The organism is Streptomyces sp. NPDC057010 (assembly GCF_042673805.1).
Classification (GTDB): Bacteria; Actinomycetota; Actinomycetes; order Streptomycetales; family Streptomycetaceae; genus Streptomyces.
This window is the reverse complement of sequence record NZ_JBHUSC010000003.1, coordinates 164,381-217,128: the sequence shown is the minus strand read 5'-3', so window position 1 is coordinate 217,128 and position 52,748 is coordinate 164,381. Positions and strand designations below refer to the sequence as shown.

Below are 52,748 nucleotides of genomic sequence, written 5' to 3'. Positions count from 1 at the left end.
GCCGCGGCGCCCGCCCCGGCGGCGCTGTGTCTTTTTTGGTTTTTTTTGGTGGGCGCCGGGGGGGGGGGGGGGGGCCCCCCCCCCCCCCCCCGCCCCCCCCCCCCCGCTTTTGCCCGCTCCGAATATGTCAAGTCCCCGGCTAGGGGAACTTTAGGGGCTCTCAAGAGGGGCGTTGATCGTTAGGGTCAAGCCTGAGAGCAAGCAATGTGCGCGATCTCGAAAATGCCGTCGATTTGGTTATGGTGAGGTTGAGAGATGATGGACGCTGCATCCGTCGTAAATGGCGACTCAGTCGATCAGAATGACGAGATCGCAGTGGTCGGAATTGCCTGCCGATTTCCGCAGGCGCCGACTCCGGGGTCTTTCTGGGAACTGCTGAACTCGGGCCGGCACGCCGTCACCGGAATCCCGGCGGACCGCTGGGCCGGCGAAGGCCACGGCGCCTTCCTGGACCGGATCGACGAGTTCGACCCCGCGTTCTTCGGCATCTCGCCCCGCGAGGCCGTCTACATGGACCCCCAGCAGCGCCTGATGCTGGAGCTGGCCTGGGAGGTCCTCGAGGACGCGGGCGTCATCCCCGCGGACGTCAAGGGCAGCCGGCTCGGTGTCTTCGTCGGCACCATCTGGGACGACTACGCCAAGCTCATCTACCGCGACGGCGTCGACAGCGCCACCCAGCACACCACCACGGGCATCCACCGCAGCATCATCGCCAACCGGATCTCGTACTTCCTCGGCACCAACGGCCCCAGCCTGATCGTCGACTCGGGCCAGTCCTCCTCGCTGGTCGCCGTCCACCTCGCGTGCGAGAGCCTGCGGGGCGGCGAGGCCGACACCGCCATCGTCGGCGGCGTCAACCTCAGCATCCTGGCCGAGACCACCGAACTCTCCGCGCGCTGGGGCGGCCTGTCCCCGGACGGGCGCTGCTACACCTTCGACAGCCGGGCCAACGGGTACGTGCGCGGCGAGGGCGGCGGAGCCGTCCTCCTGAAGCCCCTCTCCCGCGCGCTGGCCGACGGCGACGACATCTACTGCGTCATCAAGGGCAGCGCCGTCAACAACGGCAGCGACGACTCCCTCACCACGCCGAGCCGCGAGGCCCAGGAGGACGTGCTGCGCCGCGCCTACGAGCGCGCCGGCATCGAACCCGGCGAGGTCCAGTACGTCGAACTGCACGGCACCGGCACCCCGGTCGGCGACCCGATCGAGGCCGCGGCCCTCGGCGCCGTCCTGGGCGGCGCCCGCGACGCGGACCAGCCCCTGCACGTCGGCTCCGTCAAGACCAACCTGGGCCACCTGGAAGGCGCCGCCGGCATCGCGGGCCTGATCAAGACCGCCCTCGCCGTGAAGCACCGCGCCCTCCCGGCCACCCTCAACCACGAGACCCCCAACCCGGCGATCCCGCTCACCGAGCTGAACCTGCACGTCCAGACCGAGGCCGGCACCTGGCCGCAGGCCGACCGGCCGCTCGTGGCGGGCGTCAGTTCCTTCGGCATGGGCGGCACGAACGCGCACGTGGTGCTGGAGCAGGCGCCGGTCACCGTGCCGGCGGCCGAGGGCGTGGCTCCGGCCGTGACGCCGTTCGTGGTGAGCGGCCGTACGGCCGGCGCGCTGGGTGCGCAGGTGGAGCGGCTGCGGGAGTTCGTCGCGGCTTCGGATGCGCGTCCGGTGGACGTGGGTGCCTCGCTGGTGGCGTCCCGCTCGCTGTTCGAGCACCGGGCGGTCATCGTCGGCGACGAGGTCGTCGAGGGTGTGGCCGGGTCCGGCCGCGTGGGCGTGCTGTTCACGGGTCAGGGTGCTCAGCGGGCCGGTATGGGCCGTGAGCTGTACGAAGCCTTCCCGGCGTTCGCCGCCGCCTTCGACGAGGTGCTGTCCCACCTCGACGGCTCGCTGCGCGAGGTCATCCTCTCGGGCGAGGGCCTGGACGAGACGGGGAACACGCAGCCGGCTCTGTTCGCCCTTGAGGTTGCGCTGTTCCGGCTGGTCGAGTCGTGGGGTGTGAAGCCGGAGGTTCTGGCCGGCCACTCCATCGGTGAGATCGCCGCCGCGCACATCTCCGGCGTGCTCTCGCTGGAGGACGCTGCCGCTCTCGTCTCGGCTCGTGGCCGGCTGATGCAGGCGCTGCCTGCCGGCGGCGCGATGGTTGCCGTCCAGGCGTCCGAGGAGCAGGTCCTTCCGCTCCTCGCCGGCCGTGAGGCCTCTGTCGGCATCGCCGCCGTCAACGGTCCGACGTCCGTGGTCCTGGCCGGTGTTGAGGCCGAGGTCCTGGAGATCGCCGGTTCGCTGGGTGTGAAGTTCAAGCAGCTCACCGTCAGCCACGCCTTCCACTCGCCGCTGATGGAGCCGATGCTCGACGACTTCCGCCAGGTCGTCGCCGGGCTGACCTTCAACGCCCCGCGCATTCCGATCGTCTCCACCGTGACCGGCGAGCCGGCCACCGCCGAGGAGCTGACCTCGGTCGACTACTGGGTCAACCACGTCCGCCGCCCGGTCCGGTTCGCCGATGCGGTCGCCACCATCGAGGCGCAGGGCGTCGAGTCCCTCCTCGAACTCGGCCCCGACGCGGTCCTGTCCGCGATGGCGCCCGCGGTCCCCGCACTGCGCAAGGGCCGTCCCGAGCCGGAGCAGCTCGTCACCGCCCTCGGCCGGCTGTTCACCACCGGTGTCCCGGTCGACTGGTCCGCGTACTACGAGGGCTCCGGCGCCCGTCGCGTCGAGCTGCCGACCTACGCCTTCCAGCGCGAGCGCTACTGGCCCGACACCGTGCTGTCCGACGCGCCCGCCCCCGCCGTGATCGCCAGCCTGCTCGCGCAGAAGCTCCAGGGGCTCGACTCCGACGGGCGTACGAAGGCCGTCACCGAGCTCGTGGTCGCCCACGTCGGCGCCGTCCTCGGTGACGTGACCGCCGTGGAGATGGGCCGCAAGTTCAAGGAACTGGGCTTCGACTCCTACATGACGGTCGAGCTCCGCAACAGCCTCGCCGTGGCGACCGGCATGCGGCTGCCCTCCAGCCTGCTGTTCGACCACCCGACCCCGCGGGCCCTCGTCGAGCACATCCTCGCGGAGACGGCGGACATCGACGCCGACACCACGGGAACCGAGGCGCTCCCCGCCGCCTACGCCGCCGATGAGCCGATCGCGATCGTCGGCATCGGCGTCCGCCTCCCGGGCGGCGTCGGCTCGCCCGAGGACCTGTGGCGGCTCGTCTCCGACGGCGCCGACGTCATCTCCGGCTTCCCGACCGACCGCGGCTGGGACCTCGACGGCCTCTACGACGCCGACCCCGAGCGCTCCCGTACGACGTACTCCGTCGAGGGCGGCTTCCTCCACGACGCCGGGCAGTTCGACGCGGGCTTCTTCGGGATCTCCCCGCGCGAGGCCCTGGCCATGGACCCGCAGCAGCGGCTGCTGCTGGAGACCGCGTGGGAGACCTTCGAGCGGGCGGGCATCGACCCCGAGTCGGTGCGCGGCACGCAGACCGGTGTCTTCGTCGGCGCCACGGTCCAGGACTACGGCCCGCGGATGTCCGAGGCCCCCGAGAGCGTCGAGGGCCACCTGCTGACCGGCAGCACGCCGAGCATCATGTCCGGCCGCCTGGCCTACTCCTTCGGCTTCCTCGGCCCGGCGATGACCATCGACACGGCCTGCTCGTCCTCGCTGGTCGCCCTGCACCTCGCCGCCCAGGCCCTGCGCTCCGGCGAGTGCTCCATGGCCCTCGCCGGCGGTGCGGCCGTCATGTCCACGCCCGGCATGTTCATGGAGTTCAGCCGTCAGCGCGGTCTCGCCGCCGACGGCCGCTGCAAGTCCTTCTCGGCCGACGCCGACGGCACCGGCTGGGCCGAGGGCGTCGGGCTCCTGCTCGTCGAGCGCCTCTCCGACGCACAGCGCAAGGGCCACAAGGTGCTGGCCGTGCTCCGGGGCTCCGCCGTCAACCAGGACGGCGCGTCCAACGGCCTCACCGCCCCCAACGGGCTCTCCCAGCAGCGGGTCATCCGGCAGGCGTTGTTCAACGGCCGCCTGACGGCGGCGGACGTCGACGTCGTGGAGGCGCACGGTACGGGTACCCGGCTGGGCGACCCGATCGAGGCCGAGGCGCTGCTCGCGACCTACGGCCAGGAGCACACGGCCGAACAGCCGCTGTGGCTGGGCTCGCTGAAGTCCAACATCGGCCACGCCCAGGCCGCCGCAGGTGTGGCCGGCGTAATCAAGATGATCATGGCGATGCGCGAGGGCGTCGTACCGAAGACGCTGCACCTGGGCGAGCCGACGCCGATGGTCGACTGGTCGGCCGGCGCGGTCGAGCTCGCGGGTGAGCAGCGGGAGTGGCCGCAGACCGGCCGCCCGCGCCGCTCGGCGGTCTCGTCGTTCGGTGTCAGCGGTACGAACGCGCACGTGGTGCTGGAGCAGGCTCCGGCGGTCGAGGAGACCGTGGCCGAGGGCGTCGCCCCGGCTGTTGCTCCGCTCGTCGTCAGCGGCCGGTCCGCCGACGCGCTGAAGGGGCAGGTCGAGCGGCTGCGGGAGTTCGTGGCCGGTTCGGACGCCCGTCCGGTGGACATCGGTGCCTCGCTGGTGGCGTCCCGGTCGCTCTTCGACCACCGGGCTGTGATCGTCGGCGACGAGGTCGTCGAGGGTGTGGCCGGGTCGGGTCGCGTGGGTGTTCTCTTCACGGGTCAGGGTGCTCAGCGGGCCGGTATGGGCCGTGAGCTTTACGAGGCCTTCCCGGCGTTCGCGTCGGCTCTCGACGAGGTGCTGTCGCACCTGGACGGCTCTCTCCGCGAGGTGATCTTCTCTGGTGAGGGTCTGGACGAGACGGGGAACACGCAGCCTGCTCTGTTCGCTCTTGAGGTTGCGCTGTTCCGTCTGGTCGAGTCGTGGGGGGTGAAGCCGGAGGTTCTGGCCGGTCACTCCATCGGTGAGATCGCTGCCGCGCACGTGGCGGGTGTGCTGTCCCTTGAGGACGCTGCCGCGCTCGTTTCGGCGCGTGGTCGTCTGATGCAGGCGCTGCCCGCGGGTGGCGCGATGGTTGCCGTCCAGGCTTCGGAGGAGCAGGTTCTTCCGCTGCTCGCCGGCCGTGAGGATTCCGTCGGCATCGCCGCGGTCAACGGCCCGACCTCTGTCGTCCTGGCGGGTGTTGAGGCCGAGGTCCTGGAGATCGCCGGTTCGCTGGGTGTGAAGTTCAAGCAGCTCACCGTCAGCCACGCCTTCCACTCGCCGCTGATGGAGCCGATGCTGGAGGACTTCCGCGAGGTCGTCGCCGGGCTGACGTTCAACGCCCCGCAGATCCCGATCGTCTCCACGGTCACCGGCCAGGAGGCCACGACCGAAGAGCTCACCTCCGTCGACTACTGGGTCAACCACGTCCGCCGCCCCGTCCGCTTCGCCGACGCGGTCGCCACCCTTGAGGTCCGCGGCATCGAGTCCCTCCTCGAACTCGGCCCCGACGGCGTCCTGACCGCCATGGCGGCCGAGGTCACCGAGATCCCGGCCGTCCCGGCACTGCGCAAGGGACGTCCCGAGGCCGAGCAGCTCGTCGCCGCCCTGGGCCGGCTGTTCACCACCGGTGTCCCGGTCGACTGGTCCTCGTACTACGAGGGCTCCGGCGCCCGCCGCGTCGAACTGCCCACCTACGCCTTCCAGCGCGAGCACTTCTGGCTGCCGGCCGACTCCGCCGCCGGCGACGTGTCCTCGGCCGGTCTGTCCTCCACCGGGCACCCGCTGCTCGGTGCGGCCGTCGAGCTTGCCGACGGGGAGGGCCTGATCCTCACCGGGCGCCTGTCCCTCCAGACGCACGGCTGGCTGAGGGACCACACCGTCTTCGACACGGTCCTCCTGCCCGGCACCGCGTTCGTCGAGCTCGCCACCCAGGCCGGCGACCGCGTCGGCTGCGACACCGTCGAGGAACTCACCCTCGCCGCCCCGCTGGTCCTGCCCGAGCGCGGCGCTGTCCAGGTGCAGCTCGCCGTCGGCGAACCCGACGCCTCCGGCCGCCGCGAGCTGGGCATCTTCTCCCGCCCCGACGGCGAGGGAGACGGCCGACCGTGGACCCGTCACGCCGGTGCCGTCCTCGCCGCCGCCGACGCAGGCGCCCCGCAGTCCGAGCTGCTCGTGTGGCCGCCGGCCGACGCGACCGAGATCCCCGTCGACGGCGCCTACGAGGGCCTGGAGGCCGAGGGCTACGCCTACGGTCCCGCCTTCCAGGGCCTGCGCCGCGCCTGGCGGACGCCCGACGGCACCCTCTACGCCGAGATCGCGCTCCCCGAGGAGCAGCGCACCGAGGCGGGTAAGTTCGCCCTCCACCCCGCGCTCCTCGACGCCACCCTCCACCCGCTCCTGCGCGGGGTCGTCGACGCGGACCGGCCGAGCGCCCTCCCGTTCGCCTGGTCCGGTGTCACCGTGCACACCGCCGGGGCCTCCTCCCTGCGGGTCCGCCTGACCTGGACCGGCCCGGAGACCGTGGCCATCACCGCCGCCGACGGCACGGGCACCCCCGTCGCCACCGTGCGCGAGCTGCTGTGGCGCCAGGCGTCGGCCGCATCCCTGCAGGGCGCCCGCGCCGATCAGGAAGCCGCGCTGTACCGCCTGGCCTGGACCCCGGTCGGCGCCCCCGAGGCCGCCGGACAGGCCGCCGGACAGGCCGCCGACTGGGCCCTCATCGGGACCGCCACGGTCCCGGGCCTGCCCGAGGGCATCGCCGCCCACGCCGACCTGGCCGCCCTCACCGCGGCCGGCACCGTGCCGTCGGCCGTCCTCCTGCCGGTGGACTCCCTCACCTCCGGCGCGGCCGGCCTGCCCGCCGCCGCCGGGGCCCTGACCCTGGACGTACTGGAACTCGTACAGCAGTGGCTGGCGGACGAGCGGTTCGCGGAGACGACCCTCGCCGTCCTCACCCGGGACGCGATCGCCGCCGGCGAAGACACCGAGGCCCGGAACCTGACGCAGGCCGCCGTATGGGGTCTGCTGCGCTCGGCGCAGACCGAGGCACCCGGACGTTTCGTCCTCGTCGACCTCGACGGCACCGAGGAGTCCGCCCGGGCGCTGCCTGCCCTGCTCGCGAGCGGAGAGCCGCAGCTCGCCGTACGGGCCGGTGCCGCCTTCGCGCCGCGCCTGGCGCGCACCGACGCCGACGAGCCCGCCCGGGCGGCCGAGCCCGCGTTCACCGCCGACGGCACCGTGCTCATCACCGGCGGCACGGGCGGCCTGGGTGCCCTCCTCGCCCGCCACCTGGTCACCGAGCACGGCGTACGCGACCTGCTGCTCGTCAGCCGGCGCGGCACCGCCGCCCCGGGCGCCGAGGACGTCGCCGCCGAGCTGACCGGGCTCGGCGCCCGGGTCACCGTGGCCGCCGCCGACGTCGCCGACCGCGAGGCGCTGGCCGGCGTGCTGGCCGCGATACCCGCCGAGCACCCGCTGACCGCCGTCGTGCACACCGCCGGTGTCCTGGACGACGGCGTCGTCCAGGGGCTGACGGCCGACCAGCTGGAGCGGGTCCTGCGGCCCAAGGTCGACGCGGCCTGGCACCTGCACGAGCTGACCGCCGGCCTGGAGCTGGACGCCTTCGTCCTCTTCTCCTCGATCTCCGGTCTGATCGGCGCCGCCGGCCAGGGCAACTACGCCGCCGCCAACACCTTCCAGGACGCCCTCGCCCACCACCGCCGGGCCGCCGGACTGCCCGCGACCGCCCTCGCCTGGGGCCTGTGGGAGCAGGGCGGAGGCATGGCCGACAGCCTCGACGGCACCGGCATCGCCCGCATGGCGCGGGCCGGCGTCGCCCCGCTCGCGCAGGCCGACGGACTGGCCCTGTTCGACGCCGCCGTCCGCCCCGGCCGCGAGCAGGCCCTGCTCGTCCCGATGCACCTGGACACCGCCCAGCTGCGCGCCCAGGCCGAACGCGGCGACGTCCACGCCCTGCTGAAGGACCTCGCGCCGCGCCCGGCCCGCCGGGCCCGCGCCGCCGCCCGCGACACGGCCGCCGCGCCGCTGCGGCAGCGGCTCGCCCCGCTGACCCCCGCCGAACGGCTGCGGGTGCTCACCGACCTGGTCGGCGCCCAAGTGGCCGCCGTACTCGGCCACGGTGACGCGGCCGCCGTCGGCCAGGAGCGCGCCTTCAAGGAGCTGGGCTTCGACTCCCTCACCTCCGTCGAGCTCCGCAACCGCCTCAACTCGGCGACCGGCCTGCGCCTTTCGAGCGCGCTCGTCTTCGACTACCCGACGCCCAAGGCGCTCGTCGAGCACCTGGTGGCCGAACTGTCCGACGACGCGGGCGCCGCCGCCGGCACGGTCCGCGCCGTCACGGCCGCGACCGCCGACGAGCCCATCGCCATCGTCGCCATGGCCTGCCGCTACCCCGGCGGCGTCGCCTCGCCCGAGGACCTGTGGCGGCTCGTCGCCTCCGGTACGGACGCCATCACCGGCCTGCCCGAGAACCGCGGCTGGGACGAGGACCTGTACGACCCGGACCCGGAGCGGGCCGGCAAGACGTACGTCCGCCACGGCGGCTTCCTGCACGACGCCGACGAGTTCGACCCCGGCTTCTTCGGGATCTCGCCGCGCGAGGCCCTCAGCATGGACCCGCAGCAGCGCCTGCTGCTGGAGACGGCCTGGGAGACCTTCGAACGCTCCGGGATCGACCCGGCCGACCTGAAGGGCAGCCAGACCGGCGTCTTCACCGGCGTCATGTACCACGACTACGCGCCCAAGGTCGGGCAGATGCCGGAGGAGCTGGAGGGCATCCTGCTCACCGGCAACACCGGAAGCGTCATCTCCGGCCGCCTCTCCTACACCTTCGGGCTGACCGGCCCGTCCATCACCGTGGACACCGCCTGCTCCTCCTCGCTGGTGGCCCTGCACCTCGCCGCGCAGGCCCTGCGGGCGGGCGAGTGCGACATGGCGCTCGCCGGCGGTGTGACCGTCATGTCCACGCCGGGCACGTTCGTCGAGTTCAGCCGCCAGCGGGGCCTGGCCCCCGACGGCCGCTCGAAGTCCTTCTCCGCGGGCGCCGACGGCACCGGCTGGGCCGAGGGCGTCGGTCTGCTTCTGGTGGAGCGGCTCTCCGACGCGCAGCGCAACGGGCACAACATCCTCGCCGTCGTCCGCGGCACCGCCGTCAACCAGGACGGCGCGTCCAACGGCCTGACCGCCCCCAACGGCCCGTCCCAGCAGCGCGTCATCCGCCAGGCCCTGGCCAACGCCCGCCTGACCCCCGCCGACGTCGACGCGGTCGAGGCCCACGGCACCGGCACCCCCCTCGGCGACCCCATCGAGGCCGAGGCGCTGCTCGCCACCTACGGGCAGGAGCGCACCGGGGACGAGCCGCTGTGGCTGGGCTCCCTCAAGTCCAACATCGGCCACAGCCAGGCGGCCGCCGGTGTCGGCGGTGTCATCAAGATGGTGATGGCGATGCGCGAGGGCGTCCTGCCCAAGACGCTGCACGTCAGCGAGCCCTCCCCGGTGATCGACTGGGAGTCGGGCGCGGTCGCGCTGCTCACCGAGGAGCGCGCCTGGCCGGACACGGAGCGGGCCCGCCGGGCCGCCGTCTCCTCCTTCGGCATCAGCGGCACCAACGCCCACGTCATCCTGGAGCACGCCCCGCAGGCCGCGGCGCAGACCACGGGCACGGCGCCCGCCGTCACCCCGTGGATCCTGTCCGCCCGCGGATCGGGCGCCCTGCGCGGCCAGGCCGAGGCCCTGCGCGGCTTCGCCGCCGCCGAGGACGCCCCCCGCACCCAGGACATCGGCCTCTCGCTGGCCGGCACCCGCGCCCTGCACGAGAACCGTGCCGTGGTCCTGGGCGCCGACCGCGACGGCCTGCTGGCGGCCCTCGACACCCTCGCGTCGGGCGGCGGCGACAGCACGGTCGTCACCGGCACCGCGACCGCCACCCGCGACAAGACCGTGTTCGTCTTCCCGGGCCAGGGCTCCCAGTGGATCGGCATGGCCACCGAACTCCTCGACACCTCCCCGGTGTTCGCCGAGTCCATCCACGCCTCCGCCGCCGCCCTCGCCCCCTACACCGACTGGAACCTCCTCGACGTCCTGCGCGAGGACCCGGCCGACCCGGCCTCGTCCTCCTTCCAGCACGTCGACGTCGTCCAGCCCACGCTGTTCGCCGTCATGGTGGCCCTGGCCGCCGTCTGGCGCTCGTACGGGGTCGAACCGGCGGCCGTCCTCGGTCACTCGCAGGGCGAGATCGCCGCGGCCTGCGTCGCCGGCGCACTCTCCCTCGACGACGCGGCCCGGATCGTGGCCCTGCGCAGCCAGGCCCTGAAGGCCCTCGCGGGCCTCGGCGGGATGATGTCGGTGCCGCTGCCCCGGGAGCGGACCGTCGCCGAGCTGGCCCCGTGGGGCGAGCGGATCTCCGTGGCGGCCGTCAACGGACCGTCCTCGACCGTCGTCTCCGGCGACTCGGCCGCCCTCGACGAGCTGTACGAGGCCCTCGTGGCCGCCCAGGTCGACGCCCGCCGGATCCCCGTCGACTACGCCTCCCACTCGGCGCACGTCGAGCGGATCGAGGAGGAGCTCGCCGAGCTCCTCGCCCCGGTCAGCCCCCGCCGCGCAGAGGTGCCCTTCTTCTCCACCGTCACCGCCGACTGGGCCGACGGCACGGAGATGGACGGCGGCTACTGGTACCGCAACCTGCGCCAGACCGTGCTGTTCGAGGACGCCACACGGGCCCTGCTCGCCCAGCGGCACGACGTGTTCCTCGAGATGAGCCCGCACCCGGTGCTCGCCGTCGGCCTCGCCGAGACCATCGAGGCGGCCGGCGCGGACGGCCTCGTCGTCGGATCGCTGCGGCGCCACCGCGGCGGCCTCGACCAGCTCCTCACCTCGGTCGCCACCGCCTTCGTCGGCGGCGTCCCCGTCGACTGGTCCGCGTACTACGAGGGCTCCGGCGCCCACCGCGTCGACCTGCCCACCTACGCCTTCCAGCACGAGCGGTTCTGGCTGGCGGCGGAGGCCGCCACCGGCGACGTCACCTCGGCCGGCCTCGACGCGGCGGGCCACCCGCTGCTCGGCGCCGCCCTCGGCCTCGCCGACGGCGAGGGCCTGATCCTCACCGGCCGCCTGTCCCTCCAGACGCACGGCTGGCTGAAGGACCACACCGTCTTCGACACGGTCCTCCTGCCCGGCACCGCGTTCGTCGAGCTCGCCACCCAGGCCGGCGACCGCGTCGGCTGCGACACCATCGAGGAACTCACCCTCTCCGCGCCGCTGATCCTGCCCGAGCGCGGCGGCGTCCAGCTCCAGCTGACCGTCGGCGAACCCGACGCCTCCGGCCGCCGCGAGCTGGGCATCTTCTCCCGCCCCGACGGCGAGGAGCAGCCCTGGACCCGCAACGCCACCGCCACCCTCGGCGCGGCCGACCGGACCACCGCGGCCGGACTCACCGCCTGGCCGCCGGCCGGTGCCACCGAGGTCGACCTCGACGGCGTCTACGACCGCCTCGCCGACCAGGGCTTCGGCTACGGGCCGCTCTTCCAGGGCCTGCGCCGCCTGTGGCAGCAGGGCGACGACGTCTTCGCCGAGGTCGCCCTCGCCGAGGAACTCGCCGCCGACGCCGGACAGTTCGCACTGCACCCGGCCCTCCTCGACACCGCGCTGCACCTGCTGCTCCCCGGAGTCGCCGGCAGCGACCGCCAGGCCGGACTGCCGTTCGCCTGGTCCGGAGTGACCGTCCACGCCACCGGAGCCTCCGTGCTCCGCGTGAAGGCCACCTTCTCCGGCACCGACGCGGCGTCCTTCCTCATCGCCGACGGCGCGGGCGCCCCCGTGGCCACCGTCGAGGAGCTCACCCTGCGGCCCATCTCCCGCGAAGCCCTCCAGGGCGCGGGCTCCGCACACAACGACGCGCTGTTCCGCCTCGACTGGGCGGCCCTGCCCACCCAGGAGCCCGGAGCGGCCCACGACGCCACCGGCTGGGCCCTCATCGGCTCGGCCGGCCACCAGCTCACCGGAGCGGCCGGTGCCACCGTCCACCAGGACCTGGCGGCACTGACCGGCTCGGTGACCGAGGGCGCCCCGGCTCCCGCGGTCGTCCTGCTGCCCATCCCCCGGGGCGGCAGCGTCGATGCCCACACCGCGGGAGCCGCGGCGCACCGGACCCTGGAGACCGTGCGCACCTGGCTCGCCGACGACCGGTTCGCCGAGACCCGGCTCGTCCTCCTCGTCCACGACGCCCAGTCCGTCCTGTCCGGCGAACCCGTCAACGACCTCGCCGCGGCCACCGTGTGGGGCCTGCTGCGCTCCGCGCAGACCGAGAACCCGGACCGCTTCGTCCTCCTCGACACGGACGGCCCCGGCATCCCGGCCGCCGCGCTCGCCGCGGCCATCGAGGCGGGCGAGGTCCAGCTGGCGCTGCGCTCCGGCGAACTCCTCGCCGCCCGCATCGCCCGCCCCTCCGGCAGCCTCAGCACGCCGGACGTCCCCGAATGGCGTGTGGTCGCCCCCGTCAAGGGCACCCTGGCCAACCTGTCGATCGCCCCGTGCCCCGAGGTCGCCGCGCCGCTGCGCGACGGCGAGGTCAGGGTCGCGCTGCGCGCGGCCGGCCTGAACTTCCGCGACGTCCTCGTCGCGCTCGGCCTCGTCCCCGAGAACGGCGCCCAGATGGGCCGTGAAGGCGCCGGCGTGATCACCGAGGTCGGGCCGGGCGTCACCGACCTGCGCGTCGGTGACCGGGTGATGGGCCTGTTCGACGGCGCGTTCGCCTCCGTCGCCATCGGCGACCGCCGCCTGATCGCGCGGATGCCCGACGGCTGGAGCTTCGCCCAGGCCGCGTCCGTCCCCGTGGTCTTCCTGACCGCCTACTACGGCCTCGTCGACCTCGGCCAGGTCCGCGAAGGCGAATCGGTACTGGTCCACGCGGCCGCCGGCGGCGTCGGCATCGCCGCCGTCCAGCTCGCCCAGTACCTCGGCGCCGAGGTCTACGGCACCGCCAGCCCCGGCAAGTGGGACACCCTGCGCGCCCTCGGCCTGGACGACGACCACATCGCCAACTCCCGCACCCTCGACTTCGAGGAGCAGTTCGCGAAGATGAGCGACGGCCGGGGCGTGGACGTGGTCCTCAACTCCCTCGCCGCCGAGTTCATCGACGCGTCGCTGCGCCTCATGCCGGCCGGCGGCCGGTTCCTGGAGATGGGCAAGACCGACATCCGCGACGCGGACCGGCTCGCCGCCGACCACCCGGGCGTCGACTACCAGGTCTACGACCTCACCGTCCTCGCCCGCACCGAGCCCGACGCCGTCGGCGGCGTCCCGGACCGGGTGCAGGAGATGCTCGTCGAGATCCTCGCGCTGTTCGAGAAGGGCGTCTTCAAGCCCCTTCCCGTCACCGCCTGGGACGTGCGCCGCGCACCGGAGGCCTTCCGGTTCCTCCAGCAGGGCCGCAACGTCGGCAAGGTCGTCCTGACCGTCCCCGCCAAGCCCGACCCGGAGGGCACCGTCCTCATCACGGGCGCCACCGGCGGCCTCGGCACCCTCGCCGCCCGCCACCTCGTCACCGAGTACGGCGTACGCAACCTGCTGCTCACCAGCCGGCGCGGACTGGCGGCACCGGGAGCGGAGGACCTCAAGGCCGAACTCACCGCGCTCGGCGCCCGGGTCACCTACGCGGCCTGCGACGTCGCCGACCGCGAGGCACTGGCCGCGCTGCTGGCCGACGTGCCGGTCGAGCACCCGCTCACCGGCGTCGTCCACACCGCCGGCGTCCTGGACGACGGCGTCATCGCGGACATGACCCGCGAGCAGTTCGACCGGGTCATGCTGCCCAAGGCCGACGCGGCCTGGCACCTGCACGAGCTCACCGAGGACCTGGACCTGTCCTTCTTCCTCCTGTACTCGTCCGTCGGCGGGCTCATGGGCGCCGGCGGCCAGGGCAACTACGCCGCCGCCAACGCCTACCTCGACGCCCTCGCCCAGCACCGCAGCCACCGCGGCCTGCCCGCCGTCTCCATGGCGTGGGGCCTGTGGACTGAAGCCAGCGGCATGACCGGCCACCTCGACGAGACCGACCTGAAGCGCATGGCCCGCGGCGGCCTGATCGCCCTGTCCTCCACCGTGGGCATGGAGCTCTTCGACGCGGCCCAGCTCCTCGGCGACCCCGTCGTCGCGGCCACCAAGCTCGACACGGCCGCCCTGGCCCGCCAGGGCGCCGGACTCCTGCCGCTCTTCCGCGGCCTGGTCCGCAGCACCCCGCGCCGGGCCGTCGCGGGAGGCGCCGTCGAGAGCAGCGTCTCCCTCGAACAGCGCCTGGCGGCACTGCCCGAGGCCGAGCGCGGCACCCTGCTCATCGACCTGGTGCGCACGCAGGTCGCGACCGTACTGGGCCACGCCAACCCCGACAGCGTCGACGAGGACCGGGCGTTCAAGGCCCTCGGCTTCGACTCGCTCACCTCGGTGGAGCTCCGCAACCGGCTCAACGTCGCGACCGGACTGCGCCTGCCCACCGCGCTCGTCTTCGACTACCCGACGCCCGTCGAGGTCGCCGGCTTCCTCCGGGAGCAGTTCGACCTCGGGGACGCGGCACCCGCCGACGGGGCGGCCGCCACGGCAGCGCCCGTACTCGCCGAACTCGACCGGATCAAGGCCGGACTCGTCCAGCTCCTCGCCGATGAGGCCGCCCGCGACGAGATCGGCGACCGCCTCGCCGAACTGCTCGCCCTGTGCGGGCGCGAGGCCGGCGCCAAGTCCGACGGCAACGACGCCACGGACGGCCTCGACGACGCGACGGACGACGAGCTCTTCGCCCTCATCGACGGAGGCCTGGAGTGACGGCGACCCCGCACCCGACCTCGAACCACCGACCCCACCGCACGACCCTGCGACTTTCCGAGAGGCTGAACCCGCGTGGCTGAGGAACAGAAACTCCGCGATTACCTCAAGCGAGCCATCAACGACGCCCAGACCGCGCACCGCAAGCTCCGCGAGGCGGAGGACAAGGAGCACGAGCCGATCGCGATCGTCGGCATGGGCTGCCGCTTCCCCGGCGGCGTCGGCTCCTCCGAGGACCTGTGGCGGCTCGTGGCGGCGGAAACCGACGCGGTCGGCCCGTTCCCCGAGGGCCGCGGCTGGCCCGAGGACCTGTACGACGCCGACCCGGAGGCCTCCGGTCACAGCTACACCCGGGAAGGCGGCTTCCTGCACGACGCCGGACTGTTCGACGCCGGCTTCTTCGAGATCTCCCCGCGCGAGGCCCTCGCCATGGACCCCCAGCAGCGCCTGCTGCTGGAGGTCGCCTGGGAGACCGTCGAGCAGGCCGGCATCGCACCCGCCTCCCTGCGCGGCAGCAGCACCGGCGTCTACGTCGGCGCCACCGGCCAGGACTACGGCCCCCGCATGCAGGACGCCCCGCAGAGCGTGGAGGGGCTGGTCCTCACCGGCAGCACCTCCAGCATCATGTCCGGCCGCGTCGCCTACCACCTGGGCCTGACCGGCCCGGCGGTCACCCTCGACACGGCCTGCTCCTCCTCGCTCGTCGCCCTGCACCTCGCGGCGCGGGCGCTGCGGTCGGGGGAGTGCGACATGGCCCTCGCCGGCGGCATCATGATCATGGCGACGCCGGGCACCTTCATCGAGTTCAGCCGCCAGCGCGGCCTCTCGGCCGACGGCCGCTGCAAGTCCTTCTCGGCCGATGCGGACGGCACCGGCTGGGGCGAGGGCGTCGGCATGCTCCTCGTCGAGCGGCTCTCCGACGCACAGCGCAACGGCCACAAGGTCCTCGCCGTCATCCGCGGCACGGCCGTCAACCAGGACGGCGCCTCCAACGGCCTGACCGCCCCCAACGGCCGCGCCCAGCAGCGCGTCATCCGCGACGCCCTCGCCAACGCCCGCCTGACGGCGGCCGACGTCGACGTCGTCGAGGCGCACGGCACGGGCACCCGCCTGGGCGACCCGATCGAGGCGGAGGCCCTGCTCTCCGCATACGGCAAGACCCGCGCGGAAGGGCAGCCGCTGCTGCTGGGCTCCGTGAAGTCCAACATCGGGCACACCCAGCACGCGGCCGGCGCGGCCGGCATCATCAAGATGGTCCTGGCCATGCAGCACGGCGTCGTGCCGAAGACCCTGCACGCGGACCAGCCGACGCCCATGGTCGACTGGACGGCCGGCGCCGTCGAGCTGGCCGGCGAGACACGGCAGTGGCCCGAGACGGGCCGCCCGCGCCGCGCGGCGGTCTCGTCGTTCGGCGTCAGCGGGACCAACGCGCACGTGGTGCTGGAGCAGGCCCCCGAGGCCGAGCAGCCGGCCGCCGCCGAGGGCGTCGCCCCGGCCGTCGCCCCGTTCGTCGTCAGCGGCCGCACGGCTGCCGCGCTGGGCGCGCAGGTCGAGCGGCTGCGGGCCTTCACGGCGGGCACGGACGCCCGCCCGGTGGACATCGGCGCCTCGCTGGTGGCCTCCCGTTCTCTGTTCGATCACCGGGCGGTCGTCGTCGGTGACGAGGTCGTCGAGGGTGTCGCTGGTTCCGGCCGGGTGGGCGTCGTGTTCACCGGTCAGGGTGCTCAGCGGGCCGGTATGGGTCGTGAGTTGTATGAGGCTTTTCCGACGTTCGCGACTGCGCTTGACGAGGTTCTGTCTCATCTGGACGGTTCGCTGCGCGAAGTGATCTTCTCGGGCGAAGGCCTGGACGAGACGGGCAACACGCAGCCCGCCCTGTTCGCCCTGGAGGTCGCCCTCCACCGCCTGGTCGCGTCGTGGGGCGTGAAGCCGGACCTGGTTGCCGGGCACTCGATCGGCGAGATCGCCGCCGCGCATGTCTCCGGTGTGCTCTCGCTGGAGGACGCTGCCGCTCTGGTCTCGGCGCGTGGCCGGCTGATGCAGGCGCTGCCCGCCGGTGGTGCGATGGTCGCCGTCCAGGCTTCGGAGGAGCAGGTTCTTCCGCTGCTCGCCGGCCGGGAGAAGACCGTCGGTATCGCCGCGGTCAACGGTCCGGCGTCCGTGGTTCTGGCGGGTGTCGAGGCCGAGGTTCTGGAGATCGCCGGTTCGCTGGGTGTGAAGTTCAAGCAGCTCACGGTCAGCCACGCGTTCCACTCGCCGCTCATGGAGCCGATGCTGGAGGACTTCCGCGAGGTCGTCGCCGGGCTGACGTTCAACGCCCCGAGTATTCCGTTCGTCTCCACGGTCACCGGCCGGCTGGCCACGGCGGAGGAGCTGACCTCGGTCGACTACTGGGTCGACCACGTCCGCCGCCCCGTCCGCTTCGCCGACGCGATCGGCACCATCGAGGGCCAGGGCATCGAGACCCTGCTGGAACTCGGCCCGGACGCCGTCCTCTCCGCGATGGCGGCGAACGTCACCGAGTCGGTCACCACGGTTCCGGCTCTCCGCAAGGGCCGGCCGGAGCCGGAGCAGCTCATCGCCGCCCTCGGCGGGCTGTTCACCAGGGGCGTCCCGGTCGACTGGTCCTCGTACTACGAAAACTCCGGCGCCCAGCGCGTCGACCTGCCGACCTACGCCTTCCAGCACGAGAACTACTGGCTCGTGCCCGCCGCCGGCGACGCGACCGACTACGCGGCCCCCGTCGTGGTCGAGCACAAGCCCTCCCGCCTCGGCGGCGGAGCGGCCGAGCTGATCGACGAGCTCACCGCGCTCGGCGAAGGCGAGCAGAACGAACTCCTGCTGCGACTCGTGCGCGAGCAGCTCGCCGTCGTCCTCGGCTACGCCGACCCCGGCTCCGTGGGCGCACAGCAGAACTTCACCGAGCTCGGCCTGACCTCCATGACCGCCGTGGACCTGCGCGACCGCCTGAACGCGGTGACCGGCCTGCGCATCCCGGCCACCGTCAGCTTCGACCACCCCACCCCGCAGGCGGTCGTCACCTACCTCCGCGACGAACTGCTCGGTTCCGACGCAGTCCGCACCTACACCGCGACCCGCGCGAGCGACGAGCCCATCGCGATCGTCGGCATGGCCTGCCGCTACCCGGGCGGCACCGCCTCGCCCGAGGACCTGTGGCAGCTGGTGTCCGACGGCGTCGACGCCATCGGTCCGCTGCCGGCCGGCCGCGGCTGGGACGAGGACCTCTACGACCCGGACCCCGACCGCTCGGGCAAGAGCTACACCCGGGAAGGCGGCTTCCTCTACAACGCCGACCAGTTCGACGCCGGCTTCTTCGGGATCTCCCCGCGCGAGGCCCTCGGCATGGACCCGCAGCAGCGCATGCTGCTGGAAACCGCCTGGGAGACCTTCGAGCGGGCGGGCATCGACCCCGAGTCGGTGCGCGGCAGCCAGACGGGCGTCTTCGCCGGCGGCAACGGCGCCGACTACGCCACGATGATGACCCGCGCCCCCGAAGGCGTCGACGGCTACCTGATGACCGGCAACGCGGCCAGCGTCGTCGCCGGCCGGATCTCCTACGCCTTCGGCCTCGAAGGCCCGGCCATGACGATCGACACGGCCTGCTCGTCCTCCCTGGTCGCCCTGCACCTCGCCGCACAGGCCCTGCGCTCCGGCGAATGCGAGATGGCGCTCGTCGGCGGTGTCACGGTCATGTCCACCCCGGGCACGTTCATCGAGTTCAGCCGCCAGCGCGGCCTGGCCCCCGACGGCCGCTGCAAGGCCTTCTCGGCCGACGCCGACGGCACCGGCTGGGCCGAGGGCGTCGGAATGCTCCTCGTCGAGCGGCTCTCCGACGCGAAGCGCAACGGGCACAACGTCCTCGCGGTCGTGCGGGGCACTGCCGTCAACCAGGACGGCGCGTCCAACGGCCTCACCGCCCCGAACGGGCCCTCGCAGCAGCGCGTCATCCGCCAGGCCCTGGCCAACGCCCGCCTGACGGCGGCGGACGTCGACGCGGTCGAGGCGCACGGCACGGGTACGCGGCTCGGTGACCCGATCGAGGCGGAGGCGCTGCTCGCGACCTACGGCCAGGAGCACTCGGCCGAACAGCCGCTGTGGCTGGGCTCGCTGAAGTCCAACATCGGCCACGCCCAGGCGGCGGCGGGTGTCGGCGGTGTCATCAAGATGGTCCAGGCCATGCGGCACGGCGTCCTGCCGAAGACTCTGCACGCCGACCAGCCCTCGCCGCTCATCGACTGGGCCTCCGGCGCCGTCGAGCTGCTCACCGAGGCGCGGGACTGGCCGGAGACCGGCCGCCCGCGGCGCGCGGCGGTGTCCTCCTTCGGAGCGAGCGGTACGAACGCGCACGTGGTGCTGGAGCAGGCCCCGGCGGTCGAGGAGCCGGTGGCCGAGGGCGTCGCCCCGGCCGTCGCCCCGCTGGTCGTCAGCGGTCGCACGGCCGGCGCGCTGCGGGAGCAGGTGGAGCGGCTGCGCGAGTCCGCCGCCATCTCCGCCGCCCGTCCGACCGACATCGGCTGGTCGCTGGCCGCGCACCGCGCGGTGTTCGAGCACCGGGCTGTGATCGTCGGCGACGAGGTCGTCGAGGGTGTGGCCGGGTCCGGCCGCGTGGGCGTGCTGTTCACGGGTCAGGGTGCTCAGCGGGCCGGTATGGGGCGCGAGCTGTATGAGGCGTTCCCGGCGTTCGCTGCCGCTTTCGACGAGGTTCTGTCTCACCTGGACGGCTCTCTCCGGGACGTGATCTTCTCCGGTGAGGGTCTGGACGAGACGGGCAACACGCAGCCTGCTCTGTTCGCCCTTGAGGTCGCTCTCTACCGTCTGGTCGAGTCGTGGGGTGTGAAGCCGGAGGTTCTGGCGGGTCACTCCATCGGCGAGATCGCCGCCGCGCACGTGGCCGGTGTGCTGTCCCTTGAGGACGCTGCCGCACTCGTCTCTGCGCGTGGCCGGCTGATGCAGGCGCTGCCCGCCGGTGGTGCGATGGTCGCGGTCCAGGCGTCTGAGGAGCAGGTTCTTCCGCTCCTGGCCGACCGTGAGGCTTCTGTGGGCATCGCTGCGGTCAACGGTCCGGCGTCCGTGGTTCTGGCGGGTGTTGAGGCCGAGGTTCTGGAGATCGCCGGTTCGCTGGGTGTGAAGTTCAAGCAGCTCACGGTCAGCCACGCCTTCCACTCGCCGCTCATGGAGCCGATGCTCGACGACTTCCGCCAGGTCGTCGCCGGGCTGACCTTCAACGCCCCGCAGATCCCGATCGTCTCCACGGTCACCGGCCGCCCGGCCACTGCGGAGGAGCTGACCTCGGTCGACTACTGGGTCAACCACGTCCGCCGCCCGGTCCGCTTCGCCGACGCCATCGAGGCCATCGAGGCGCAGGGCATCGAGTCCCTTCTCGAACTCGGCCCGGACGGTGTGCTCTCCGCGATGGCGGCGAACGTCACCGAGTCGGTCACCACGGTTCCGGCTCTCCGCAAGGGCCGGCCGGAGCCGGAGCAGCTCATCGCCGCCCTCGGCGGGCTGTTCACCAGGGGCGTCCCGGTCGACTGGTCCTCGTACTACGAAAACTCCGGCGCCCAGCGCGTCGACCTGCCGACCTACGCCTTCCAGCACGAGTCGTACTGGCTCGTGCCCGTGGCCGACAGTGCCGACGTGAACTCGGCCGGTCTGACCGCCGCCGGGCACCCGCTGCTCGGTGCGGCCGTCGAGCTCGCCGACGGGGAGGGGCTGATCCTCACCGGGCGGCTCGCGCTGCAGACGCACGGCTGGCTCGCCGACCACGCCGTCGCGGAAACGGTCCTGCTGCCCGGTACGGCCTTCGTGGAGATGGCCACCCAGGCCGGTGACCGCGTCGGCTGCGGCACCATCGAGGAACTCACCCTCGCCGCGCCGCTGATCCTGCCCGAGCGCGGCGGCATCCAGGTGCAGCTGACCGTCGGGGCGCCCGACGACTCCGGGCGCCGCGTCCTGACCGTCCACGCCCGCCCCGAAGGCCAGGACGGCGACGCGGAGGCGTGGATCCAGCACGCATCCGGTGTGCTCGCGCCGACCGCCGCGCGGATCCCCGGCGACCTCGTGGAGTGGCCGCCGGCCGGGGCCGTCGAGGTCGACGTCGACGGCGCGTACGAGCGGCTCGCCGACCAGGGCTACGGCTACGGCCCCGCCTTCCAGGGGCTGCGCCGCGCCTGGCGCCGCGACGACGAGGTCTACGCCGAGGTCGAACTGCCCGACACGCAGCGGACCGACGCGGGGCTGTTCACCCTGCACCCGGCGCTCCTCGACGCCACCCTCCACGCCATGATGCTCAAGGCGCTGGAAGACGCGTCGGAGCCCGCGCTGCCGTTCTCGTGGGGCGGGGTCACCGTGCACGCCGCCGGGGCCGCCGACCTGCGGGTGCGTTTCGTGTCCACCGGCACCGACACGGTCTCCCTGCTCATCGCGGACGGCGCCGGCAAGCCCGTCGCCGAGGCGGACTCGCTGCTGTGGCGGACCGTCTCCGTGGACGCGCTGGGCAGCGCCCGCACCACCTACCACGAGGCCCTCTTCCAGGTGGAGCGGACCAAGGTGGCCGGCCCGGCGACCGCGCCCGCCGAGGGCTGGGCCCTGCTGGGCGGCGCCGAACTCGGCCTGGCCCAGGGCCCGTTCCCCGGCCTGCGCCGGTACGAGGGAATCTCGGCCCTGCTGGCCGCGGTGGACGCGGGCGAGTCCGTCCCGCCGGTGACGCTGCTGCCGCTCGCGGCCGCGGCCCCCGACGCCGGCGAAGTGCCCGACGCGGTGCGCGAGGTCACCTACCGGGCGCTGCGCCTGGCCCAGGAATGGCTCGCGGACGAGCGCCTCGAGCAGTCCACGCTGCTGGTCGTGGCGAGCGGAGCCGAAGGCGGGGACCTCGCCCTGACCTCCGCGTGGAGCCTGCTGCGCTCCGCGCAGACGGAGAACCCCGGCCGGATCGTCCTCCTCGACCTGGCCGAACGGTCCGAGCCCGGCCCGGCGACCTGGCAGGCGCTCATCGCGGCGCCGGCCACCGGTGAGCCGCAGCTCGCGATCCGCGGCGGCGAGCTCTACGCGCCCAGGCTGGCGCGGATGGCCGTCGAGCCCGCGGCTCCGGAGCGGCCGTCGCCGTTCGACCCGGACGGAACGGTGCTCGTCACCGGCGCCACCGGTGTCCTCGGCGCCATGCTGGCCCGCCGGCTCGTCACGGCCTACGGCGCCCGCCACCTGCTGCTCACCAGCCGGCGCGGCCCGGCCGCCGACGGCGCCGACGCCCTGCGCGACGAACTGACCGCGCTCGGCGCCCAGGTGCGGATCGCCGCGTGCGACGCGGCCGACCGTGACGCGCTCGCCCGGCTGCTCGCGTCCATCCCGGCGGAGCACCCGCTGACCGCCGTGGTCCACACGGCCGGTGTCGCCGACGACGGCGTCATCGCCTCGCTCACCCCCGAGCGGGTGGACGGCGTACTGCGCCCCAAGGTGGACGGCGCGTGGAACCTGCACGAGCTGACCAAGGACCTGCCGCTGTCGGGGTTCGTCCTCTTCTCCTCGGCCGCCGCCGTGTTCGGCGCCCCGGGACAGGGCAACTACGCGGCCGCGAACGGGTTCCTGGACGCGCTCGCCGAGTACCGGCACGCCGCCGGCCTGCCCGCCTCCTCGTTGTCCTGGGGCCTGTGGGCCGAGGCCAGCGGCATCACCGGGCACCTCGGTGAAGCCGACCTCCAGCGCATGATCCGCGCCGGTCTGCTGCCGCTGACCGCCGACGACGGCCTGGAGCTCTTCGAGACCGCCCTCGGCCGCGACCGGGCCTGGGTCCTCCCGATGCGCCTCGACACCAAGGCGCTGCGCGCCCAGGGCGACGCACTGCCCGCGATCCTGCGCGGCCTGGTCCGCCAGGCACCGCGCCGGGCCGCCGCGGGCACGGCCTCGGGCACGGGGGCCGGCGGGACGGGCCTCGCCGAGCGCCTGGCGGCGCTGCCGCAGTCCGAACAGGACGCGGTGCTGCGCGAGCTGGTCTGCGCGCAGGTCGCGACCGTACTGGGCCACGCCGGTCAGGACACGGTCGACCCGGAGCGGGCGTTCAAGGAGCTCGGCTTCGACTCGCTCACCGCAGTCGACCTGCGCAACCGCCTCAACGGCGAGACCGGACTGCGCCTGCCGGCCACCCTCATCTTCGACTACCCGACCCCGCAGGCGCTCGCCACGCACCTGCGCGAGGAGCTCGTCGATGCCGGGGTGTCGCCCGAACGGCTCGTGATGGAACGCATCGAGGCACTGGAAGCAGCTCTGACGAGCCTGGAACTGGACGACATGGCCGCCGCCCAGACCCAGGTCCGGCTGGCCGCGCTGATGTCCGCGTGGGACGGCAGCCGGGGCAACGGGACCGCCGCGGAGGGCACCGACGTGGCCGAGGACCTGGAATCGGCCTCCGTCGAGGAAATGTATGAATTCGTCGGCAAGGAATTCGGAATCACCTTCGACTGACGCGACAGAAGAAAAACGAATTCCGAACTTGTCGAAATGAATGGGTAGGGAACGCAGAAATGTCGAACGACGAAAAGCTCCTCGGTGTCTTCAAGAAGGTGACCGCCGACCTGGTCCAGACGCGCAACCGTCTGCAGGAGCTCGAGGAGAAGAACCAGGAACCGATCGCCATCGTGGGGATGGCCTGCCGCTACCCCGGTGACGTCGAGTCGCCGGAGGACCTGTGGCGGCTCGTCGCCGACGGCACCGACGCGATCTCGCCGTTCCCGAGCCGGCGCGGCTGGCCCGAGGACCTGTACGACGCCGACCCCGAGGCTAAGGGCAAGAGCTACACCCGCGAGGGCGGCTTCCTCCACGACGCCGACAAGTTCGACCCCGACTTCTTCGGCATGAGCCCGCGGGAAGCCCTGGGCGTCGACGCCCAGCAGCGGCTGCTGCTGGAGATCGCCTGGGAGACCTTCGAGCGCGCCGGCATCGACCCGACCACCGTCAAGGAATCCGCCGTCGGCGTCTTCACCGGCGTCATGTACGGGGACTACGGCCTGCGGCTGCGGGACATCCCCGAGGGCCACGAGGGGCACATCCTCACCGGCAGCGCGGGCAGCGTCGCCTCCGGCCGCGTCGCCTACAACCTGGGCCTCACCGGCCCGGCCGTCACCGTCGACACGGCCTGCTCCTCCTCGCTGGTCGCCCTGCACCTCGCCGCGCAGGCCCTGCGCTCCGGCGAGTGCTCCATGGCCCTCGCGGGCGGCGTGACCGTCATGTCGACCCCGGGCACCTTCGTCGAGTTCAGCCGCCAGCGCGGCCTCGCCGCCGACGGCCGCTCGAAGTCCTTCTCGTCGGACGCGGACGGCGTCGGCTGGGGTGAGGGCGTCGGCATGCTGCTCGTCGAGCGGCTGTCGGACGCGAAGCGCAACGGCCACAAGGTCCTCGCGGTCGTGCGGGGTTCGGCGATCAACCAGGACGGCGCGTCCAACGGCCTCACCGCCCCCAACGGGCCCTCGCAGCGCCGCGTCATCCGGCACGCGCTGCTCAACGCCCGCCTTACGGCGGCGGACGTCGACGTCGTCGAGGCGCACGGCACGGGCACGCGGCTGGGCGACCCGATCGAGGCCGAGGCCCTGTTGGCCACCTACGGCCAGGAGCGCCCCGAGGGCCAGCCGCTGCTGCTCGGCTCGGTCAAGTCGAACATCGGGCACACGCAGGCGGCCGCCGGCGTCGCGGGCATCATCAAGATGGTCGAGGCCATGCGCCACGGCGTCCTCCCGAAGACCCTGCACGTGGGCCAACCGTCGACCGAGGTCGACTGGTCGGCGGGTGAGGTGGAACTGCTGACCGAGGCCCGCGACTGGCCGGAGACCGGCCGCCCGCGGCGCGCGGCGGTGTCCTCGTTCGGCATCAGCGGTACGAACGCGCACGTGGTGCTGGAGCAGGCGCCGGTCGCCGAGGAGTCTGCGGCCGCCGAGGGTGTTGCTCCGGCTGTGACGCCGTTCGTGGTGAGCGGTCGTACGGCCGGTGCGCTGGGTGCGCAGGTGGAGCGGCTGCGGGAGTTCGTCGCGGCTTCGGATGCGCGTCCGGTGGACGTGGGTGCCTCGCTGGTGGGGTCGCGTTCGGTGTTCGAGCACCGGGCGGTGATCGTCGGCGACGAGGTCGTCGAGGGTGTGGCCGGTTCCGGCCGCGTGGGCGTGCTGTTCACGGGCCAGGGCGCTCAGCGGGCCGGTATGGGGCGCGAGCTGTATGAGGCGTTCCCGGCGTTCGCTGCCGCTTTCGACGAGGTGCTGTCGCACCTGGACGGCTCGCTGCGCGAAGTCATCCTCTCGGGCGAGGGTCTGGACGAGACGGGGAACACGCAGCCGGCTCTGTTCGCCCTTGAGGTGGCGCTGTTCCGTCTGGTCGAGTCGTGGGGTGTGAAGCCGGAGGTTCTGGCCGGCCACTCCATCGGTGAGATCGCTGCCGCGCACGTGGCCGGGGTGCTGTCCCTTGAGGACGCTGCCGCTCTGGTCTCTGCGCGTGGTCGGCTGATGCAGGCCCTGCCTGCGGGTGGCGCGATGGTTGCCGTCCAGGCGTCGGAGGAGCAGGTTCTTCCGCTCCTGGCCGGCCGGGAGGCTTCTGTCGGCATCGCCGCGATCAATGGTCCGGCCTCTGTCGTTCTGGCGGGTGTTGAGGCCGAGGTTCTGGAGATCGCCGGTTCGCTGGGTGTGAAGTTCAAGCAGCTCACGGTCAGCCATGCGTTCCACTCGCCTCTGATGGAGCCGATGCTGGAGGACTTCCGCAAGGTCGTCGCCGGGCTGACGTTCAACACCCCGCAGATCCCGATCGTCTCCACGGTCACCGGCCGCCCGGCCACGGCGGAGGAGCTGACGTCGGTCGACTACTGGGTCAACCACGTCCGCCGCCCGGTCCGTTTCGCCGACGCCATCGGCACCATCGAGGCGCAGGGCGTCGAGTCCCTCTTCGAGCTCGGCCCGGACGGTGTGCTCTCCGCGATGGCGGCGAACGTCTCCGAGTCGGTCACCACGGTTCCGGCTCTCCGCAAGGGCCGGCCGGAGCCGGAGCAGCTCATCGCCGCCCTCGGCGGGCTGTTCACCAGGGGCGTCCCGGTCGACTGGTCCTCGTACTACGAAAACTCCGGTGCCCGTCGCGTCGACCTGCCGACCTACGCCTTCCAGCACGAGCGCTACTGGCTCATGCCGACCACCGGCATGGGCGACGTCTCCTCGGCCGGTCTGACCGCCGCCGGGCACCCGCTGCTCGGTGCGGCCGTCGAACTCGCCGACGGGGAAGGGCTGATCCTCACCGGGCGGCTCTCCCTCCAGACCCACCCCTGGCTCGCCGACCACGCCATCCTCGACACGGTCCTCCTGCCCGGCACCGCGTTTGTCGAGCTCGCCACGCAGGCCGGTGACCGCGTCGGCTGCGACACCATCGAGGAACTCACCCTCGCCGCCCCGCTGGTCCTGCCCGAGCGCGGTGGCATCCAGCTCCAGCTGACCGTCGGCGGACCGGACGCCTCCGGCCGGCGTGCGATCGCCGTCCACTCCCGCCCCGACGGCGAGGACCAGCCCTGGACCCAGCACGCCACCGGCAGCCTGGTGACCGGCGGTGCCCCCGCCCCCGCAGGCCTGCTCGTGTGGCCGCCGGCCGGTGCGACCGAGGTCGACGTCGACGGCGCCTACGAGCGGCTCACCGAGCAGGGCCACGGCTACGGCCCCGCCTTCCAGGGCCTGCGCCGTGCCTGGCGGACGCCCGACGGCGCCCTCTACGCCGAGGTCGCCCTGCCCGACGAGCAGCGCACCGACGCCGCCCAGTTCGCCCTGCACCCGGCGCTCCTCGACGCGGCCCTCCACCCGCTCCTGCGCGGTGTGGTCGACGAGGACCGCCAGGGCGGTCTGCCGTTCTCCTGGTCCGGTCTCACCGTCCACGGCGCCGGTGCCTCCGTGCTGCGCGTGCAGCTCACCCTGACCGGCCCGGACACGCTGCGGCTGGTCGCCTCCGACGGCACGGGCGCCCCCGTCGTCACCGTCGAGTCCCTGCTGTCCCGGGCCATCTCCGCCGAGGCCCTGCGCAACGCCGGGAACACCGGCAGCGACGCCCTCTTCCACCTCGCGTGGACGCCCGTGCCCACCCCCGCGGCCGAGCCGGCGACCGGCACCTGGTCGGTGCTCGGCGACGCCGGACTCCCGGGCCTCACCGGCCTGGGGACTCCCGTCGGCTGGGCGGCGATCGAGGACGGGACCGCCGAGGTCCCCGCCGTCCTCCTCGCGCCCGTCACCCGCCCCGAGTCCCCCGACCCGGCCGCCGCCCTGCGCACCGCGACGCTGGGCGCCCTGGAACTCGTACAGAAGTGGCTGGCCGACGAACGCTACGAGGACTCCCGCCTCGTCGTGCTGACCGAGGGTGCCGTCTCGCTCGACGCCGACCAGCCGGGCGACGTGGCCCTGGCCGGCGTGCGGGGTCTGCTGCGCACCGCGCAGAACGAGAACCCGGGGCGTTTCGTCCTCCTCGACCTCGACCCGGCGAGCCCCGCGGACTCCCTGGCCGGGACGATCGCCGCCGCCCTCGCCACGGGCGAGCCCGAGCTGGCCCTGCGTGACGGCGCCGCGTTCGCCCCGCGCCTGGCCCGCCTGGTCCCGCCGACGGCGGACGACTCCGCGCGGCCCGCCTTCGGCCCCGAGGGCACCGTGCTGATCACCGGCGCCACCGGCGACCTGGGCACCCTGCTCTCCCGCCACCTCGTCACCGAGCACGGCGTGCGGAACCTGCTGCTCGTCAGCCGGCGCGGCGGCCAGGCCCCGGGCGCGGCCGAACTCGACACCGAACTGACCGCGCTCGGCGCCCACGTCACCTTCGCCGCCTGCGACGTCGCCGACCGCGACGCGCTCGCCGAGCTGCTCGCCGCCATCCCCGCGGACCAGCCCCTGAAGGGCATCGTCCACACGGCGGGCGTCCTCGACGACGGCATCGCCGCGACCCTGACGGCACAGCAGCTCGACCGCGTGCTGCGGCCCAAGGTCGACGCCGCGTGGAACCTGCACGAGCTCACCAAGGACCTCGACCTCACGGCCTTCGTCCTCTACTCCTCCTCCGCGGCGACCTTCGGCGGCCCCGGCCAGGCCAACTACTCGGCCGCCAACGCCTTCCTGGACGAGCTCGCCCGCCACCGCCGCACCATCGGACTCCCCGCGACCGCCCTCGCCTGGGGTCTGTGGGCGCAGACCGGCGGCATCACCGACAGCCTGTCGCAGAACGACGTCGACCGCATCGCCCGCGCCGGCATGCTGCCGCTGGCCGAGGCCGACGGCATGGAGCTCTTCGACACCGTCGTCGGCTCCGGCCTGGCCTGGGCCCTGCCCACCCGCCTGGACCTGTCCGTCCTGCGTTCCCTGGGCGACGGACTGCCCGCGCTGCTGCGCGGTCTCGTACGGGTCGCCCCGCGGCGCAAGGCCGCCGCGGCCGGCACCGACACCGCCGCCGCCAACGCGCTCGTCCAGCAGCTCGCCGGGCTCGGCGCCGCCGAGAGCGAGCGGGTCCTCGTCGACTTCGTACGCGGCCACGTGGCCGCCGTCCTCGGCCACAGCGACCACTCCGCCATCGGCCAGGACCGCGCGTTCAAGGAGCTCGGCTTCGACTCCCTCACGGCGGTCGAGCTGCGCAACGAGCTCAACGGCGCCACCGGACTGCGGCTCCCCGCGGCCCTGATCTTCGACTACCCGACCCCGGCGGACATCGCCCGCTTCCTGCACGGTGAACTCGCCGGCACCGCGGCCGCCCCCGCCGCCGCCCCGCGGGCGACGACGGTCGTCGACGACGACCCGATCGCCATCGTCGGCATGGCCTGCCGCCTGCCCGGCGGCGTCACCTCGCCCGAGGACCTGTGGCGCGTCGTCACCGACGAGATCGACGCCATCGGCGGCTTCCCCACCGACCGCGGCTGGGACATCGACGGCATCTACGACGCCGACCCGGAGGCGAAGGGCAAGAGCTACGCCCGCGAAGGCGGCTTCGTCGAGGGCGTCGACCGCTTCGACCCGGCCCTCTTCGGGATCTCGCCGCGCGAGGCGCTCGGCATGGACCCGCAGCAGCGCATGCTGCTGGAGACCGTCTGGGAGAGCATCGAGCGCGCCGGCATCGACCCGGTGTCGCTGCGCGGCAGCCAGACCGGCGTGTTCGTCGGCGTCAGCGGCCAGGACCACGGCGGCGTGCTCGCCCAGGTCCCCTCCTTCGAGGGCCAGCTGCTGACCGGCAGCGCCAACAGCATCGCCTCCGGCCGCATCTCCTACCACCTGGGCCTGACCGGCCCGGCGATCACCCTCGACACCGCCTGCTCGTCCTCCCTGGTCTCGCTGCACCTCGCCGCGCAGGCCCTGCGCTCCGGCGAATGCGACCTGGCGCTGGCGGGCGGCGCGCTGCTCATGTCCACGCCCACGCTCTTCGTGGAGTTCAGCCGCCAGCGCGGCCTGGCCCCCGACGGCCGCTGCAAGGCCTTCTCGGCCGACGCGGACGGCACCGGCTGGGCCGAGGGCGTCGGCGTGCTGCTCGTCGAGCGGCTGTCGGACGCGCGCCGCAACGGCCACAAGGTCCTCGCGGTCGTGCGGGGCACGGCGGTCAACCAGGACGGTGCGTCCAACGGCCTCATGGCCCCCAACGGGCCCTCGCAGCAGCGCGTCATCCGCCAGGCCCTGGCCGGAGCCGGCCTGTCGGCGGCGGACGTGGACGTCGTCGAGGCGCACGGTACGGGCACGCGGCTGGGCGACCCGATCGAGGCCGAGGCGCTGCTCGCGACCTACGGGCAGGAGCGCCCGGAGGGGCAGCCCCTGCTGCTCGGCTCGATCAAGTCCAACATCGGGCACACGCAGCACGCGGCGGGCGCGGCCGGCATCATCAAGATGGTCCTGGCGATGCAGCACGGCGTGGTGCCGAAGACCCTGCACGTGGGCGAGCCCTCCCCGATGATCGACTGGTCGGCTGGCGAGGTGGAACTCGTCACCGAGGCCCGCGACTGGCCGGAGACCGGCCGTCCGCGCCGCTCGGCGGTCTCATCGTTCGGCGTGAGCGGTACGAACGCGCACGTGGTGCTGGAGCAGGCCCCGGCGGTCGAGGAGACCGTGGCCGAGGGCGTCGCCCCGGCTGTTGCTCCGCTCGTCGTCAGCGGCCGCACGGCCGGTGCGCTGAAGGGCCAGGTCGAGCGGCTGCGTGAGTTCGCGGCCGGTACGGATGCGCGTCCGGTGGACGTGGGTGCGTCTTTGGTGGCGTCCCGGTCGGTGTTCGAGCACCGGGCCGTGATCGTCGGCGACGAGGTCGTCGAGGGTGTGGCCGGGTCTGGTCGCGTGGGTGTGGTGTTCACCGGTCAGGGTGCTCAGCGGGCCGGTATGGGGCGTGAGCTGTATGAGGCGTTCCCGGCGTTCGCTGCCGCTTTCGACGAGGTGCTGTCTCACCTGGACGGCTCTCTCCGCGAGGTGATCTTCTCCGGTGAGGGTCTGGACGAGACCGGCAACACGCAGCCTGCTCTGTTCGCCCTTGAGGTTGCTCTCTACCGCCTGGTCGCGTCGTGGGGGGTGAAGCCGGAGGTTCTGGCGGGCCACTCCATCGGTGAGATCGCTGCCGCGCATGTCGCCGGGGTGCTTTCGCTGGAGGACGCTGCCGCTCTCGTCTCGGCGCGTGGTCGTCTGATGCAGGCCCTGCCTGCGGGTGGCGCGATGGTTGCCGTCCAGGCGTCGGAGGAGCAGGTTCTTCCGCTCCTGGCCGGCCGTGAGGCTTCTGTCGGCATCGCCGCCGTCAATGGTCCGACCTCTGTTGTTCTGGCGGGTGTTGAGGCCGAGGTCCTGGAGATCGCCGGTTCCCTCGGTGTGAAGTTCAAGCAGCTCACCGTCAGCCACGCGTTCCACTCGCCGCTCATGGAGCCGATGCTCGACGACTTCCGTAAGGTCGTCGCCGGGCTGACGTTCAACGCCCCGCAGATCCCGATCGTTTCCACGGTGACCGGCCAGGCGGCGTCGGCGGAGGAGCTGACGTCGGTTGACTACTGGGTCAACCACGTCCGTCGTCCGGTGCGGTTCGCCGACGCCATCGAGGCCATCGAGGCGCAGGGCATCGAGTCCCTTCTCGAACTCGGCCCGGACGGTGTGCTCTCCGCGATGGCGGCGAATGTCACCGAGTCGGTCACCACGGTTCCGGCTCTCCGCAAGGGCAGGCCGGAGCCGGAGCAGCTCATCGCCGCCCTCGGCGGGCTGTTCACCAGGGGCGTCCCGGTCGACTGGTCCTCGTACTACGAAAACTCCGGTGCCCGTCGCGTCGACCTGCCGACCTACGCCTTCCACCACGACTCCTACTGGCTGCTGCCCCCGGCCGTCACCGGTGACGTCACCTCCGCCGGTCTCGACGAGGCCGGGCACCCGCTGCTCGGTGCCGCCGTCGAACTCGCCCACGGCGAGGGCGCGGTGCTCACCGGCCGGCTGTCGCTCCAGTCCCACCCGTGGCTGGCCGACCACGCAGTGTTCGGCACCGTCCTGCTCCCCGGCACCGCCTTCGTGGAGCTGGCCGTGCGCGCCGGTGACCAGGTCGGCTGTGACTCCGTCGAGGAGCTCACGCTCGCCGCGCCGCTGGTGCTGCCCGAGCGCGGCGGCGTGCAGCTGCAGATCACCGTCGCCGGAGCGGACGCTTCGGGCCGCCGCGAGCTGGGGATCTTCTCCCGGCCCGACGGCGAGGACCAGCCCTGGACGCAGCACGCCAACGGCATCCTCGCCACCGGCACGGTGTCCGCGCCCACCGCCCCGCTCTCCGCCGCCTGGCCGCCCGCCGGTGCGCAGGAGATCGACCTGGCCGACGTGTACGGCCGCCTGGTCGACCAGGGCTACGGCTACGGGCCCGCCTTCCAGGGCCTGGGCCGCGCCTGGCGGTCCACCGACGGCGAGCTGTTCGCCGAGATCGTCCTGCCGGACGCGCAGCGCGCGGACGCCGGCCGGTTCACCCTGCACCCGGCGCTCCTCGACGCCTCCCTGCACGTCCTGCTGCCGGGTGTCGCGGACGCCGACGGGAAGCCGGGCCTGCCGTTCTCCTGGTCCGGTGTCGCCGTGCACACCACGGGTGCCACCGCCCTGCGCGTACGGCTGACCCGTACGACCGCGGAGACCGGGCTGGACGAGGTGTCCCTCGCGATCACCGACCCGGTGGGCACGCCCGTCGCCACGGTGGGGGCGCTGCTCTCCCGCGAGGTCTCCGCCGACATGCTGCGCAGTGCCGGGGTCACGCACCACGAGTCGCTGTTCCAGGTCGAGTGGACGGCCCCGGCCGGTACCGCCGCCGCGGACACCGACCTGACCGGCTGGGCCGTGCTCGGCGCCGACACCCTCGGCCTCGGCGCGGGCGTGGACCCCGCCGGCGCCCTGCGCGGCTACGCCGACCTGCCCGCCCTGCGTGCCGCCGTGGACGCTGGGGAGCAGGCACCGGCCGTCGTCCTGCTCCCGCTGTCCGCCGCGGTGGACGGCATCGACGCCGCCGACCTCGGCGGGATCGCCCGGGCCACTACCCACCGGGCGCTGGAGCTGGCCCAGGCGTGGATCGCGGACCGGCGCTTCGAGTCCTCCCGGCTGGTCCTGGTGACCAGGGACGCCGTCGCCGCCGACGCCGCGACCGGTCTGGAGGGCCTGGAACTCTCCGGCGCCTGGGGCCTGTTCCGCTCGGCGGGCACCGAGAACCCCGACCGGTTCGCCCAGATCGACCTGGACGGCGCCGACGAGTCCCGGCGGGCCCTCCCGGCCGCCCTCGCCACCGGTGAGCGCGAGCTCGTGATCCGCGACGGCGAGGCCCGCGCCCCGCGGCTCGCCAAGGTGGAGATCGCCCCCGCCGCGCAGCCCGCCCCCTGGGACTCCGAGGGGACGGTGCTCGTGACCGGCGCCACCGGCGGCCTGGGTGTGCTGCTGGCCCGCCACCTGGTGGCCGAGCAGGGCGTACGGAACCTGCTGCTGGTGAGCCGGCGCGGTGACCGGGCGCCGGGCGCGGCCGAGCTCGGGGCCGAACTGACCGGCCTCGGCGCGCACGTCACGTTCGCGGCCTGCGACGTGGTCGACCGGGCCGCGGTGGCGGACCTGCTGGCCTCGGTGCCGGCCGAGCACCCGCTGACGGCGGTGGTCCACACCGCCGGTGTGCTGGACGACAGCATCATCGTGTCGATGACGGGCGACCAGCTGGACGCGGTCCTCCAGCCCAAGATCGACGCCGCGTGGAACCTGCACGAGCTGACGGCCGATCTGGACCTGAGCGCCTTCATCCTCTACTCCTCCGTCTCGGGCATCCTCGGCCCGCCCGGACAGGCCAACTACGCGGCCGGCAACTCCTTCCTCAACGCGCTCGCCCAGCGCCGCCGTGCGGCAGGGCTGCCCGCCACCTCACTGGCCTGGGGCCTGTGGGACCACGGCATGATCGGCCACCTCGACGAGGCCGACCGCAAGCGCGTCGCCAAGGGCGGGGTGACCCCGATGTCCGAGGCCGAGGGCATGGCGCTGTTCGACGCGGCCGTCGCCGAGGACCGCAACCTGCTGGCGCCGGTCCGCTTCGACACCGCGGCCCTGCGGGCCCTCGGGGAGAACCTGCCGCCGCTGCTGCGCGGGCTCGTACGGGTGGCACCGCGACGCGCCGCGGCCGCCGCCCCCGGCGCCGCTGGCGCCGAGGGTCCGGCGCCGCTCGCCCAGCGGCTCGGCGCACTCACCGGCGCCGAACGCGAGAAGGCGCTCGTGGACCTCGTACGCGGCGAGGTCGCGGCGGTCCTCGGCCACGCCGGGCACGAGGCCGTCGACCAGGCCCGCGCGTTCAACGAGCTCGGCTTCGACTCCCTGTCGGCCGTCGAACTCCGCAACCGGCTCAACGCCGTCAGCGGCCTGCGACTGCCCGCGACGCTCGTCTTCGACTACCCGACGCCGGCGGCCGTCGCCGGCTACCTCCTGGAGGAGATCCCGGTCGCCGGGGCCTCCCCGGTGGGCTCGCTCGCCGAGGAGATCGACCGCCTGGAGGCCAGCATGTCGGCCGCCACGGGCGACACCGCCGAGTACGAGGCGGCCGCGGAACGCCTGGAGAAGCTCCTGCTGCGGCTCCGCGAATCCTCCGGGGCCGGCGCGAAGCCCGGCGCGTTCTCCGAGGACGACATCCACGGGGCGTCCGTGGACGAACTGCTCGACCTGATCGACGAAGAATTCGACCTCGCGTGAGGTCACGGAATATTCGGAACCTTCGATTCATCCGCCCCTCGCGGCAGAGGAAGTGAACACGGTGCAGACCGAAAAGAACCAGCAGGAAAAGGTAGTCGACTACCTGAAGAAGGTCACCGCCGATCTGCGGCGGGCCCGCCAGCGGGTCCAGGAACTGGAGACCCGCGGCGAAGAGCCCCTCGCCATCGTCGGCATGGCCTGCCGCTACCCGGGCGGCGTGAGCTCGCCCGCCGACCTGTGGCGGCTCGTCAGCGACGGCACGGACGCCATCAGCTCCTTCCCCACCGGGCGCGGCTGGGACGAGGACCTGTACGACCCGGACCCCGACCGCATCGGCAAGAGCTACACCCGCGAGGGCGGCTTCCTGCACGACGCCGACAAGTTCGACGCGGGCTTCTTCGGGATCTCCCCGCGCGAGGCCCTCGGCATGGACCCGCAGCAGCGCCTGCTGCTGGAGACGACCTGGGAGACGTTCGAGCAGGCCGGCATCGACCCGGCGTCGGTCCGCGGCACGGACATCGGCGTCTACGCCGGAGTCATGTACTACGACTACGCGCCGCCGGTCCGTGACATCCCGCAGGACCTCGAAGGCATCCTGATGACGGGCAACGCCGGCAGCGTCATCTCCGGCCGCCTCGCCTACTCCTTCGGCCTGACCGGCCCCACGGTCACCGTCGACACGGCGTGCTCCTCGTCGCTGGTGGCCCTGCACCTCGCCGGCCAGGCCCTGCGCAACCGGGAGTGCTCGATGGCGCTCGCGGGCGGCGTGGCCGTCATGCACACGCCGAGCACGTTCGTGGAGTTCAGCCGCCAGCGCGGCCTCGCGGCCGACGGCCGTTCGAAGTCCTTCTCGGCGGACGCGGACGGCGTCGGCTGGGGCGAAGGCGTCGGCATGCTCCTCATCGAGCGCCTCTCGGACGCGGTGCGCAACGGGCACGAGGTCCTCGCGGTCGTGCGGGGTACCGCGGTCAACCAGGACGGCGCGTCCAACGGCCTGACCGCCCCGAACGGGCCCTCGCAGCGCCGCGTCATCCGCCAGGCCCTGGAGAACGCCCGCCTGTCGCCCGCCGACGTGGACGCGGTCGAGGCCCACGGCACGGGCACCCGGCTGGGCGACCCGATCGAGGCCGACGCACTGCTGGCCACGTACGGGCGCCAGCGGCACGGCCAGGAGCCCCTGTGGCTCGGCTCGCTGAAGTCCAACATCGGGCACACGCAGGCCGCGGCCGGTGTCGGCGGCGTCATCAAGATGGTCGAGGCCATGCGCCACGGCGTCCTCCCGAAGTCCCTGCACGCGGCGGAGCCCTCGCCCGAGGTCGACTGGTCGGCCGGCCAGGTGGAACTCCTCGCGGAGGCGCGGGACTGGCCGGAGACGGGCCGCCCGCGGCGCGCGGCGGTGTCCTCGTTCGGCGTGAGCGGCACGAACGCGCACGTGGTGCTGGAGCAGGCCCCGGTCGCCGAGGAGCCGGAAGCCGACGGGGGAGCGGCCCCCGCGGTCACGCCGTGGCCGGTGTCGGGCCGCACGGCCGGTGCGCTGAAGGACCAGCTGGAGCGGCTGCGGGAGTTCGCGGCCGGCTCCGACGCCCGGCCGGCGGACATTGGCTGGTCCCTGGCCGCCGGACGCGCGGTGTTCGACCACCGGGCGGTTGTGGTGGGCGACGAACTGGTGGAGGGCGTCGCCGGGTCGGGTCGACTCGGTGTCCTGTTCACGGGTCAGGGTGCTCAGCGGGCCGGTATGGGGCGTGAGCTGTATGAGGCGTTCCCGGCGTTCGCGAGCGCTTTCGACGAGGTGCTGTCGCACCTGGACGGCTCTCTCCGGGACGTGATCTTCTCGGGTGAGGGTCTGAACGACACGGGCAACACGCAGCCGGCTCTGTTCGCCCTTGAGGTGGCGCTCTACCGTCTGGTCGAGTCGTGGGGTGTGAAGCCGGAGGTCGTGGCCGGTCACTCCATCGGTGAGATCGCTGCCGCCCACGTCTCCGGGGTCCTGTCTCTCGAAGACGCTGCCGCTCTTGTCTCTGCGCGTGGTCGTCTGATGCAGGCGCTGCCTGCGGGTGGCGCGATGGTTGCCGTCCAGGCTTCGGAGGAGCAGGTTCTTCCGCTGCTCGCCGGCCGGGAGAAGACCGTCGGCATCGCCGCCGTGAATGGACCGACGTCCGTGGTCCTGGCGGGTGTTGAGGCCGACGTTCTGGAGATCGCCGGTTCGCTGGGCGTGAAGTTCAAGCAGCTGACGGTCAGCCACGCGTTCCACTCGCCGCTCATGGAGCCGATGCTCGACGACTTCCGCAAGGTCGTCGCCGGGCTGACGTTCAACGCCCCGCAGATCCCGATCGTCTCCACCGTCACCGGCCGCCCGGCCACCGCGGAGGAGCTGACCTCGGTCGACTACTGGGTCAACCACGTCCGCCGCCCGGTCCGCTTCGCCGACGCCATCGAGGCCATCGAGGCCCGCGGTATCGAGTCCGTCCTCGAACTCGGCCCCGACGCGGTCCTCTCCGCCATGGCCGCGGAGGTCGAAGGCCTCACGGCCTCGCCCGCCCTCCGCAAGGGCCGCCCGGAGCCCGAGCAGCTCGTCGCCACCCTCGGCAGGCTGTTCACCCAGGGCGTCCCGGTCGACTGGACCTCGTACTACGAAGGCTCCGGCGCCCGTCGCGTCGACCTCCCGACCTACGCCTTCCAGCACGAGCGCTACTGGCTCATCACCGAGCCCGGCTGGTCCAACGCGCCCGCCTTCGGCCACCCGCTGCTCCGCTCGGCCGTGCAACTCGCCGACGGGGAGGGCCTGGTCCTCACCGGCCAGGTCTCCCGCACCGCCCACGCCTGGCTCGCCGACCACACCGTGCTCGGCACCGCGACCCTGTCCGGCGCGGCCCTCGCCGAGCTCGCCGTCCAGGCCGGCGACGGCGTCGGCAGCGGCACCGTCGAGCGGCTCACCCTGTCCGCCCCGCTGGTCCTGCCCGAACAGGGCACCGTCCAGATCCAGTTGATCGTCGCCGCCCCGGACGCCTCCGGCCGCCGCGAGCTGGGGATCTTCTCCCGGCCCGACGGCGAGGACCAGCCCTGGACCCAGCACGCCGACGGCCTCCTCGCCGCGACCGGCGGCTCCGCCCCGGCACCCGTCACCACCTGGCCGCCGGCCGGGGCCACGGAGATCGACGTCGAGGACGCCTACGGGCGACTCGCGGCGCGCGGCCACGGCTACGGGCCCGCCTTCCAGGGCCTGCGCCGCGCATGGACCTCGGACGGCGAGCTGTTCGCCGAGGTCGACCTCGCCGACGAGCAGCACGCGGAGGCAGGGGAGTTCGCCCTGCACCCCGCCCTGCTCGACGCGGCCCTGCACGCCGCCGTCCTCACCGGCACCGCCGACCCGCAGGGCGGCGACGCCGACACGGCGATCACCCCGCTGGCCTGGTCCGGGATCAGCGTCCAGGCCACGGGCGCGACCGCGCTCCGGGTCCGGATCACCCCGGCCGGCGACGGAACCCTGACCCTGGGCGCCGTCGACGCCGAGGGCGCCCCCGTCGCCTCCGTCAAGGCCCTGACCTGGCAGGCCGTACGGCCCGAGGAGCTGCGCACCACCACCGCGGGCGGCCCGGACGGGCTCTTCCAGCTGGACTGGCTGCCCGTCACCGACGCCCGCACCGTCGAGCCGGTCGAGGCCCCGGTCCTGCGCTCCGCCCGCGACCTGGCGGACCTCGCCGCCGCCCCCGCCGTGGCGGTGGCCGCCCTGGAAGCGGCCGGCGACGTCCGCACGGCCACGCGCGACGCCCTGGAGCTGATCCAGGGCTGGCTGGCCGACGAGCGGTTCACGGACTCCCGGCTCGTCGTCCTGACCGGCGGCGCCGTCGCCACCGACGACCGCTCCCGGCCCGCCGACCCGGCCGCGGCCGCCGTCTGGGGCCTGCTCCGGTCCGCGCAGAGCGAGAACCCGGGCCGCATCACCCTCGTGGACAGCGACCAGGACGCGACCCCGGCAGCGGCCGCTGCCGCCGCCGGTGCCGCCGTCGCGACGGACGAGCCGCAGCTCGCGCTCCGCGGGGGCATCGCCCACGCCCCGCGCCTGGTCCGGACCCGCACCGACGCCGCCCCGAACCCGGCCGGGGCCTTCGGCGGCCCCGAGGGCACCGTTCTCGTCACCGGCGGAACCGGCGCCCTCGGCGGCCTCCTCGCCCGCCACCTCGTGACCGCCCACGGCGTGCGGCACCTGCTGCTGACCAGCCGCCGCGGCCTCGCCGCACCCGGCGCGCAGGAGCTGGCCGACGACCTGGCCGCTCTCGGCGCGGACGTCACCGTCGCCGCCTGCGACGCCGCCGACCGCGAGGCACTCGCCGCCCTGCTCGCCGCCGTCCCGGAGGGGCAGCCGCTCACCGCGGTCGTCCACACCGCCGGTGTCACGGACGACGGTGTCGTGGCGTCCCTCGACGCCGAGCGGTTCGACCGCGTCCTGCGCCCCAAGGCCGACGCGGCCCGCAACCTCGACGAACTGACGCGCGGCCTCGACCTGTCCGCGTTCGTCCTCTACTCCTCCGTCTCCGGTGTGCTCGGCGGCGCCGGGCAGGCCAACTACGCCGCGGCCAACGCCTACCTCGACGCCCTCGCCGAGCAGCGCCGGGCCGCCGGACTGCCCGCGCTCTCCCTCGCCTGGGGCGCCTGGGGCGGCGCCGGCGGCATGGCCGGCGAGCTGGGCGAGGCGGACCTCACCCGCCTGCGCCGCACCGGCATCGTTCCCCTCACCCCCGAGCACGGCCTGGCCCTCCTCGACGCCGCCGTGCAGCACGGGAACCGCACCGGCCGCGCGGTCCTCGTACCGGCGCCGCTCGACACCGCCGTCCTCGGCCGCCAGACGGACACGCTGCACCCCGTCCTGCGGGCCCTGGTGCCGGCCGCGAACCGGCGCAGCGCGTCGAACGGCTCCGGCGAGCAGGGGCAGTCCCTCTCCCAGCGCCTGGCCGCGCTGCCCGCCGGGGAGCAGATCGGTGAACTCACCGCGCTGGTCCGGACCCAGGTCGCCCGGGTCCTCGGCCACAACGGCCCGGAGAGCATCGACCCGGAACGCGCCTTCAAGGAGCTCGGCTTCGACTCGCTGACCTCCATCGACCTCCGCAACCGGCTCAACGGAGCGACCGGCCTGCGCCTGCCGGCCGCCCTCGTCTTCGACCACCCGACGCCGGAAGCCGTCGCCGGCTTCCTCCGCGCCGAACTGCTCCCGCAGCTCGGCGGCGCCGCCCACGACACCGAGGACCCGCAGGAGCGGGAGCTGCGCGAGCTGCTCACCACGATCCCGATCGACCGCGTCCGCCGGGCGGGCCTGCTCGACCTGTTGCTCGGTCTCGCCGACTCCGACTCCGACGCGGCGGCCGGCAGCGGCGCTGCTGCGGCGGAAGGCGCGGCGGGCACCGGCGACGCCATCGACACCATCGGCGCCATCGACGACATGGACGCGGAAAGCCTGCTGCTGCTGGCGGGTGGCGGCCCGGCCGCCTGACGACACCCCGCCCCTACGCACCAGAGAGAGCGTCATGACCAACCTGAACGAACAACTCGTCACCGCGCTGCGGTCCTCACTCAAGGACGTGGAGCGACTCAAGCAGCAGAACCAGCAGCTGATGGCGGCCGGCCGCGAACCCATCGCCATCGTCGGCATGGCCTGCCGCTTCCCCGGCGGCGTCGGCTCTCCCGAGGACCTGTGGCGCCTCGTCTCCGACGGCGTCGACGCGGTCGGCCCCTTCCCCGACGGCCGCGGCTGGCCCGAGGACCTGTACGACCCGGACCCCGCCAACTCCGGTACGACGTATGCCAACGAGGGCGGCTTCCTCTACGACGCCGACCGCTTCGACCCGGGCTTCTTCCGGATCTCCCCGCGTGAGGCGCTCGCCATGGACCCCCAGCAGCGGCTGCTGCTGGAGGTCGCCTGGGAGACCATCGAGCGGGCCGGCATCGCCCCCGACAGCCTGCGGGGCAGCAAGACCGGCGTGTTCGTCGGCGGCAACGGCCAGGACTACCCCCTGCTGCTGACCGACCCGCCGAAGGAGATCGAGGGCCTGCTCATCACGGGCAACGCGGCCAGCGTCGCCTCCGGCCGGATCTCGTACACGCTGGGCCTGACCGGCCCGGCCGTCACCCTCGACACGGCCTGCTCCTCCTCCCTCGTGGCCCTGCACCTCGCCGTGCAGGCGCTGCGCGCCGGCGACTGCTCCCTGGCGCTCGCCGCCGGTGTCACGATCATGTCCACCCCCTCCGGCTACATCGAGTTCAGCCGCCAGCGCGGGCTGGCCCCGGACAGCCGGTCCAAGGCGTTCTCGGCGGACGCGGACGGCGTCGGCTGGGGCGAGGGCGTCGGCATGCTGCTCGTCGAGCGCCTCTCGGACGCGGTGCGCAACGGGCACGAGGTCCTCGCGGTCGTGCGGGGTACCGCGGTCAACCAGGACGGCGCGTCCAACGGCCTGACCGCCCCGAACGGGCCCTCGCAGCGCCGCGTCATCCGCCAGGCCCTGGAGAACGCCCGCCTGACGGCGGCGGACGTGGACGCGGTCGAGGCCCACGGCACGGGCACCTCCCTCGGCGACCCCATCGAGGCGGACGCGCTCCTCGCCACCTACGGCCAGGAGCGGCCCGAGGGCCGGCCGCTGTGGCTCGGCTCGGTCAAGTCGAACATCGGGCACACGCAGGCGGCCGCCGGCGTCGCGGGCATCATCAAGATGGTCGAGGCCATGCGGCACGGCGCCCTGCCCCGCACCCTCCACGTCACGGAGCCTACGCCGGAGGTGGACTGGTCGGCGGGCGGCGTGGAACTGCTGACCGAGGCCCGGGACTGGCCCGAGACCGGCCGCCCGCGGCGCGCCGGAGTCTCCGCCTTCGGGATCAGCGGGACGAACGCGCACGTGGTGCTGGAGCAGGCCCCGGCGGTCGAGGAGACCGTGGCGGAGGGCGTCGCCCCGGCTGTGACGCCGTTCGTGGTCAGCGGCCGTACGGCTCGTGCGCTGAAGGGGCAGATCGAGCGGCTGCGGGAGTTCGCGGCCGGTTCGGACGCCCGCCCGGTCGACATCGGTGCCTCGCTGGTGGCGTCCCGGTCGCTCTTCGACCACCGGGCCGTGATCGTCGGCGACGAGGTCGTCGAGGGTGTGGCCGGGTCGGGTCGTGTGGGCGTGATGTTCACGGGTCAGGGTGCTCAGCGGGCCGGTATGGGCCGTGAGCTGTATGAGGCCTTCCCGGCGTTCGCCACGGCCCTCGACGAGGTGCTGTCGCGCCTGGACGGCTCTCTCCGGGACGTGGTCTTCTCTGGTGAGGGTCTGGACGAGACGGGGAACACGCAGCCTGCTCTGTTCGCTCTTGAGGTTGCGCTGTTCCGTCTGGTCGAGTCGTGGGGTGTGAAGCCGGAGGTTCTGGCCGGTCACTCCATCGGTGAGATCGCCGCCGCGCACGTGGCGGGTGTCCTGTCCCTTGAGGACGCTGCCGCGCTTGTCTCTGCGCGTGGTCGTCTGATGCAGGCGCTGCCCGCCGGTGGCGCGATGGTCGCGGTCCAGGCGTCCGAGGAGCAGGTTCTTCCGCTGCTCGCCGGCCGGGAGAAGACCGTCGGTATCGCTGCGGTCAACGGCCCGAAGTCCGTGGTTCTGGCGGGTGTTGAGGCGGACGTTCTGGAGATCGCCGGTTCGCTGGGTGTGAAGTTCAAGCAGCTCACCGTCAGCCACGCCTTCCACTCGCCGCTCATGGAGCCGATGCTGGAGGACTTCCGTAAGGTCGTCGCCGGGCTGACGTTCAACGCCCCGCAGATCCCGATCGTTTCCACCGTGACCGGCCAGGAAGCCACGGCGGAGGAGCTGACCTCGGTCGACTACTGGGTTAACCATGTCCGCCGCCCCGTCCGTTTCGCCGACGCGGTCGCCACCATCGAGGCCCGGGGCGTCGAGTCCCTCCTCGAACTCGGCCCCGACGGCGTCCTGACCGCCCTCGCCGCCGACGTCGCTGAGATCCCGGGGGTCGCGGCTCTCCGCAAGGGCCGGCCGGAGCCGGAGCAGCTCATCGCCGCCCTCGGCGGGCTGTTCACCAGGGGTGTCCCGGTCGACTGGTCCTCGTACTACGAAAACTCCGGTGCCCGCCGCGTCGAGCTGCCGACCTACGCCTTCCAGCACGAGAGGTACTGGCCCGACGGCGCCTCCCTCGCCCGGTCCGCCCAGGCAGGGACCGGTCACACGACGGCGGCGCTCACGCCCGCCGCCCCCGAAGGCCCGCTCGATGTGCCCGCGTTGGTCCGCGCGCAGGTGGCCGCGGTGCTCGGGCACCCCGATCCGGACGCCATCGACGACCGGCAGTCGTTCACCGACATGGGGATCAACTCCATCGCCGTCGTCGAACTGCGCTCCCGGATCCGGTCCGCCTCCGGCATCGCGCTGAACGCCGCCGACGTCTTCGACCACCCCACGGTCGCCGCGCTCACCGCGCACCTCGGCGCCACCCTCCCCGCCGCTCCCGAGGCCCCCGCCGCCCCGGCCGGTGACGGGCTGGTGGAGCGGTTCCGCCAGGCGTGCCTGGCGGGCCGCGGTCCCGACGGCATCCGGTTCCTCGCCGCCGCCTCCCGGCTGGCGGCCGAGGAGCCCGCGGGCGACGCCGTGCGCCGGCCGGTCCGCTTCTCCCCGGCCGACGACGGCCAAGTCGGCGCAGTCGGCGCAGCCGGCGCGGACGGCGGCCCCGTACTGATCTGCCTGCCCTCCTTCGTGGCCCCGGCCAGCCCCCTCCAGTACACCCGGCTCGCCGCCGCCCTCGGCGACGGCTACACCGTCCGCGCGCTGTCCCTGCCCGGCTACGAGCCCGGCGAGCGGCTGCCCGCCACCCTCGACGAGGCGGTGCGCGACCAGGTGGCGGCGGTGCGGGAAGCCGCCGGCGGCCGGCCGTTCGTCCTGGTCGGGTACTCCTCCGGCGGCTGGATCGCCCACGCCGTCTCGGAGGCCCTCGACGCCGACGGCGGACAGCGCGCCGAAGGCATCGTCCTCCTCGACACGTACCTGCCGGGCGACGCCGAGACGGCCGAGCTCCAGACCTCGCTGTTCCAGCAGCTGGCCGCCCGGCCCGAGCTCGTCGCGATGGTGGACGACACCAAGCTGATGGCGATGGGCCGCTGGTTGTCGCTGTTCGAACACTGGGCGCCCGCGGTGGCCGCCACCGTGCCCACGCTGGTCGTGCGGGCCGCCGACTTCCTGCTGGAGCCCGGCGCCACCCCCTTCGGCAGCGCGCGCGCCGGATGGCCGCTGCCGCACACCGAGGTGGCCACGGCCGGCGACCACCTCACCGTCATCGAGGAATTCGCGGAACCGACGGCGAAGGCCGTCGACCACTGGCTGGCCGGGCTCGTATGAGCACGGCACTCGGAAAGGACCTTCCCTTGTCCATCGGAACGACCATCGAAGCAGGCGGAGTCGACCTGCTCAGCTGGAGCTTCGTGCAGGACCCCTACGCCACGTACGAGAAGCTCCGCGAGGAGGGCGGCGTCCGCCGCCACGTGGTCAAGACCCTCGCCACCGAACTCCACGCGTGGGTGGTGACCGACTACGAGAACGGCCGTGCGCTGCTCGCCGATCCGCGCCTGTCCAAGGACGCGGTGAACCTGCCGGCCGTGGTGACGGCCCAGTCGGTGGACCCCGACTTCCGGGCCACCGAGCAGCCGCGCAGCATGCTGTTCAGCGACCCGCCCGAGCACACCCGGCTGCGCAAGCTCATCGGCAAGGCGTTCACCATGCGCCGGGTCCAGAAGATGCGGCCGTGGATCGAGCAGACCACCGACGCCCTGCTGGAACGGATCGTCCCCGGCCGGGAGTTCGACCTCGTCGACGACATCGCCCTCGCGCTGCCGATCTACGTCATCGGCAACCTGCTCGGCGTTCCCGAGGAGCGGTTCGAGGACTTCAAGACGTGGAGCGGCGCCCTCGCGAGCGTCGACATCTCCGCGGAGGAGAAGCAGAAGGCCCTCGGTCAGGCCTTCGCCTACCTGGGGCAGCTCGTCGCCGAGAAGCGCGCCAACCCCGGCGAGGACATGGTCTCCGCGCTGATCGAGGCCGACGACGACGGCGTGAAGCTCACCGACACCGAACTCATGTCGACGATCTTCCTGGTGATGAACGCCGGCTACGAGACCACCGCCAACATGATCAGCAGCGGTGTGCTCGCGCTCCTCGACCACCCCGACCAGCAGGACCAGCTGCGCGCCGACCCCTCGCTGATCCCGGGCGCGGTAGAGGAGTTCCTCCGCTACGAGAGCCCCCTGAACCTTTCGACGATCCGCTACACCACGAGCCCCGTCGAGGTCGGCGACGTCACCATCCCCGAGGGCGAGATCGTCTTCATCGCGCTGATGTCGGCGAACCGCGATCCGCAGAAGTACGCGGACCCCAACCGGCTGGACGTGACCAGGCCTTCGGCCCATTCCCACCTGTCCTTCGGGCACGGCGTGCACCACTGCCTCGGCGCCCCGCTCGCCCGCCTCGAAGGCGAAATCATCTTCACCAAGCTTCTGGAGCGTTTCCCGGACTGGCGGCTGACCGTCGAACCGGCCGCTCTCGAATGGCGCTACACCGCGCAGTTCCGCGGCCTGGAAAAGCTTCCGGTCCGCATGGCCTGACCGGCCGGTCAATCCCCGGTCAATCGCCGATCAATCCCCGAACCATCCGTCACACAACGAAAGGCAACACCGTCATGGGCAAGGGCAAGGACATCGTCAACCGTTTCTTCGAGGCCGGCCTGCGGGACGACATCGAAGCCGCCGCCGACTGCTTCACCGAGGACGGCCGCTGGATCATGGCCGAAGGCGCCGAGCCGGGCACCACCTACACCCGTGAGGAGATCCCGGCCTTCCTCGACAAGATCATCGGTCTGCGCAAGGAATACGAGGCCAAGGGGATCACGCTGGAATACGGCGAGCTCCTGGAGGTCGAGGACCGCGTGATCCTCGAATTCACCGTCAACTCCCCGGACGGCAAGGTCCTCGACCGTGCCGTCGACCTCTTCACCATCCGCGACGGGAAGATCGCCGTGAAGGACGTCTTCCGCAAGGCGTAGCGGAACCAGTCACAGGAACAACCGGGAAGACGCAAGGGAAGAAACACACTCATGACCGACGATCTCTGGATACGGAACTTCCACCCGGCCCCCGAGGCCCCGACGCGCCTCGTGTGCCTCCCGCACGCCGGCGGTTCGGCCAGCTTCTACTTCCCGGTGTCCCGGGCCCTGTCGCCGGACATCGAGGTGCTGGCCGTCCAGTACCCCGGCCGGCAGGACCGTCGGTCCGAGCCGGTCATCACCGAAGTCGGCGTCCTCGCCGACCACGTGGTGGAACAACTGGCCCTGGCCGGGGACGACGACCGCCCGCTGGCCCTGTTCGGGCACAGCATGGGCGCACTGGTCGCCTTCGAGGTGGCGCGCAGGCTCCAGGCCCGCGGCACCGCCCCGTCGGCGCTCGTCGTCTCCGGCCGCCGCGCCCCGCACCTGCAGCGCGAGGCCAACGTCCACAAGCGGTCCGACGACGGCCTGGTCGCCGAGCTGAAGGCGCTCAGCGGCACCGACGCCGACCTGCTGGGCGACGAGGAGATCCTGCGGATGATCCTCCCGGCCATCCGCGGCGACTACCAGGCGGTCGAGACCTACCGCATCACCCCCGGGCCCGCCCTCACCTGCCCGGTCCTGGCCCTCGTCGGGGACAGCGACCCCCGCGTCGACGTCGAAGGCGTCGGCGGCTGGGAGGAGCACACCGAAACGGAATTCGAGCTGAAGGTACTGCCGGGCGGGCACTTCTACCTCGTCCACGAGCAGGAGGCCGTCCTCTCCGCGATCCGCAAGCGCGTCACCACGCGCCCGGTCGCGGTCTGACGGGAATCCGCCATGCCGAACAGCGCACGGAGGGCGGGCGGTTCGCTCCTCGCCATCAGCGACCTGCACATCCACTACGAAGAGAACCGGCGGATCCTCGACGAGCTGAGGCCGGAGACGGAGGACGACTGGCTGCTCGTCGCCGGTGACGTCGGCGAGATCGCCTCCGAGATCGAAGAGGCCCTGCGCCTGCTCGCCGGCCGGTTCGCGAAGGTCGTCTGGGCGCCGGGCAACCACGAACTGTGGACACCGCGCGAGGACCCCCTCCAGCTCCGCGGCGAGCAGCGCTACCGGCACCTCGTGGAGATGTGCCGCTCCCTGGGCGTGGTCACGCCCGAGGACCCGTACCCGGTGTGGGAGGGCGAGGGCGGCCCGGTCACGGTCGCCCCGCTCTTCCTCCTGTACGACTACACCTTCCGCCCGCCGGGCACGGCCTCCAAGGAGGCCGCGCTCCGGGTGGCGGAGGAGGCCGGGGTGGTCTGCACGGACGAGTTCCTGCTCCACCCCGACCCCTACCCGAGCCGCGAAGCCTGGTGCCGGGCCCGGCTCGCCGTCACGGAGGCCCGGCTCGCCGCGCTCCCGGCCGGCACCCGGACCGTGCTGGTCAACCACTACCCGCTGGTCCGCGAGCCCATGGACGTGCTCTGGCACCCCGAATTCGCCCTGTGGTGCGGTACCGAGGCGACCGCCGACTGGCACCTGCGGTTCCACGCCGCGGCGATGGTCTACGGCCACCTGCACATCCGCCGCACCATCCACCGCGACGGGGTCCCCTTCGAGGAGGTCTCGCTGGGCTACCCGCGCGAGTGGAGCAGGCGCCCCGCCGGACCGGGCGGCCTCGTGAGGATCCTGCCCGGCCGCGGAGACACCCGAGGACGACAGGGGGAACCCGCGTGATCGAAGAACTGCTGCCCGCCACGGCCTTCGCCGAAGAGACCTTCGGGGACCTGCCGGAATCCGTGCTGTACCCGCAGGAGAAGGCCCTGGTGGCCGACAGCACCGACGAACGCAGGAGGGAGTTCGCGACGGTACGGGGCAACGCCCGCGCGGCGCTGGCCCGGCTCGGCATCCCGCCCGCACCCATCCTCCCCGGCACGCGCGGCGCGCCCGGCTGGCCCGAGGGCATCGTCGGCAGCATGACCCACTGCGCCGGCTACCGGGCCGCGGCCGTGGCCCGCGCCACCGACCTCGCGGCGATCAGCGTGGACGCCGAGCCGAACCTGCCGATCGCCAACCCGGGGACGCGCGCGCTGGTCACCATCCCCGAGGAACGGCTCTGGCTGAACCGGCTGGGCCCGCTCCGCCCCGACGTGCACTGGGACCGCCTGGTCTTCAGCGCCAAGGAGAGCGTCTACAAGGCCTGGTACCCGATCACCGGCCGGTGGCTGGACTTCGACGAGGTGATGATCACCGTCGACGCGGAGGCCGGTACCTTCCACGCCCGCCTGCTGGTGCCGGGCCCGACCGTGGACGGCACCCGTCTCACGTCGTTCAACGGCACCTGGATGGCCCGCCGCGGGCTCCTGATCACCGCGATCGCCCTGCCGCGCGCCGCCCGGCCGGCGTCCGCTTCCGCCGAGGCGTCCCGGCAGACCGCACACCGATGACTTCCACCGCAGTACACACGAGGAGTACCTGTCATGACCATCACCGATGAGACGGCCACCCGCGGGGTGAACACCCGCGGGCGCGTGGCCGAGCTGCACGCGCTGCGTGAGCAGGCGCGGCGTGGCCCCAGTGACCGCGCGACCGAGACCCAGCACGCCAAGGGCAAGCTGACTGCCCGTGAGCGCATCGCGCTGCTCCTGGACGAGGGTTCGTTCAAGGAGGTCGAGCAGCTGCGCCGGCACCGGGCGTCGGGGTTCGGCCTGGAGGCGAAGAAGCCCTACACCGATGGTGTGATCACCGGGTGGGGGACGGTCGAGGGCCGCACGGTCTTCGTGTACGCGCACGACTTCCGGATCTTCGGCGGCGCTCTGGGCGAGGCCCACGCCACGAAGATCCACAAGATCATGGACATGGCGATCGCGGCCGGTGCGCCGCTGGTGTCGCTGAACGACGGTGCGGGTGCCCGTATCCAGGAGGGCGTCTCCGCCCTCGCGGGTTACGGCGGCATCTTCCAGCGCAACACGAAGGCCTCGGGTGTGATCCCGCAGATCAGCGTGATGCTGGGCCCGTGCGCGGGCGGCGCCGCCTACTCCCCGGCGCTGACGGACTTCGTGTTCATGGTCCGCGACACCTCGCAGATGTTCATCACCGGCCCGGACGTGGTCCGCGCGGTGACGGGTGAGGAGATCACCCAGAACGGTCTGGGCGGCGCGGACGTGCACGCGGAGACCTCGGGTGTGGCGCACTTCGCGTATGACGACGAGGAGACGTGCATCTCCGAGGTCCGCTACCTGATCTCGATGCTGCCCTCCAACAACCGGGAGAACCCGCCCGTCCACGAGTCCTCCGACCCGGCCGACCGCCGCAGCGAGGTGCTGCTGGACCTGGTGCCCGCGGACGGCAACCGCCCCTACGACATGCTCAAGGTCATCGAGGAACTCGTCGACGACGGCGACGTCCTGGAGATCCACGAGCGCTGGGCCCGCAACATCATCTGCGCGCTGGCCCGTCTGGACGGGCAGGTCGTGGGCATCGTCGCCAACCAGCCCGGCCACCTCGCCGGCGTCCTGGACATCGAGGCCTCCGAGAAGGCCGCCCGCTTCGTCCAGATGTGCGACGCGTTCAACATCCCGATCATCACCCTGCTGGACGTGCCCGGCTTCCTGCCGGGCGTCGACCAGGAACACGGCGGGATCATCCGCCACGGCGCCAAGCTCCTGTACGCGTACTGCAACGCGACCGTGCCGCGGATCTCGCTGATCCTGCGCAAGGCCTACGGCGGCGCCTACATCGTCATGGACTCCCAGTCCATCGGCGCCGACATCACCTACGCCTGGCCCACCAACGAGATCGCGGTGATGGGCGCCGAGGGCGCCGCCAACGTCATCTTCCGCAAGCAGATCGCGGACGCCGAGGACCCCGAGGCCATGCGCACCCGCATGGTCAAGGAGTACAAGGCCGAGCTGATGCACCCCTACTACGCGGCCGAACGCGGCCTCGTCGACGACGTCATCGACCCCGCCGAGACCCGCGAGACCCTCGTCGCCGCGCTCTCGATGCTCCGCAACAAGCACGCCGACCTGCCCTCCCGCAAGCACGGCAACCCGCCGCAGTAAGGAGACCCGCCACCCATGAGCACCGACACCCTGCTGCGCGTCGAAAAGGGCAACGCCGCCCCCGAGGAACTCGCCGCGATCACCGCGATCCTCCTCGCCCGCGCCGCCACCACCCCCGACATCCCCGCACCCACCCGCTCCCAGGCCGGCTGGCGCCGCCTGGAACGCACCCCCGGCTTCCGCGCCCCCCACAGCTGGCAGGGGTGACGCCGCCTGCGCAGTCAGCTGTCGATCGGGAGGGCGAGCGCCATCCGCTCCTCGCGGGCGTAGACCCGCCCGCCGCCCGGATCGGCGGCCAGGGCGACCGCCGTCGTCGGGTAGCGCCACAGCGGCTTGTGGGAGCGGGCGTAGACGGCCCGCAGGCCGATCTTGTCCATGGTGAGGACGAGCCCGCCGACCACCACCGGCGCGACGTCGCCGTTGGCGGTGGTGTCCTTCAGGGGCTCCTCGGACCAGAGCGCGACGCCGGTGCGGGCGTCGACGGCGACGATGCCGCGGGCGCTCTCGACGGCGTAGACGACCCCCTCGTGGACGGCCGGGAGCCCGTAACGGCGGATGCCGTACGGCTTGTTGCCCAAGTCCCGGCCCTCTCCGAAGGACCACGCCGTCGCGCCGTCGATGAGCCGCAGCGCCTGGAGGGAGTCGGCGCCGATGTAGACGTGGTCCTCGTCCGTGGCCAGGGCGTAGGGCAGTGCACCCGTGACGGACAGCCCGGCCTTCTCCCAGCGGACGGCGCCGGTGGCGGTGTCGTGCAGGGACAGGCCCAGGGATTCCCCCGCCTCCGAGCGGCGGCACAGCAGGAGGCCGCCCTTCACGACCTTGCCGCGTACGAGGGCGGGTGTCGACTGGCGCTCGAAGGGCGCCGCCGCCTTCTGACGCCACAGCTCCCGGCCGGACTTCAGGCTCGCGGCGACGAGGAACCACTCCGCGCCTGCGGCCGCCTTGGCGGACAGGTACGCCGTGTCCCCGTCCACGCACAGGAGCTGGCTGAGCTTGTGGTTGCCGTCGAAGGCGTCGAGGGTCACGAGCGCCTTCCCCTTGCCGTCGGTCCGCGGGATCCGGTCGACCGCGAGCGGCTTCGCCGTCCTGGGGGCATCGGCGGCGTCGCCCTCCGGCTCCCGCAGCGCGTACAGCTCCTTGCCGTCGGTGGCCATGCGCCAGGGACCTTGCAGGTTCTCCTGCCACGCGTGTGCACCCGTCGAGGGATCGACCTTCTCGGCCACGGTTCCCGCGACGAGGAAGACTCCGTCGCCCACCCGCAGGGGAGCGAAGTCCACCCCGGAAGTGGAGAGGGAGACCTTCCACAGCGAGGCGGGAGCCGGCTGGAGGGCGAGCGGCTTGGGGGCCGTCGTCTTGTCCGGCCAGGCCCACACGGCACCGGCGGTGGCGAGCGCCGCCGCGCCGATCGCGCCTCCGGTGAGCGAGAACAGTCTGCGGCGTGACATGCCGGCCGTGAGGACCGTCGCCGGTTCCCCGGCCGGAGCGGGAAGACGGCCCGGGGGTTCCTGCCACACCGCCGTGCTGCGCCGGGCGATGTCCGCGAGCACCGGCTGCGGCAGCCCGTCCGCGAACGCGCCCTCGCCGGGAGCCAGCAGCCGCGCCAGCTCGGCCGTGGTGGGTCGCAGCGCCGGGTCCTTGCTGAGACAACGGGCCAGCAGTGGCGCCAGTTCCGCCGGTACGCCGCCCAGATCGGGGTCCGCGTACCGCACCCGGTAGAGCAGGTCGGCGGCCTGCCCGCCGCCGAAGGGGCCGTGCCCGGACGCCGCGAAGACGAGTACGCCCGCGAGCGCGAACACATCGCCGGCCGGGGCGTGTTCGAGTCCGCCGGCCTGCTCGGGCGACATGTAGGCGGGCGTGCCGGCCGCGGTGCCGACGGTGGTGAGCCGCTCGTCGCCGAGGGCGCGGGCGATGCCGAAGTCGATGACCTTGGGGCCGGAGGCCGTCACCATGATGTTGGAGGGTTTGAGGTCGCGGTGCACCACGTCCGAGCGGTGCAGCTGGCCGAGCGCGTGGGCGAGGTCCGCGCCCAGGGAGCGGACGCAGGGCTCCGGCAGGGGACCGCTGAGCCGGACCGCCTCGTCGAGCTGCGGCCCGAGCACGTACTCGGTCGCCAGCCAGGGCGTCGCGGCGAGCGGGTCGGCGCCGAACACGCGGGCCCCGTACCGGTCACCGATGATCCGAGCCGCGTCCGACTCCAGCCGGAAGCGGGTACGGAAGGCGGTGTCGGCGGCGATCCGGGTGTGCACGGTCTTGAGCGCGACCGTACGACCGCCCGCCGAGCGGGCCAGGTAGACCGTGCCCATGCCGCCGCTGCCGAGCCGGGCCAGCAGCCGGTAGCCACCGAGGTGCTGCGGATCGTCGTGCGTGAGCGGGGTGAAGGGTGCCGGGGCGAGGGGCATCGGGTTCAGTGCACCTTCTGGGGGACGGGGAGTTCCGCGGCGAGGAGCGCGGCGGACTGGGCCGCGAGCGCGGCGACCACGCGGCCGGGCAGTGACAAGGGCGGCGGCGCGGCCGCCTGATCGAGCACGGTCCCCCCACCGTCGGCCCGGGCGGCCCCGCCCGGCGGGGCCGGGCTCGGCTCTGCCGGGTAAACCCCAGCCCCGCCGGCGTTTGAGGCGCCGCCGGAGGCCGAAAAGCCCGCACGGGCGGGACGGCGCGGGTCGGCGGATGCCAGGAGCGCCGCGGCGCCGGCCGGTCCGGCCGAGCCCGCCGGCGATTGGAGCTCGCACAGCAAGGCCCGGGCCGATGCCGGCCGGTCGGCAGGGTCGCGGGCCAGGCAGGACCCCACCAGCTGCCGCAGCCCCGCGGGGAGTTCGCTCTGCTCCGGCACCGTGTGGCCGGTCGCCGCGTACGCCAGGACGGCCCCCAGCGCGAAGAGGTCGGCGGCCGGAGTCCAGGCGGCCGCGCCCGAGGCCTGTTCCGGGGCCAGGCAGCCCGGGTCGAGCCCGGCGAGGCCCGCCCGCGCGGCCCCGAAGCACGTCAGCAGCGGCCCGTAGGCGGTGACCAGCACGGCGGCCGGGGACAGCCCCGCGTGCGTCACCCCCTGCGCGTGCGCGGCAGCCAGCGTCTGCGCCAGCCCGGCGCCCAGCCCACGTACGGTGTCTTCGGGCAGGGGGCCGCCGAACGCGGCGAGCACCGCCGGCAGGGGCAACGCCGGGGTGTAGGCGGCGGCGTACCAGGGGAAGCCGGCCGAACCGCCCACCTCCGCGACGTCCAGGAACCCCGGCACGGACAGCCGCCGGGCACCCTCGGCCTCCAGCGCCCACCGCGACGGATCCGCGCCGACCGGCGGCACGCAGACCAGGACCGTGCGCTCCCCGTCGCCGCCGCGCGCGAGGTAGCGGCGTTCCGGAACGGTCCGCCCGGCGTGTTCGGCGTCGAGCCGCGCCAGGGTCGCGTACGGCCCGATCTGCGTCGGGTCGTCGTGGCGTAGGCGTTCCATGCGCGCGCTCTCCCGGTTCGGTGGTCCGGCCCCGAGCCTAAGCGGTGATCGCGGGGCCGCCCGGCACGGGGTCAGCCCACGGTCGGCATGGCCGTGAGGTTCCCGTCGTTGACGAGGAACACCCGGTTCCCGACACCGGACAAGGCCCAGGGCCCGCTGGAATCGGCCGCCCAGGTCCAGAACCGTTTGCCGTCGGTGCTGGAGTAGGCCGAGACCCCCTTGCCTCCGCCCTCGACCGCCCAGAGCGTCTGGCCTTCGAGCAGGGGACGGGTGTGCGGAAGCGGGCCC

14 protein-coding genes and 1 pseudogene (1 of these 15 cut by a window edge) are annotated in these 52,748 nt (G+C 73.3%); 12 read left to right on the top strand and 3 right to left on the bottom strand.

What is annotated here, in order from left to right:
- The first annotated feature begins 258 nt into the window (after positions 1-258).
- The 12 genes and pseudogenes from ACFTXQ_RS05265 (at position 259) to ACFTXQ_RS05210 (ending at position 49,225) form a co-directional block, all read left to right on the top strand.
- Positions 259-14,763, top strand: coding sequence for an SDR family NAD(P)-dependent oxidoreductase (locus ACFTXQ_RS05265; RefSeq protein ID WP_382636262.1), 14,505 nt, complete (start codon positions 259-261; stop codon positions 14,761-14,763).
- A 75-nt stretch (positions 14,764-14,838) separates the two neighbouring features.
- Positions 14,839-23,241, top strand: a complete 8,403-nt coding sequence (locus ACFTXQ_RS05260; protein ID WP_382636035.1) for a type I polyketide synthase — start codon at positions 14,839-14,841, stop codon at positions 23,239-23,241.
- Between the two features lie 59 nt (positions 23,242-23,300).
- Positions 23,301-33,941: a type I polyketide synthase gene (locus tag ACFTXQ_RS05255; RefSeq protein ID WP_382636034.1), complete on the top strand. Its 10,641-nt coding sequence runs from the start codon at positions 23,301-23,303 to the stop codon at positions 33,939-33,941.
- A gap of 115 nt (positions 33,942-34,056) precedes the next feature.
- Positions 34,057-39,426: pseudogene (locus ACFTXQ_RS05250) on the top strand (SDR family NAD(P)-dependent oxidoreductase); the annotation flags it as partial.
- A 34-nt stretch (positions 39,427-39,460) separates the two neighbouring features.
- Positions 39,461-43,291 carry a type I polyketide synthase gene (locus tag ACFTXQ_RS05245; protein ID WP_382636032.1) on the top strand — a complete coding sequence of 1,277 codons (3,831 nt, stop codon included), beginning with the start codon at positions 39,461-39,463 and terminating at the stop codon, positions 43,289-43,291.
- A 26-nt stretch (positions 43,292-43,317) separates the two neighbouring features.
- On the top strand, positions 43,318-44,550 hold the full coding sequence (locus ACFTXQ_RS05240; RefSeq protein WP_382636031.1) for a cytochrome P450: 1,233 nt from the start codon (positions 43,318-43,320) through the stop codon (positions 44,548-44,550).
- 74 nt (positions 44,551-44,624) lie between these two features.
- A complete protein-coding gene (locus ACFTXQ_RS05235; RefSeq protein WP_382636029.1) occupies positions 44,625-44,987 on the top strand; it encodes a nuclear transport factor 2 family protein in 363 nt (120 codons plus the stop codon).
- Between the two features lie 51 nt (positions 44,988-45,038).
- Positions 45,039-45,794: a thioesterase II family protein gene (locus ACFTXQ_RS05230; protein WP_382636028.1), complete on the top strand. Its 756-nt coding sequence runs from the start codon at positions 45,039-45,041 to the stop codon at positions 45,792-45,794.
- 12 nt (positions 45,795-45,806) lie between these two features.
- The gene (locus ACFTXQ_RS05225) at positions 45,807-46,691 is read left to right on the top strand and encodes a metallophosphoesterase family protein (protein WP_382636026.1); all 885 of its coding nucleotides are present in this window, start codon (positions 45,807-45,809) and stop codon (positions 46,689-46,691) included.
- Entirely contained in the window at positions 46,688-47,401 is a 714-nt protein-coding gene (locus ACFTXQ_RS05220) for a 4'-phosphopantetheinyl transferase (protein ID WP_382636024.1), read from the top strand. The genes ACFTXQ_RS05225 and ACFTXQ_RS05220 overlap by 4 nt, the downstream gene beginning before the upstream one ends.
- Before the next feature lie 33 nt (positions 47,402-47,434).
- Positions 47,435-49,018, top strand: coding sequence for an acyl-CoA carboxylase subunit beta (locus tag ACFTXQ_RS05215; RefSeq protein WP_382636022.1), 1,584 nt, complete (start codon positions 47,435-47,437; stop codon positions 49,016-49,018).
- Between the two features lie 15 nt (positions 49,019-49,033).
- Complete coding sequence (locus tag ACFTXQ_RS05210) at positions 49,034-49,225, top strand: acyl-CoA carboxylase subunit epsilon (RefSeq protein ID WP_382636020.1); 192 nt, start codon at positions 49,034-49,036, stop codon at positions 49,223-49,225.
- Positions 49,226-49,239: 14 nt separating this feature from the next.
- On the opposite strand, the gene ACFTXQ_RS05205 is transcribed toward ACFTXQ_RS05210, so the two are convergent.
- The 3 genes from ACFTXQ_RS05205 to ACFTXQ_RS05195 form a co-directional block, all read right to left on the bottom strand.
- Entirely contained in the window at positions 49,240-51,417 is a 2,178-nt protein-coding gene (locus ACFTXQ_RS05205; RefSeq protein WP_382636019.1) for a PQQ-binding-like beta-propeller repeat protein, read from the bottom strand.
- 5 nt (positions 51,418-51,422) lie between these two features.
- The gene (locus tag ACFTXQ_RS05200; protein WP_382636018.1) at positions 51,423-52,460 is read right to left on the bottom strand and encodes a serine/threonine protein kinase; all 1,038 of its coding nucleotides are present in this window, start codon (positions 52,458-52,460) and stop codon (positions 51,423-51,425) included.
- Positions 52,461-52,531: 71 nt separating this feature from the next.
- A protein-coding gene (locus tag ACFTXQ_RS05195) for a protein kinase (RefSeq protein ID WP_382636016.1) crosses the window boundary here: on the bottom strand, positions 52,532-52,748 show its 3' portion. Its footprint extends 1,895 nt past the window's final position; only the last 217 of its 2,112 coding nucleotides appear in the window; the start codon falls outside the window, past its right edge — the gene reads right to left on this strand; its stop codon occupies positions 52,532-52,534.

Excerpts from the sequence above, each read along its gene's own strand:
- ACFTXQ_RS05235 (WP_382636029.1), top strand. The coding sequence starts at position 44,625 with ATGGGCAAGGGCAAGGACATCGTCAACCGTTTCTTCGAGGCCGGCCTG.
- ACFTXQ_RS05210 (WP_382636020.1), top strand. The coding sequence starts at position 49,034 with ATGAGCACCGACACCCTGCTGCGCGTCGAAAAGGGCAACGCCGCCCCC.
- ACFTXQ_RS05225 (WP_382636026.1), top strand. The coding sequence starts at position 45,807 with ATGCCGAACAGCGCACGGAGGGCGGGCGGTTCGCTCCTCGCCATCAGC.
- ACFTXQ_RS05205 (WP_382636019.1), bottom strand. The coding sequence starts at position 51,417 with ATGCCCCTCGCCCCGGCACCCTTCACCCCGCTCACGCACGACGATCCG.
- ACFTXQ_RS05245 (WP_382636032.1), top strand. The coding sequence starts at position 39,461 with ATGACCAACCTGAACGAACAACTCGTCACCGCGCTGCGGTCCTCACTC.
- ACFTXQ_RS05200 (WP_382636018.1), bottom strand. The coding sequence starts at position 52,460 with ATGGAACGCCTACGCCACGACGACCCGACGCAGATCGGGCCGTACGCG.
- ACFTXQ_RS05265 (WP_382636262.1), top strand. The coding sequence starts at position 259 with ATGGACGCTGCATCCGTCGTAAATGGCGACTCAGTCGATCAGAATGAC.
- ACFTXQ_RS05215 (WP_382636022.1), top strand. The coding sequence starts at position 47,435 with ATGACCATCACCGATGAGACGGCCACCCGCGGGGTGAACACCCGCGGG.
- ACFTXQ_RS05255 (WP_382636034.1), top strand. The coding sequence starts at position 23,301 with ATGTCGAACGACGAAAAGCTCCTCGGTGTCTTCAAGAAGGTGACCGCC.
- ACFTXQ_RS05230 (WP_382636028.1), top strand. The coding sequence starts at position 45,039 with ATGACCGACGATCTCTGGATACGGAACTTCCACCCGGCCCCCGAGGCC.